At 71.2% G+C, this 43,842-nt stretch carries 39 protein-coding genes and 1 pseudogene; 21 read left to right on the plus strand and 19 right to left on the minus strand.

What is annotated here, in order from left to right; translation table 11 throughout:
• Positions 1–91: 91 nt before the first annotated feature.
• Entirely contained in the window at positions 92–646 is a 555-nt protein-coding gene (locus tag TR48_RS07640; RefSeq protein ID WP_042365136.1) for a maltokinase N-terminal cap-like domain-containing protein, read from the minus strand.
• An 830-nt stretch (positions 647–1,476) separates the two neighbouring features.
• Complete coding sequence (locus TR48_RS07645) at positions 1,477–2,064, minus strand: RICIN domain-containing protein (protein ID WP_042365137.1); 588 nt, start codon at positions 2,062–2,064, stop codon at positions 1,477–1,479.
• 633 nt (positions 2,065–2,697) lie between these two features.
• On the opposite strand from TR48_RS07645, the gene TR48_RS07650 reads away from it, so the two are divergent.
• The 6 genes from TR48_RS07650 (at position 2,698) to TR48_RS41705 (ending at position 6,237) form a co-directional block, all read left to right on the plus strand.
• Positions 2,698–2,949, plus strand: a complete 252-nt coding sequence (locus TR48_RS07650; RefSeq protein WP_042365138.1) for a hypothetical protein — start codon at positions 2,698–2,700, stop codon at positions 2,947–2,949.
• On the plus strand, positions 2,930–3,448 hold the full coding sequence (locus TR48_RS07655; protein ID WP_042365139.1) for a DUF6879 family protein: 519 nt from the start codon (positions 2,930–2,932) through the stop codon (positions 3,446–3,448). Before TR48_RS07650 ends, TR48_RS07655 begins: the two co-directional genes overlap by 20 nt.
• A gap of 7 nt (positions 3,449–3,455) precedes the next feature.
• Positions 3,456–4,319: a helix-turn-helix domain-containing protein gene (locus TR48_RS07660; RefSeq protein WP_042365140.1), complete on the plus strand. Its 864-nt coding sequence runs from the start codon at positions 3,456–3,458 to the stop codon at positions 4,317–4,319.
• A 344-nt stretch (positions 4,320–4,663) separates the two neighbouring features.
• Positions 4,664–4,885: a hypothetical protein gene (locus TR48_RS07665; RefSeq protein WP_042365141.1), complete on the plus strand. Its 222-nt coding sequence runs from the start codon at positions 4,664–4,666 to the stop codon at positions 4,883–4,885.
• Positions 4,882–5,205, plus strand: a complete 324-nt coding sequence (locus TR48_RS07670) for a hypothetical protein (protein WP_042365142.1) — start codon at positions 4,882–4,884, stop codon at positions 5,203–5,205. The genes TR48_RS07665 and TR48_RS07670 overlap by 4 nt, the downstream gene beginning before the upstream one ends.
• Positions 5,206–5,661: 456 nt before the next feature.
• Positions 5,662–6,237, plus strand: a complete 576-nt coding sequence (locus TR48_RS41705) for a hypothetical protein (RefSeq protein WP_152627841.1) — start codon at positions 5,662–5,664, stop codon at positions 6,235–6,237.
• 19 nt (positions 6,238–6,256) lie between these two features.
• Here the strand turns inward: TR48_RS41705 and TR48_RS07680 are convergent, their stop codons facing one another.
• Positions 6,257–6,844 (minus strand): hypothetical protein, encoded by a 588-nt coding sequence (locus tag TR48_RS07680; protein ID WP_152627842.1) that lies wholly within the window; start codon positions 6,842–6,844, stop codon positions 6,257–6,259.
• A gap of 93 nt (positions 6,845–6,937) precedes the next feature.
• Here TR48_RS07680 and TR48_RS40105 point away from each other — a divergent pair.
• A pseudogene (locus TR48_RS40105) lies at positions 6,938–7,600 on the plus strand (transposase); the annotation flags it as partial.
• A 181-nt stretch (positions 7,601–7,781) separates the two neighbouring features.
• Complete coding sequence (locus TR48_RS07690; protein ID WP_042365146.1) at positions 7,782–8,129, plus strand: tyrosine-type recombinase/integrase; 348 nt, start codon at positions 7,782–7,784, stop codon at positions 8,127–8,129.
• 145 nt (positions 8,130–8,274) lie between these two features.
• On the opposite strand, the gene sodN is transcribed toward TR48_RS07690, so the two are convergent.
• Positions 8,275–8,670: a superoxide dismutase, Ni gene (sodN, locus tag TR48_RS07695; protein WP_042365147.1), complete on the minus strand. Its 396-nt coding sequence runs from the start codon at positions 8,668–8,670 to the stop codon at positions 8,275–8,277.
• A 182-nt stretch (positions 8,671–8,852) separates the two neighbouring features.
• Between sodN and sodX the strand changes: the two genes are divergently transcribed.
• Entirely contained in the window at positions 8,853–9,308 is a 456-nt protein-coding gene (gene sodX / locus TR48_RS07700; RefSeq protein ID WP_084728974.1) for a nickel-type superoxide dismutase maturation protease, read from the plus strand.
• A gap of 223 nt (positions 9,309–9,531) precedes the next feature.
• Here sodX and TR48_RS07705 read toward each other — a convergent pair whose 3' ends face one another.
• Positions 9,532–10,101, minus strand: a complete 570-nt coding sequence (locus TR48_RS07705) for a CGNR zinc finger domain-containing protein (RefSeq protein ID WP_042365148.1) — start codon at positions 10,099–10,101, stop codon at positions 9,532–9,534.
• Positions 10,102–10,598: 497 nt separating this feature from the next.
• Between TR48_RS07705 and TR48_RS07710 the strand changes: the two genes are divergently transcribed.
• Together TR48_RS07710 and TR48_RS07715 are read left to right on the plus strand one after the other, a co-directional pair.
• Positions 10,599–11,792 carry an NAD(P)-dependent malic enzyme gene (locus TR48_RS07710; RefSeq protein ID WP_042365149.1) on the plus strand — a complete coding sequence of 398 codons (1,194 nt, stop codon included), beginning with the start codon at positions 10,599–10,601 and terminating at the stop codon, positions 11,790–11,792.
• 150 nt (positions 11,793–11,942) lie between these two features.
• Positions 11,943–12,905: a zinc-binding dehydrogenase gene (locus tag TR48_RS07715; protein ID WP_042365150.1), complete on the plus strand. Its 963-nt coding sequence runs from the start codon at positions 11,943–11,945 to the stop codon at positions 12,903–12,905.
• A gap of 49 nt (positions 12,906–12,954) precedes the next feature.
• Here the strand turns inward: TR48_RS07715 and TR48_RS07720 are convergent, their stop codons facing one another.
• From TR48_RS07720 to TR48_RS07750, 7 genes are all read right to left on the minus strand, one after another.
• Complete coding sequence (locus TR48_RS07720; protein ID WP_042365151.1) at positions 12,955–13,956, minus strand: PadR family transcriptional regulator; 1,002 nt, start codon at positions 13,954–13,956, stop codon at positions 12,955–12,957.
• Positions 13,953–14,867 carry a DUF4097 family beta strand repeat-containing protein gene (locus tag TR48_RS07725; protein WP_042365152.1) on the minus strand — a complete coding sequence of 305 codons (915 nt, stop codon included), beginning with the start codon at positions 14,865–14,867 and terminating at the stop codon, positions 13,953–13,955. Before TR48_RS07725 ends, TR48_RS07720 begins: the two co-directional genes overlap by 4 nt.
• A gap of 138 nt (positions 14,868–15,005) precedes the next feature.
• Positions 15,006–15,188 carry a DUF6104 family protein gene (locus TR48_RS07730; protein ID WP_042365153.1) on the minus strand — a complete coding sequence of 61 codons (183 nt, stop codon included), beginning with the start codon at positions 15,186–15,188 and terminating at the stop codon, positions 15,006–15,008.
• A gap of 88 nt (positions 15,189–15,276) precedes the next feature.
• The gene (locus tag TR48_RS07735; protein ID WP_042365154.1) at positions 15,277–19,113 is read right to left on the minus strand and encodes a multifunctional oxoglutarate decarboxylase/oxoglutarate dehydrogenase thiamine pyrophosphate-binding subunit/dihydrolipoyllysine-residue succinyltransferase subunit; all 3,837 of its coding nucleotides are present in this window, start codon (positions 19,111–19,113) and stop codon (positions 15,277–15,279) included.
• 223 nt (positions 19,114–19,336) lie between these two features.
• Positions 19,337–20,491 carry a sensor histidine kinase gene (locus TR48_RS07740; RefSeq protein ID WP_439654449.1) on the minus strand — a complete coding sequence of 385 codons (1,155 nt, stop codon included), beginning with the start codon at positions 20,489–20,491 and terminating at the stop codon, positions 19,337–19,339.
• Entirely contained in the window at positions 20,488–21,216 is a 729-nt protein-coding gene (locus tag TR48_RS07745; protein ID WP_042365212.1) for a response regulator transcription factor, read from the minus strand. Before TR48_RS07745 ends, TR48_RS07740 begins: the two co-directional genes overlap by 4 nt.
• A gap of 219 nt (positions 21,217–21,435) precedes the next feature.
• Entirely contained in the window at positions 21,436–22,143 is a 708-nt protein-coding gene (locus TR48_RS07750) for a spermidine synthase family protein (protein WP_042365155.1), read from the minus strand.
• A gap of 68 nt (positions 22,144–22,211) precedes the next feature.
• On the opposite strand from TR48_RS07750, the gene TR48_RS07755 reads away from it, so the two are divergent.
• Together TR48_RS07755 and lon are read left to right on the plus strand one after the other, a co-directional pair.
• Positions 22,212–22,949, plus strand: a complete 738-nt coding sequence (locus TR48_RS07755) for a DUF1028 domain-containing protein (protein WP_084728976.1) — start codon at positions 22,212–22,214, stop codon at positions 22,947–22,949.
• Positions 22,950–23,038: 89 nt separating this feature from the next.
• Positions 23,039–25,486 carry an endopeptidase La gene (gene lon, locus TR48_RS07760; protein ID WP_042365156.1) on the plus strand — a complete coding sequence of 816 codons (2,448 nt, stop codon included), beginning with the start codon at positions 23,039–23,041 and terminating at the stop codon, positions 25,484–25,486.
• Between the two features lie 300 nt (positions 25,487–25,786).
• Here the strand turns inward: lon and TR48_RS07765 are convergent, their stop codons facing one another.
• The gene (locus tag TR48_RS07765; protein ID WP_042365157.1) at positions 25,787–26,509 is read right to left on the minus strand and encodes a VOC family protein; all 723 of its coding nucleotides are present in this window, start codon (positions 26,507–26,509) and stop codon (positions 25,787–25,789) included.
• Positions 26,510–26,677: 168 nt separating this feature from the next.
• Here TR48_RS07765 and TR48_RS07770 point away from each other — a divergent pair, with 168 nt between their 5' ends.
• Entirely contained in the window at positions 26,678–28,096 is a 1,419-nt protein-coding gene (locus tag TR48_RS07770) for an FtsW/RodA/SpoVE family cell cycle protein (protein WP_439654450.1), read from the plus strand.
• 3 nt (positions 28,097–28,099) lie between these two features.
• On the opposite strand, the gene TR48_RS07775 is transcribed toward TR48_RS07770, so the two are convergent.
• Together TR48_RS07775 and TR48_RS07780 are read right to left on the minus strand one after the other, a co-directional pair.
• Positions 28,100–29,308 carry a YncE family protein gene (locus TR48_RS07775; protein WP_084728978.1) on the minus strand — a complete coding sequence of 403 codons (1,209 nt, stop codon included), beginning with the start codon at positions 29,306–29,308 and terminating at the stop codon, positions 28,100–28,102.
• The gene (locus TR48_RS07780) at positions 29,308–30,117 is read right to left on the minus strand and encodes a polysaccharide deacetylase family protein (RefSeq protein ID WP_042365159.1); all 810 of its coding nucleotides are present in this window, start codon (positions 30,115–30,117) and stop codon (positions 29,308–29,310) included. The genes TR48_RS07775 and TR48_RS07780 overlap by 1 nt, the downstream gene beginning before the upstream one ends.
• A 138-nt stretch (positions 30,118–30,255) precedes the next feature.
• On the opposite strand from TR48_RS07780, the gene TR48_RS07785 reads away from it, so the two are divergent.
• Together TR48_RS07785 and TR48_RS07790 are read left to right on the plus strand one after the other, a co-directional pair.
• Entirely contained in the window at positions 30,256–31,017 is a 762-nt protein-coding gene (locus TR48_RS07785; RefSeq protein ID WP_236652061.1) for an enoyl-CoA hydratase/isomerase family protein, read from the plus strand.
• A 148-nt stretch (positions 31,018–31,165) separates the two neighbouring features.
• A complete protein-coding gene (locus TR48_RS07790) occupies positions 31,166–32,275 on the plus strand; it encodes a membrane protein (protein WP_042365161.1) in 1,110 nt (369 codons plus the stop codon).
• Between the two features lie 154 nt (positions 32,276–32,429).
• On the opposite strand, the gene TR48_RS45265 is transcribed toward TR48_RS07790, so the two are convergent.
• Together TR48_RS45265 and TR48_RS07800 are read right to left on the minus strand one after the other, a co-directional pair.
• Positions 32,430–32,648: a hypothetical protein gene (locus TR48_RS45265; protein WP_042365162.1), complete on the minus strand. Its 219-nt coding sequence runs from the start codon at positions 32,646–32,648 to the stop codon at positions 32,430–32,432.
• Positions 32,649–32,659: 11 nt separating this feature from the next.
• Positions 32,660–33,826, minus strand: coding sequence for an inorganic phosphate transporter (locus TR48_RS07800; RefSeq protein WP_042365163.1), 1,167 nt, complete (start codon positions 33,824–33,826; stop codon positions 32,660–32,662).
• 444 nt (positions 33,827–34,270) lie between these two features.
• Here TR48_RS07800 and TR48_RS07805 point away from each other — a divergent pair, with 444 nt between their 5' ends.
• Positions 34,271–35,707: a C40 family peptidase gene (locus TR48_RS07805; RefSeq protein ID WP_152627843.1), complete on the plus strand. Its 1,437-nt coding sequence runs from the start codon at positions 34,271–34,273 to the stop codon at positions 35,705–35,707.
• A 32-nt stretch (positions 35,708–35,739) separates the two neighbouring features.
• Here the strand turns inward: TR48_RS07805 and TR48_RS07810 are convergent, their stop codons facing one another.
• Positions 35,740–38,052: an FdhF/YdeP family oxidoreductase gene (locus TR48_RS07810; RefSeq protein ID WP_042365164.1), complete on the minus strand. Its 2,313-nt coding sequence runs from the start codon at positions 38,050–38,052 to the stop codon at positions 35,740–35,742.
• Between the two features lie 241 nt (positions 38,053–38,293).
• Between TR48_RS07810 and TR48_RS07815 the strand changes: the two genes are divergently transcribed.
• Positions 38,294–39,160 carry a fumarylacetoacetate hydrolase family protein gene (locus TR48_RS07815; RefSeq protein WP_042365216.1) on the plus strand — a complete coding sequence of 289 codons (867 nt, stop codon included), beginning with the start codon at positions 38,294–38,296 and terminating at the stop codon, positions 39,158–39,160.
• 169 nt (positions 39,161–39,329) lie between these two features.
• Here the strand turns inward: TR48_RS07815 and TR48_RS07820 are convergent, their stop codons facing one another.
• Positions 39,330–40,094, minus strand: a complete 765-nt coding sequence (locus tag TR48_RS07820) for a TetR/AcrR family transcriptional regulator (RefSeq protein ID WP_042365165.1) — start codon at positions 40,092–40,094, stop codon at positions 39,330–39,332.
• 133 nt (positions 40,095–40,227) lie between these two features.
• Here TR48_RS07820 and TR48_RS07825 point away from each other — a divergent pair, with 133 nt between their 5' ends.
• The 3 genes from TR48_RS07825 to TR48_RS07835 all read left to right on the plus strand — a co-directional run.
• On the plus strand, positions 40,228–40,908 hold the full coding sequence (locus tag TR48_RS07825) for a rhomboid-like protein (RefSeq protein ID WP_042365166.1): 681 nt from the start codon (positions 40,228–40,230) through the stop codon (positions 40,906–40,908).
• Between the two features lie 29 nt (positions 40,909–40,937).
• On the plus strand, positions 40,938–42,617 hold the full coding sequence (locus TR48_RS07830; protein ID WP_042365167.1) for a DUF885 domain-containing protein: 1,680 nt from the start codon (positions 40,938–40,940) through the stop codon (positions 42,615–42,617).
• A 341-nt stretch (positions 42,618–42,958) separates the two neighbouring features.
• The coding region (locus TR48_RS07835) for a DUF4139 domain-containing protein (protein ID WP_042365168.1) at positions 42,959–43,842 on the plus strand (884 nt) is incomplete at its 3' end.

A 43,842-nucleotide genomic window follows, 5' to 3' on the forward strand; every position in this document is an offset into this window, starting at 1 on the left:
AGCTGACTGACCCGTAACGCAGCGAGCGGAGACCGCCTGGGGGCGGCCTCCGCTCGCTGCGTTCTCCGCTCACTGGGTTCCGGCCGTGCCCTCAGGCCCGGACGAGCACGCCGCGGACGGCGGTGCCGTCGGCGAGCGTCCAGTCCGCCGTCACGGAGCCCAGCGCGTCCGCTGGGGCGCTGCCCGCCTTCGGGACCCGGACGATCGCGACGGTCGGCTCCGGCGGTGCGTCGTCGGCGAGCTCGCTCGCCACGCTAGGGTCGGCGGTGTCGCTCACGCCCTGCATCTGCGGCTGGGTCAGACCGCGGAGCAGCGCGGCCAACTGGGCCTGCAGTACCGGGTCGTGGACGCCGTCGTAGAGCCAGCGAGTGCCGAGCACGCCGTGCTCGGAGGTGCCGATCAGCGCGTGCTCCGCGCCGTCCAGCGGCGCGCCGCGGTAGGTCAACGGCACGTGGTAGGCGATCGGACCGTCGGTCACCACCATGAACTCGATGCCGACCTCGCCCGCCGGGTCGTCGAGCCGGAACCCGCCGGCCCTGCGCAGGTCGGTCGTGCCGTCGCCCTGGTACCAGGGCTGCCGGGGCAGCCACTGCGCGAGCAGCTCCAGCTTGGTCGGGGTCATCGTGGTGTGGTGGATCATGGCCATACGTGTGCTCCTCGGTGGTCGAAGACGGGGCGAGGACAAGGTGACGGCTGGGCGACGACGAGATGACTGTCACGGGACGACGGGGAAGGGCCCGACCGTCTACTCGGCCGAGCCCTTGGTGGTTGCGACGTTCGAGGGCCGCGGGTCCGCGTCGACGCCTCGTCAAGACCCTACGCCAGGGCGTCGGCGCCAACCACCATGCCCGGCATGAACCTGACCACAGAGCTCGGATCCGGAAGAGCTCCGGAAAGCCGCCGGAAAAGCGGAGAGGGCCCAGCCGAATCGACGGCTGGGCCCTCACACACGGGCCCCCGGGCTGCGCGAGGACCGCCCTCGCGCAGACCTGGGATCAGGACCGGAAGGTCAGGCCTTCTTGGTCTCCCAGAAGATCTTGTCGATCGTTTGGGCGATCAGGGGCGATGCAGGTGATCAAGCCCGGCGGGATCATCCTGGCCGTTCAGAGTGCTTTTTGACTGCATCTTCGATGCATCGGAATGACGTTGGAATGCAGCCTGATGTAGAAGTTGATCTACCACTCCGCTACCACTCTCACGCCTCCGGCAGCGATCACCGGTTGGTCGTTCACCGGTCATGACGAGCTGCTCGTGCCCCGCACCGCCACGCGAACTCTGCCAGTAGACGGCCCCGGCTGCCCACTTGGGCGCCGGGGCCGTCCGTGCTTGTGCTCAGGGCCGAGCCTGAGCACGGGCTCACCCCACCGAGCAGGGCACCTCACCCACGCCCCATCTCGAATCGGACGTCACCGCGCGAACCGCACTATCAACAGGTAATGGCCAGCCGTCCCAGGCTGACGGCCCTCAGGGCTTCGCCTACCAGCCAGGGGTTTGGTCTACGGCGGTCCAGCCCTGGTACCCGTAGTCCTGCCGGGCGCCGCTGCACGTGAGGCCGACGAGACCGTACTGGGCGGAGATGTCGATGCAGGTGTTGCTGCCGTCATTCTGGTTGATGGCGCTCTTGAGGACCTGCTCTGCGCCTCCGCCAGCTGTGGTGCGGTTGACGAGCGCCCACTTCTGCCAGCCCCCGTTGAAGCTGTTCGCGTAGCAGGGGAAGGTGCGCAGGTCCCCAATCGAGTAGTCCAGGCAGCGGTGGGTCGCTCCGTTCTCCAGCTGAGCCCAGCCGTTGGAAATGTTCACGACGGTCCAGTCCTGGTACGACTGGCTGTTACACGTGAAGGTCCGAAGGTTGTCCCTGCCGCCCGCGCCCGTGTTGGAGTCGTCCAGGCACTCGTCGGGAGCGGCCGGTGACCAGGTGACGAAGACGTAGGTGTGGCCGCTTATCCAGTAGTTGCCGTTTGAGGCGCTGGCGCTTCCGGCAAGGCCGATGGTGGCGGCGCCGGCGATGGCCACGGTGGCGGCGGTCATGGCGATGGCGCGCTTGGTCTTTCCGAGCTTGAGCATGGTGTTCTCCCCCAGTGTGGTGGCCGCTGTTGGGCCGTTGGACTTTCCCCGTGTTCGCCCGCGCATCTTGCCTGTTCACGGGCCGGCGTTGGAACGGCGTTGACTGGCCGTTCCCTTGGCGTTTCGCTGCTTGGGCCAGCCGTGCCCGAAGCAGCAGGACCAGGCTGCCTGGCCAGTCGTGTGGAGTCTCGTTTCCCGTACAAGTCCGTACAACCGTGGCCGGCACGACGGGGCACTCGCCCGAGCGAACATCCGGGACAGCCGCCTGCTCGCTCAGCCCAGTCTTGCCAGCACTGACCTCCGTTCCCAGGCTTTCGGTTGGATCCGGTTGGATCCGGTTACGGGCTCGGCGACGCCAGCACGTCTGGCCGATACGCCCGCCCGAGTGAGCACCAGGGCGGCCGGGGATTCGTTCACTGGGCATGAGCATCTGCACCTGCCCTGCCCCTGATCGTGACCTGTGTCCCGACTGCAGACCCCGCACGACCTCGGCTGCCCAGTGTGGGGGCCGGTCGTGCTCGCCCCCGGCCCCGCCCGGGTTTAGCTCACTGCGGCCGGATTGCATTCTTGACGCACCGTCACTCCCGGCATGAGGGTGGTGCAAAGCTGTGCAACGCCCGAGAGGAGACGCACATGTCGCTGGAGTTCATCGCGGTTGACGAGGAGAGCGGCAAGTCCGGATCGCCGACCGTCTACGTGGACAAGGCGAAGGAGGAGTTCGTCTTCCAGGGCTGGGACCCGACCCCTGAGCTCGTCGCCGAGCTCGAAGCGAACCCGGCGCCGGACCACGCCCCTGGCGTCCCCGCTGGGGAGCACGTGGTGCGCCTCCCCTTCCGCATGGCGGCCGCGATCAGGAAGGCCTGCGATGCAGCCGAATTGGAGTGACCTGATCGGCTCCGCCAGCGAGTACGCCAGGCACCTGGAGCTGCGCGACCGCTACCTGGTGCCCGACGAAGAGGCCGAGTTCCAGACCTGGAGGGCGGACGGCACCCTCGACGTCGACCCCGACGGGGACGGCTGGCGCGGGTGGACCGGCATCGTCCGCTCGGCGTCCAGCCGCGGCTGTGCCGTGCAGCGCCTCCGGATCGTGTCCGAGCCGGTAACCGAGTACACCCGCTGGCTCCACGCCATCACGGCCGCCAACGTCGCGGCTGGCGAGCAGGTCCGCTGGCTCCCGCGCGCCATGGCGCGGGACCTCCTCATCCCCGCAGAAGACTTCTGGCTCCTGGACGACCGCCTGGTGGCGTTCAACGAGCTCGACGGCGACGGGAACTCGCACGGCTGGGACGTGCGCGACGATCCGGCGCTCGCCGTCCGCATGTGCGTCGCCTGGAGCGAGCTGTGGGACCGGGCCATTCCCCACGAGAAGTACGAGGTCCACTGATCAGCTGATGGCACGATCCCCACACTCAGGGGCCCAGGAGGTCCGCGAGCGCGTCGCAGCGCGTCTCCTCGCGCTGCGCACGCGCGCCGGCCTGTCCGGCGTCGAGCTGGCGGCGCGATGCGGCTGGTCACCGTCCAAGGTGTCCCGGATCGAGCGCGCCCTGACCGCGCCCTCCTGCGCGGACATCCAGGCATGGTGCGCTTCCACCGGTGCTGGCTCGGGCCTCGCTGGGGAGCTCGCGGACGCTACGGCGGAGGCGAACATCCTCTATCGGGAGTGGCGTGAGCGGCAGCGTCACGGCCTAAAGGTGTTCCAGGACGAGCACTTGGCGGTGGCGGAGCGCACCCGGGTTCAGCGCGTCTACTGCGCGAACCTGCTGCCCGGCTTCTTCCAGACCCCGGACTACACCGCCGCTGTCCTACGTACCTGGGTGCGCGTCGAAGGCATCCCCGACGACGTGGACCAGGCTGTCGCGCTGCGCGCCGAACGCGCTCGCTTGCTCCGGTCTCCCGATCACCGGTTCGTGGTCGTCGTCGAGCAGGCCGTCCTGGGCTTCGTCATCGGCGGGGCGGCCGCGATGCGCGACCAGCTCACGCACCTGATCGCGGTCTCTCGCCTGCCTGCGGTCCGTCTCGGCGTCATCCCCGCCGGCGTCGACCGCTCGCCTCATTCCATGCTGCCTCTGGAGTCCTTCTACCTGTTCGACTCACGCTCCGTGATGGTGGAGCTGGTGACGGCGGAGCTGGACATCACCGCGAGGCACGAGGTGCAGCTGTACGAGCGCTGCTTCGCCGAGCTGGAGACGCTGGCGGTCTACGGGCGCGACGCCCGCGACCTGATCGCCGGGGCGCGCGCTAGCATCCCGACCTAGCTTCCAGCAGGCTGCGTGACCGTGCAAAGCCGTGCAAGGAAGTTGATGGGGCTTCAGCGCAGGCCGCACCGTGGGTGAGGACGGAATCACCGTCCGCCCCCGGAAGCGAGGACCCTTCCGATGAGCCATGCGTCTACCTCAGCCGCGCCACCTGTTGCCATCCGCCCGGCCACGCCTGGGCCGTTACCGCGGGCCTATTACACCCCGGAGTGCCGCACGGGCGCCGACCGGTGGCCGGACCTGCACGAGCTGTGTAGTGCCCCCGGCTACCAGGACCGAGTGCTGGGCTGGGTGAAGGTCCCGTGCGCCTGCGACTGCCACGCCGCCGCCGAGGAGCCTGCGTCGTGAGCGCCGAGAAGGTCATCCACGACGCCGAGTGGGACGTGTACCGCATCCGCAAGCCCGACGGCGTGATCGTCGGTACGGAGTACGGCGGCTACCCCTGCGGCTGGGACACCCGCACGCAGGCCGAGGACGCAGTCGAGCGGCGCGCGGAACTGCACGCCCACTACCGCGAGCTGCGAGCTTCGGGCTTCCCGGGGCTGTCGGCCTGGTGCACCCCGTGACGGCCTACTTCAAGGTCTCGCACCCGTACCCCGAGGTGCGGGAGCCGTTCACTTGGCCCGAGCCCGGCGTGCGGACATGGACGCCGCCGGAGAAGTCCTACTTCGGGCCGTGCACCGGAGCACCCTCCTGCGAGGGCCGCAGCGCCTGCCTCGTGGGTGTGATCACCACGCTCGACGGCGTACCGCACGGGTGTGACTGCGCCTGCCACGACGAGCAGCGGGAGCAGGCAGCCAGCAGGAAGGCGGAGCCGCGGCCGGCGGTTCCGTGGTGGGACGAGATCCGGGAGAAGCCCGAGTGGAAGCGGGGCGCCTTCGGATGAGCTGCTCGCCTGGGGGTCCTCGCGCCGCTGCGCGCCCCGGGCGGGCGCTGTTCGCATTCCGTGGGAGGAGTGTGCGGACTGTCTGGTCCCCGGCGCCTCGGCTTGGGCATCGGGGGGCCTCCCCCCGGTCGGGCGCTGCTGGGCGTTAGGACTGGACGTCGGGGACGTGCAGCAGCTCCCACGGCTGACGTGCCCGTCGAGACCGTGGTCTTGGTGGTGGCCTGGACGGCCTCGAACATGGGCGGGTTCAGGAGGAACGTGAGCCCGGTGAACAGCTGGGCGTTGAGCAGGGCGGCGCTGCCCACGTCGCCGACGCTCCACTGGTACGGGGTAGGCGGCGAGATTCCGGACATTTGACTCTCCCAGCCAGGAAAGGGAATTGGGTACGAACGACTCCGGTCCTGGGCTGTAGGCTCCGGCGGACACAAGCCGAACCACTGCCAGAAAGGCCGCGTCATGCGGATACGAAACGGCGTCGCACTTGCCAGTGCAGCCGCCCTAGCGGCGCTCGCCGCAGGGCCTGCCAGTGCAGCCAGCGCGAGGACCACGACGCCCCACCCCGTCGGTAACCAGACCAACTGGGCGCACGGGATCCCCCGGACCATTCACCGTGGCCAGAGCGTCATCCTGAGCCTCTGGTACATCCAGACGTCGCACGACGTGCAGGTCATCGGCGGCTACGGCATCTCGATCGTGGGCCGATCGGCACCGGCCTGGAAGCAGCTCCAGGGTTGGTCATCGAGCTTCCTGGACCCGTCCACGGGCAAGTGGGAGAAGGCTGCCTACCAGGAAGGCAACGGGACCATCCAGTTCAACCTGCCCTGGGGGGCGGGTGCTCGCCCGGTGAACCTGCTGCCGAACCGTGCGGGTCACGTGTATATCAAGATCACTTTCGGGAAGTCTGCCTACCTGGGCAACTACCGGATCGACCCGTACATCGACGACTACGCACTGCGCAAGCTCAACGGACAGTACGACTCCAACTACCTGAACTCGATCGACCACTGGTACTCGTTCACGTTGACGCGCTGAGCTCCAAGGCCGGGCGCCGTCAGTAGGCGGCGCGCGGCCCGGCCACAGACAGCGTGGCGCCGCCATCGAGCGAAGCCGGGAACCCAGCCGCCGTCGCCGCGGGCAGCTGGTAGCCGGAGGGCAGAGGCTGGCACACCACGTCCCCCACGCTGTGGTTCTGGGTGGTGTTGGTGGTGAAGGTGACCGCGACCGTGCTGTAGCCCGCGACCGTGGTCGCGACGGACTTCACGGTCAGGTTCTCGGCGTTGGCAGTGCCGTAGCTGAGCGTCAGTACCGTGCCCGGGACCAGCACGGCGGAGGCTGGGTTGCTGGCCGAGCCGGTCAGCGCGGCCAGCATGACCGTTGCCGTTCCCGCCGTGGACGCCGTGGCAACCGCGGTGTGCAGCGAGGACATGACCCACCAGTTCAGGTACGGCGCCGCCGGGGTGAGCTGCAGGGCCAACTTGAGGTTGCCCTGGTCGTCGCCAGCCCAGCTCAGGTGCTCGACAAACGTCTGGATGCTGAGCTGCGTGGCGCCCGGCCCGGACGGCGGCCGGCGGTTCACCTGCGCCCGCGTCCCGAAGCCCAGCCCGAGGGCCGTGGCCATCACGGCCGGGTTGCTCGCCACGTCCACATTCAGGGTCGCTAGGGCGCGTTTCGGGTTGTGATCAATCTGCCGGATCTGCTTCGTTGTGGACGTGGATCCGGTAGATCGTCTTGGGTGACGCGCATGCAACTGAACGATGCGGAGTGGGAGTTCATCGAGCCGTACATGCCGCTCGGCGCCTTCGGACCGTATCCGGAGCGACTGCGGCAGCAGTTCGAGGGCGTGGTCTGGCGCTTCAAGACCGGCGCGCAGTGGCGGGAGATGCCGCAGGGGTTCGGTGCCTGGTCAACCGTCGCCAACCGCTTCCGGCAGTGGCGTGACATCGGCGTCTTCGAGGCTCTGCTGGAGGGTCTGATTGCGGAAGCCGCGAAGCGGGGCGGGGTGGACCTGTCCCTGGTCAGCATCGACTCCACCACCGCGCGCCCATCACGACGCCGCCGGGATGCACCTGAGCGAGGACGTGCTCACTGCCCTGGAGAAGGCCGCGGCCGAGGAGGAGACGGCCAGGTCAAAGGGGGCGGCGCTGAAGAACAAAACCGGCAGGACGCGGATGTCGATCCCGAACGGGAAGAACGGCGACGTGTCCGGCGACGCCACAGACTCCGGCTGAAGCAGGCTCTCCTGGGACGGTCCCGGGGCGGACAGACCAGCAAGGTGCACATGACCGCAGACCGAAAGTGCCGCCCGCTGGCGTTCGTCCTGACTGCAGGACAAGCCGCGGACAGCCCGCAGTTCATCCCGGTGCTGGAGAGGCGTCCCGCCAGGCCGTCGACCCGGACGGCTCATCCAGCGGATACAGGCGGTCCGGGCCCAGGGCCATCAGATTCGCCGTCAGCGACGGCTGCAGCGTGAACTGGGCCAAACCCGCCATCACGTCCACGCAGGTCAGATCGACCAGGCCGTACGTGCCCGCGTCATCGCCGACGACTGCTCCAGCTGCATCGCGGTCATGTAGATCGTGTTGGCCGCCGTGGTGGCGGTGTTCGTCCCCGTCGTAGACGGAGCCGAGGCGGAGGCGCGGCGGAAGGGTACGAAGGGTCGGCCGGAGCTGCCCGCGGTGCCCGGCGTGGCGGGGATGGTGCCGCACGGTCTGCGCCACAGTCACAAGGTGTGGCTTGACGAAGAGGGGCTGCCGGCGATCGCGGTGGAGACGCGGATGGGCCACAAGGTCCACGGCGTGGAGGGGACATACAGCCACGTCTCGCCGGAGATGGAGCGTCAGATCCAGGAGGCGTTGCAGAAGCGGTGGAAGTCGTCGGTGGCGGCGCGGCGCCGCCCCCGTCAAGTTGATCTTGCCGCTAGTTGATCTACCACTTTTCTACCACTCACCCGCAGGCGATCTTTGGGGCGCGAAGAGGGCCCGGCCGGATGATCGGCTGGGCCCTCTCGCATGTGCGCCCTGAGCTGCGCGAGGACCGCCCTCGCGCAGACCTGGGATCAGGACCGGAAGGTCAGGCCTTCTTGGTCTCCCAGAAGATCTTATCGATCTCGGCGATCAGGTCGAGCGCCTTCTGGCCGGTCGCCGGGTCGGTCGACGCCTTGGCGGCGGACAGCGCCTTCAGGGTGTCGTTGACCAGCTGGTGCAGCTGCGGGTACTTCTCGAAGTGGGGCGCCTTGAAGTAGTCGCTCCACAGGACGGAGACGTGGTGCTTGGCCATCTCCGCGCGCTCCTCCTTGATGACCGTGGCGCGCGCGCGGAAGTGCGGGTCCTCGTTGGCCTGGTACTTCTCCTGGACGGCCTTGACGGACTCGGCCTCGATACGGGCCTGGGCCGGGTCGTAGACACCGCAGGGGAGGTCGCAGTGAGCGTGGACGGTAACCCGCGGAGCAAAGAGCCGAGAGAACATGGGAGTCCTTCCTGTGATCGTCTTCCCAGGAGGAGATTACCGCCGAAAGCCCGCTGCTTCGCGTCCACCCCGAGGGCTTAGGACAAAGGTCGTAGCAGTCCTGTCAACGATGGTGGACTTGCCCGGCGTGCTTGCGAAGATGGAAGCGGACGGAGCCGCGAGCAGGGGCGAGGTTGAAGGGGATGGCCGAACGGATGGGTGACCGCGACGCGCGGGCGCAGTTGCAGGAGCCCCCGGAGGGGGGACCGGTGACCGGAAAGTTCGGGGTTCTGCTGGTCGACGGGCCGTCGATGGCACCGACCCTGGCCCACGGGGACCGGCTGCTCTGCCACTACGGCGCGCGGGTGCGCGCGGGCTCCGTCGTGGTGGCCCAGCATCCGCTGCGCCAGGATCTCCTGGTCGTCAAACGCGCGGTCGAGCGCCGCCCGGCGGGCTGGTGGCTCCTGTCGGACAACAGCGCGGTCGAGAGCGACAGCCGCGACTACGGGCCGGTGCCCGAGGGCCTCATCCTCGGCCGCGTGCTGCTCCGCTACGCCCCGAAGCCGGCCTGGCTCGCCCCGCCCCCCTGGTGCCTCGGCGCGCTCCGCGTGATGCCGTACGGCATGGCCCGCAGACTCGGTGACTTCCGCCGGGCGTGAGCGTTCGCTCTCGCCACTGGTTGCGCCACGCAGGGGCGCGGGGCTCTGCCGATCTGCGGCTCCTCCCGCCTTCGGCCGGGAGGTGCCCCCAGCGTGGGCGCGACGAGCCACCGGCACGCGGATGGTCCGCGACGCGCCGGGCCGTCCGCACAGGGTGGTTTCTCAAACAGTTCCCGGCGTCCCTGGCGACGGGCAACGTCCCCTGCTGCCCCAGGTGTGTGCCTCAGGCCGACGCGGCCTCGCGCTTGCGGGCGCGGTAGGCGGCGACGTTGGCGCGGGTGGCGCAGCGGTCGCTGCAGTAGCGGCGGCTGCGGTTGGTGGAGGTGTCGAGGTACGCGTTGCGGCAGGGAGCCGCCTGGCAGATGCCGAGGCGGTCCACGCCGTGCGCGGTGAGGTGCATGGCCAGGCCCATGCTCGCCAGCGCGGCGTACAGCGCGGTGGCCGTGGGGGCGTTCTCCGCCAGGTGCATGTGCCACAGCGGCGCACCGGTCTCGTCCAGCAGGTCGTGGCCGGAGATGATCGGGCTGACCGGGAACTCGATCAGGAGGCCGTTCAGCAGGCCGACGGCCCGCTGCTGCTCGCCCTCCGCCGCGGACTCGAAGACGCTGCGCAGGCGGGCGCGCACCGCGCGCAGGCGGCTGACGTCCGCCTCCTCCGCCAGCTTCACGCCCCGGCCGCCGGGGCTGAAGATGCGGCGGACCTCCTCGACGTTGGTCAGGACGTCCTTGCCGCGTTCGGGCTCCTCGGTGTTGACCAGCCGGACGGCGAAATCCGCGTAGGTGGTGAGTTCCATGGTCGTCGTCCTAGGGCCAAGAGGGACGGGGCGGAGAACCGGGTAATGAGCCTTGCTGCTACCAGGGTATTACGCTTCGTCGGTATGTGTGACGTAGCCGACCGAAAGCCGGAACGGGCTCCGCTGCCCACCACGGCCCGAGCTGTGCCAAAATCGGCACACGGGTGACCCCCGTCAGTCGAGCAGGCCCACCGGTTCGGGACCGATCCGGACGTGCGTGCGACCGGAAGCCAGGACAGCGCTCCGGATCGGCATGCACCATTCGCACTCCGGCCGCTCGCCGTTCGCTCTCGAGTGCTGTTCTGCACCGTTGCATGTGGACGTGATCCGGTCTGTGCGGGCGGATCTCACGACACAACGGAGGAGAAAGCCCCTCCCACCGGGACAAAAAGACGAAGCAGCGGCGGCTCAGCCCGGACTAGTGTCGTGACGGCACGGAACCGGACGCAGAACCAGCTCACCCAACACCCTCAAAGAACGACGACGAAGAGGTCCTCGTGGCAGCCGAGATCATCAGCCCCCGCTCCATCGACCAGGAGCCGCTCGACCCCGCCTTCGCCCTGCACCGCGGCGGCAAGATGGAGATTCGTGCGACGGTCCCGGTCCGTGACGCGGACGACCTTTCCCTCGCCTACACCCCCGGCGTGGCCCGTGTCTGCACGGCCATCGCCGAGCAGCCGGAGCTGGTCCACGACTACACCTGGAAGTCCAAGGTGGTCGCCGTCGTGACCGACGGCACCGCGGTGCTGGGCCTCGGGGACATCGGTCCGGAGGCGTCCCTGCCCGTCATGGAGGGCAAGGCGATCCTGTTCAAGCAGTTCGGCGGCGTCGACGCGGTGCCGATCGCGCTGGACACCAAGGACGTGGACGAGATCATCGAGACGGTCGTGCGTCTCGCGCCGTCCTTCGGCGGGGTGAACCTGGAGGACATCTCCGCCCCTCGCTGCTTCGAGATCGAGCGCCGCCTGCAGGAGGCGCTGGACATCCCGATCTTCCACGACGACCAGCACGGCACCGCCGTGGTCACCCTGGCCGCGCTCCGCAACGCCGCCAAGCTGACCGGCCGCACCCTGGCCGACCTGCGCGCCGTCATCTCCGGCGCCGGCGCGGCCGGCATCGCCATCGCCAAGATCCTCGTCGGGGCCGGCATCGGCGACGTCGCGCTCTGCGACCGCCAGGGCGTCGTGCACGTCGGCCGCACCGACCTGACCGACGTCAAGCGCGAGATCGCCGAGCTCACCAACCGCGGCGGTCTGACCGGCTCGCTCGCGGACGTGCTCGAGGGCGCGGACGTCTTCATCGGCGTCTCCGGCGGCACCGTGCCGGAGGAGGCTGTCGCGAAGATGGCGAAGGACTGCTTCGTTTTCGCCATGGCCAACCCGAACCCCGAGGTTCACCCGGACGTGGCGCACAAGTACGCCGCGGTGGTTGCCACCGGCCGCTCGGACTACCCGAACCAGATCAACAACGTGCTGGCCTTCCCGGGCATCTTCGCCGGCGCGCTCCAGGTGCGGGCGTCCCGCATCACCGAGGGCATGAAGATCGCCGCGGCCGACGCGCTGGCCGGACTGGTCGGCGAGGAGCTCTCCGCCGCCCAGGTCATCCCGAGCCCCTTCGACGAGCGTGTCGCCCCGGCGGTCACCAAGGCCGTCGCGGAGGCCGCCCGCGCCGAGGGCGTCGCCCGGATCTGACGACCCGCATCTGACGACCCGCATCTGACGACCCGCAGCGGTCCGCCCAGCGGTCCGCCCATAGCGGTCCACCCGTTCGCCCGTCGCGGAGCCATAGATCACACTGTGGCGCGGTTCCGTGGCGGGCGAGCGCGGTTCTAGGGTCAAGGCATGTTCGCCGCCTATGCCGCACGTATCGCCCCGGACGACCCGCTCAGCGGCCTGGAGCTCGGGGAGCGACCCGAGCCCGAGGCCCGGCCCGGGTGGAGTGTCGTCACCGTCAAGGCCGCCTCGCTCAACCATCACGACCTGTGGTCGCTGCGCGGCGTCGGCCTGCCCGCGGAGAAGCTCCCGATGATCCTGGGGTGCGACGCCGCGGGCGTCGACGAGGACGGCAACGAGGTCGTCCTGCACTCCGTCATCGGGCAGACCGGCCACGGCGTCGGCCCCAAGGAGCCGCGGTCGATCCTGACCGAGCACTACCAGGGCAGCTTCGCCGAGAAGGTCGCCGTGCCCACCTGGAACCTGCTGCCGAAGCCGGCCGATCTCTCCTTCGAGGAGGCGGCGTGCCTGCCCACGGCGTGGCTGACGGCGTATCGGATGCTCTTCACCAACGCGGGCGTGAAGCCCGGTGACACCGTCCTGGTGCAGGGCGCGGGCGGCGGCGTCGCCACCGCGCTGATCGTCCTCGGCAAGGCGGCCGGCCTGCGGGTCTGGGCGACCAGCCGCGACGAGGCCAAGGGCGCCCGAGCCGTCGACCTGGGCGCGGACGCCTGGTTCCCCAGCGGCGCGCGGCTGCCGGAGCGGGTGGACGCCGTGATGGAGACCGTGGGCGCGGCCACCTGGTCGCACTCCATCAAGTCGCTGCGCCCGGGCGGCACGCTGGTCATCTCCGGTGCGACGAGCGGCCCCAACCCGCCCGCGGCGGAGCTGACGCGGATCTTCTTCCTGGAGCTGAAGGTCGTCGGCTCCACCATGGGCACGAAGGAGGAGTTGGGACAACTCCTGTCCTTCTGCCGGACGACGGGCGTCCGCCCCGTCATCGACTCCGTCCTGCCGCTGGCCGAGGCCCGCGAGGGCTTCGCCCGCCTGGAGAAGGGCGACATGTTCGGCAAGATCGTGCTCAAGCCGTAGGCGGCAACATCCCTTGGGGGCGCGAGGCTATGCCTCGCGCCCCCGGTGGCTACCGCCTGCGCAGGCGTGCGGCTGCGTCCGCCAGGACGGAGCGGGCGTGCTGGAGGGCGTCCGGGGTGACGCCCGTGTCGCGCGCGGCGTCACGGACCTCGTCGCGGAAGCGGTCCAGCAGGCCGGAGAGTTCGCGCAGCGGCTCCCCCTGGGGGTCGACCCTCGTCCACGGCGGGAGGTCCTGCGGGGCGGCGTCCTGAGGCGTGGTGCCGTGGGGCGTGGCGTCCTGCGGGGCGCCCTTGCCCGGCGCGGCCGGCGGCTCGTCGGTCGGCCCGCAGGTGGGCTGCGTCCAGCGGGACGGGTCCGCAAGGCCGCTGAGGGTCTTGGTGAGCTCGGAGAGCCCCTCGGACAGGCCCGAGGGCCAGTCCCCGGTGCGGACGTGCGCCTTGATCTGCTCGCCGATCCGCTGGGCCTCACGCCGGGCCTGCTCACGCACCGCGCGAGCCTGCTCCTTGGCCTCCCGCGCCTCCTCCTTCGCCGAGCGCGCCTGCTCCCTGGCCTCGCGGGTCTGCTCCTTGGCCTGCTCCTTGGCCTCGCGCCACTCCTCCTTGGCGCGCTGCCAGGCCTCTCGGTCGGTACGCCAGTTGTCCTCGCCGAAGCGGGTCTGACGGCGCGACTCCCGGGCGGCGCGGCGCATCTCCTCGCGCAGATCCTGCGCGGAGTCGCGGACGTCCTCGCGGATCTGGTCGGCGAGTTGGGAGACGGAGTCGTGGATCTCAGCCTCCAGCTCCGCGAGTTCGACCGCACGGGCCTCCAACTCGGCGTGGCCGGCCGCGGTGATCCGGTAGACCTTGCGGCCGCCCTCCATCGAGTGCTCGACCAAGCCCTCCTGCTCCAGCTTGGCCAGGCGCGGGTAGACCGTCCCGGCGGAGGGGGCGTAGAGCCCGTGGAAGCGCTCCTCCAGCAGGCGTATCACCTCGTAGCCGTGGCGCGGTGCCTCGTCCAGGAGCTTGAGCAGGTACAGGCGCAGGCGCCCATGGGCGAACACGGGGCGGCTCATGCCTCGTCAGCCCCCTTCTGGTGGTCGATCGCAAGCGGGGAGGAGTCGGAGGGCGTGGCGTCCGTGGGGACGGCGTCCAGCGGGCCGTCCTCGTCCTCGGGGCGGCGCAGCACCGCGACGGAACCCGAGACGGTGGTGATCTTCAGGCGGCTGGTGCCGGAGCCGAGGGTGCCGGTGATGCGCTTGGCCCCCCAGTTGCTGCTGACCTGGAGCTGATCGAAGGAGGAGGAGACGGAGCCGCTGGTGGTGTCGGCCCGGACCTGCGTGTCCGCGGGGGCGGGGATGCGGACGGCCACCTCGCCGGAGACATTGGTCAGCTCCACGTCGGCGGCCGCCGGACGGTCGAGGTCGACCGTCATCGCGCCGCTGACGCTGTTGGCCTTCAGCGCGCCGCTGGTTCCGGCGAAGACGGTGAGCGCGCCGGAGACAGTGTTGATCTTAAGCCCTCCAGAGGTGCCGTGGGCCTCAACGGTGCCGGAAACCGTGTTCGCGTCGACCGGACCGCTCACCCTGACCAGCGTCACGCCGCCGCTGGCCGTATTGGCGTGGACCCGGCCGGCGATGCCCGACACGACCGTGTCGGACGAGGCCGAGCCGACCTCCACGTCGACGCCCGCGGGGACGACGAGGGAGACCACGGCCCGGCGCTTCTGACGCCAGCCCTCGATCCAGCGGGTGAGGGACTTCCACTGGAAGTCCTTCCACTGGAGATCCTCGTACGTGATCAGCAACTCCCCGTCGTCCACCGTGACTTCGAGCGGAGCGCCGTCGATCTCCGAGATCTCCAGCCGGGCGGGCGCCTCGCCGGCCACGACGTTGACCGCGCCGGCGAGCGTGCGCACCTTGACCCGTCGCACCGGCTCGCCGAACGTGATCTTCTGCGGCGCGCTGACGGTCCACTTCTCGGACATGCCTGACTCCCCGATGAACGACTGGATGGACACCTGTCGCTATTCACGATATATCGCGCAGGTCGAGAGTCAAGCTATATCGCGAAACTCAGGGTCGTGTCAGGGTCGACCCCTACGCGTCCCAGCCCAGTCCCAGTCCTAGTCCTCGTCGTCCTCGTCGTCGAGTCGGGCCAGCCAGGTGGCCAGGCGCTCGATCGGCACCTCGAACTCGGGGTTGATGTCGACGAACTCCTGCAGCCGGTCGGCCAGCCAGTCGAAGCTGACCTCCTCCTCGCCACGGCGGCTCTGCAGTTCCTCGATGCCTCGGTCGGTGAAGTACATCCAGTTCTCCCAAGCGGAGGGCCCGGCCCCGCGCGAACGCGGGACCGGGCCGTCGTTACTGCCCAAACCCTATGACAGGGCCGCTACGTCAGAGCGAGAACACCTCGTCGACCAGCGCGGCCTGCTCCGCCGCGTGGCGCTTGGCCGAGCCGACCGCCGGGGCCGAGGAGGCCGGGCGGGCGACGCGACGCAGACGGCCACGGTCAGCCGAGGGGCCGACGACGACGTCGAGGTGGTCGACCAGGTTGAGCGCGATGAACGGCCAGGCGCCCTGGTTGGACGGCTCCTCCTGCGCCCAGACGTACTGGACGTTGGTGCCGTAGCGCTTGAGCTCCTCCTGGAGCTCCGCGACCGGGAGCGGGTAGAGGCGCTCGACGCGGACGATCGCCGTGTCGGTGATGCCGCGCTCGGTGCGGGCAGCCTCCAGGTCGTAGTAGAACTTGCCCGCCGTGATGACGACCTTGCGGACGTTCGCCGGGTCGACCGTGGTGTCGCCGATGACCGGGCGGAAGCCGCCGGACAGGAACTCCTCGGTCTTGGACGCCGCCGCCTTCAGACGCAGCATCGACTTCGGGGTGAAGACGATGAGCGGCTTGTGGTGCGGGTTGTGCGTCTGCCAGCGCAGCAGGTGGAAGTAGTTCGACGGCAGCGTCGGCATGGCGACCGTCATGTTGTTGTCCGCGCACAGCTGCAGGAAGCGCTCCGGGCGCGCGGACGAGTGGTCCGGCCCCTGGCCCTCGTAACCGTGCGGGAGCAGCAGGGTGACGCCGGACGTCTGGCCCCACTTGGTCTCCGAGGAGGAGATGAACTCGTCCACGATGGTGGAGGCGCCGTTGACGAAGTCACCGAACTGGGCCTCCCACATCACCAGCGCGTCCGGACGGGCCAGCGAGTAGCCGTACTCGAAGCCCATCGCCGCGTACTCGCTGAGCAGCGAGTCGTAGACGGTGTAGCGGGCCTGGTCCTCCGCCAGGTACAGCAGCGGGGTGTAGTCCTCGGCGGTCTTGTTGTCGACCAGGACCGCGTGGCGCTGACCGAAGGTGCCGCGGCGGCTGTCCTGGCCGGCCAGGCGCACCGGGTGGCCCTCCATCAGCAGCGAGCCGATGGCGAGGGTCTCGCCCATGGCCCAGTCGATGGTGCCGTCCTCGACCATGGTGGCGCGGCGCTGCAGCTGCGGCAGCAGCCGCGGATGCACGGTCAGCCAGTCCGGCAGGGCGACCTGGGACTCGGCGATGCGCTTGACCATCTCCTGGGAGATGCCCGTCTGCACCGCGACCGGGAAGGTGGCCTGGGGCCGCTCGGAGACGGCCGGGCTGGGCACCGTCGCCGCGGCGCGGACCTCGGTGAAGACCTTCTCGAGCTGGTCCTGGTAGTCCTTGAGCGCCTGCTCGGCCTCTTCCAGGGTGATGTCGCCGCGACCGATCAGGCCCTCGGTGTAGAGCTTGCGCACCGAGCGCTTCTTGTCGATCAGCTCGTACATCAGCGGCTGGGTGAACGACGGGTTGTCGGCCTCGTTGTGACCGCGGCGGCGGTAGCAGATGAGGTCGATCACGACGTCCTTGTGGAACGCCTGGCGGAACTCGAAGGCGAGCCGCGCCACGCGGACCACGGCCTCCGGGTCGTCGCCGTTGACGTGGAAGATCGGCGCCTCGACCATGCGGGCCACGTCGGTGCAGTAGGTGCTGGACCGGGAGGCCGTCGGCGCGGCGGTGAAGCCGACCTGGTTGTTGATGACGACGTGCACGGTGCCGCCGGTGCGGTAGCCGCGCAGCTGCGACATGTTCAGGGTCTCCGCGACGACGCCCTGGCCGGCGAAGGCCGCGTCCCCGTGGATCTGCAGCGGCAGCACGTCGAACGAGTCGCCGGCCTTGTCGAGGATGTCCTGCTTGGCGCGGGCGATGCCCTCGACGATCGGGTCGACCGCCTCCAGGTGGGAGGGGTTGGCCGCGAGGGAGACCTTGAGGGTCTCGCCGTCCAGGCCGGTGAAGGTGCCCTCGGACCCGAGGTGGTACTTCACGTCGCCGGAGCCGTGCATCGACTTCGGGTCGAGGTTGCCCTCGAACTCGCGGAAGATCTGCGCGTAGGACTTGCCGACGATGTTGGCCAGCACGTTCAGGCGGCCGCGGTGGGCCATGCCGATGACGGCCTCTTCGAGGTGCGCCTTGGCGGCCGAGTCGAGGACGGCGTCCAGCAGCGGGATGACGGACTCGCCGCCCTCCAGCGAGAAGCGCTTCTGGCCGACGTACTTGGTCTGCAGGAAGGTCTCGAACGCCTCGGCGGCGTTGAGACGGCGCAGGATGCGCAGCTGCTCCTCGCGCTCCGGGCGGTCGGTGCCGCGCTCGACGCGGGCCTGGATCCACCGGCGCTGCTTCGGGTCCTGGATGTGCATGTACTCGATGCCGACGGTGCGGCAGTACGAGTCGCGCAGCACGCCGAGGATGTCACGCAGCTTCATCATGGTGTGACCGGCGAAGCCGCCCACCGCGAACTCGCGCTCGAGGTCCCACAGCGTCAGGTCGTGCGCCTGGACGTCGAGGTCCGGGTGCTTGCGCTGCTTGTACTCGAGCGGGTCGGTGTCGGCCATCAGGTGGCCGCGGACGCGGAAGGAGTGGATCAGCTCCATCACGCGGGCGGTCTTGTTGACCTCGTTGTCGTGGGTACGGGCGACGTCCGTGGCCCAGCGCACCGGCTCGTAGGGGATGCGCAGCGACTCGAAGATCTTGTCGTAGAACTCGCCCTTGCCCAGCAGCAGCTGGTGGATCGTGCGCAGGAACTCGCCCGACTGGGCGCCCTGGATGACCCGGTGGTCGTACGTCGAGGTGAGAGTCATCACCTTGGAGACGCCCATGGCCGCCAGGGTCTCCTCGGCGGAGCCCTGGAACTCGGCCGGGTACTCCATCGAGCCGACGCCGAGGATGGTGCCCTGGCCGGGCATCAGGCGCGGGACGGAGTGGACGGTGCCGATGCCGCCGGGGTTGGTCAGCGAGCAGGTGACGCCGGAGAAGTCGTCGACCGTGAGCTTGTTCTGGCGGGCGCGGCGGACGATGTCCTCGTAGGCCTGCCAGAAGCCGAAGAAGTCGAGGGTCTCGGCGTTCTTGATGGCCGCGACGACCAGCTGGCGGTCGCCGTTCGGCTTGGTCAGGTCGATCGCCAGGCCGAGGTTGATGTGCTCGGGCTTGACCAGGAAGGGCTTGCCGTCCTTCTCCTGGAAGCCGTGGTTCATCGCGGGCATCGCCTTGATCGCCTGGACCATGGCATAGCCGATGAGGTGCGTGAAGGAGACCTTGCCGCCGCGGGCGCGCTTCAGGTGGTTGTTGATGACGATGCGGTTGTCGATCAGCAGCTTCGCGGGGACGGCGCGGACGCTGGTCGCGGTGGGCATCGAGAGCGAGGCGTCCATGTTCGCCACGATCCGGGCGCTGGGGCCCTTCAGTGCGACGAGCTCAGGTCCTGACGGGGCCTCGGCGGGGGCGGTCACAGTGGTGCTGTCCTTAACGGTGTCGGCAGGTTGGGCCGGAGCAGCTGCACGCGGGGTCTGCGTGGGCGCTGCGGGCTCGGGAGTCAGCGGAGCGGGCGGAGCGGGAGCGGCGGCGGGGGCCGGAGCGGCCGGCGCGGCCACGGGAGCGGCCGGCGCGGGTACCGCTGCAGCTGCCGGGGCCGCGGGCGTCTTCGACGCAGCGGTCACGGCGACGGCGGGAGCACCCGGGCTCGGGGTCGCCTGCGCCGGCTGGGCCGTCTGTGCGGTCTGGGCGTGCTTGTAGTCGGCGAAGAAGTCCCACCAGGCCCGGTCGACCGAGTTCGGATCCTGGAGGTACTGCTGGTAGATCTCGTCCACGAGCCACTCGTTGGGGCCGAACGCGGCTCCCGGGCCGGCATCGGCCGTAGTGGCAGGTGAGCTGTTCGTGTTTGGGGACTGTGGAGACACGGCGGCAACCGCCCTCTTCCGCTTCCGTGTGGATGGTGGACAGCGGGTAGTAAGGCTACGCCTCCGCCGCACGTCCGCGCAGGTCCCGCAGACCAAGGGTCGCCCAGATCACAGTCCGGCCGCAAACAATGGCCGGAAAACGAGGTTAGAACTCGGGCGTGATGGGGGAGAACGAAGGGTTGTTCGTTCGGATCCCACCGCCCGATCCGGGCGTTCTTGCGGTTCAGGGGTGGCCGTGCGAGACGATCGCCTGCGGTCGGCGCGGCCCCGGCAGTTCGACGCGGATCAGACAGCCGAGCGGCGAGTCGGCGACGGCGATCGTCCCCTCGTGCAGCTCGACCGCCCAGCGGGCGATGGCGAGCCCCAGTCCCGTGCCGCCGTCGGAGCCAGGACCCTGCGCGGTGGCGCTGCTGCCGCGGCCGAATCGCTCGAAGACCCGCGCGCGGTCCTCGGGGGAGATCCCGGGGCCCTCGTCGGCCACGTCGACCTGGAGGCCGCCGCCCTGGACCGGGCGGGCGCGCACGGTGACGATGCCGTCCTGCGGGCTGTGACGGCAGGCGTTGTCGACCAGGTTGGCCACGACCTGGTGCAGCCGCTCCGGGTCGGCCGTGGCGGCGAGGCCGGGGGCGACGTCGAGGCGCAGCGAGACGTCCGTGCGGCGCTTGCTGGCGCCGCCCGAGACGGAGCCGTCCACGGTCAGCCCGCGCAGCACGCCGGCCAGGAACGGCTCGACGTCGAACGGGCGCATCTCCAGCGAGTCGGCGCCGTCGGCCAGCTTGGACAGGTCCAGCAGGTGCGCGACGAGCCGGCCGAGCCGTTCGGTCTGCTCGAGCGCGGCGGCCATGGTGGCCGGCTCCGGGGTCACCACCCCGTCGACCACGTTCTCCAGCACCGCGCGGAGCGCGGCTATCGGGGTGCGCAGCTCGTGCGAGACGTTGGCGATCAGCTCCCGGCGCTGCCGGTCGGCCGCGTCGAGGTCGTCCGCCATGGTGTTGAACGCGTGCGCCAGCTCGCCGACCTCGTCGAGCGAGCGGGTGTGCACCCGCCGGGTGTAGTCCCCGGCCGCCATGGCCCGCGCGGCCGCGGTCATCTCCCGCAGGCCCGAGGTCATGCTGTGCGCGAGGAACTGCGTGACCAGCAGCGAGGCGATCACGGAGAAGACCATGACCACCCGGATCTGGGTGGACGAGTTCAGCGCCAGCACCACCATCAGCGTGGAGATGCAGACCGAGATCAGCACCACCACGTTGAGCTTGGCCTTGACCGAGCGCAGCGGGTCGAGCGGACGCAGCCCCGCCCAGAACCGCTCGGCGCGGCTCACCTCGATGGGCGGTGGCGCGATCGTGCGGCCCTGTCGGGCGGGGTTGCGGCGGCTCACGGTGTCGGGGCCTCCAGGGCGTAACCGACGCCGTGCACGGTCCGGATCCAGGCGGCGCCGATCTTCCGGCGCAGCGCCTTGACGTGGCTGTCGACGGTGCGGGTGCCGGACGCGTCGGTCCAGTCCCACACCTCGGCCAGCAACTGCTCGCGGGTGAGCACCGCGCGCGGCTGCTGCGCCAGGCAGACCAGCAGGTCGAACTCGGTCGGGGTGAGGTGCACGTCGTCCCCGGAGACCCGGACGCGGCGCTGCACGTGGTCGATCTCCAGCTCGCCGAGGCGCAGCGTGCCGCCGGCGGGCGCGCGGGCCGCGAGCTGCGCCCGCTCGACGCGGCGCAGCAGCACGTTGACCCGGGCCGCGAGCTCGCGCATGGAGAAAGGCTTGGTCATGTAGTCGTCCGCGCCGACGCCGAGCCCGACCAGCATGTCGGTCTCGTCGTCACGTGCGGTGAGCATCAGCACGGGGACCGGGCGCTGCGCCTGGATCCGGCGGCAGACCTCCAGCCCGTCGAAGCCGGGCAGCATCACGTCGAGCACGACCAGGTCGGGCTGCCAGGTCTGGAAGCAGTCCACCGCCGTCGGGCCGTCGTGCGAGACGGCCACGCGGAAGCCCTCGGCGCCGAGACGGGCCGCGATCGACTCGGCGATCGTCGGCTCGTCCTCCACGACAAGGACTCTCCGCTGGTTTCCCAGGCCATTGTTCGTCTGCTGCTGTACATCCGTCACGGTCACGCCACCGCCCCCAGGGCCTCTGCGTTCTCCGGCCCGAGCTTGTTCAGGCCTTCCGGGTCATACGGTTCGTACGGTGCCCCCGCCCCATCCTGTTCAGTCCGCTTCTTCGCCGCCGTTCGGCAGCGTAGGGACCGGACGGCCGCTGTGGTGGGCCGACGTCGGATAAACCGACCCTTCGGGGGGTGGCACGGGCAGGACCATACCGTGAGTAACTTAGCCGCGCGAGGACAGGTACACGACATCGGGAACCCCGCGTTCCACATGCACCGGCACCTCTATCACCTCAATTCGGGCGAATCGGGCGCGCAACCTGGCTTCGAAAGCGGGGGAATGTGCTGCGCTCCACACCGCGAGCACCCCGCCGTCGGCAAGGGTCCGGTCCAGCAGGTCGAGGCCCGTGTCGGAGTACAGCGAGTCGTTCGCCTCGGTGACGGTCCAGTCCGGCCCGTTGTCGATGTCGAGGCAGAGCGCGTCGTAGCGGTCCTCGGTCGTGCGCAGGTGATCCAGCAGGTCGGCGTGCACGATCTCGGTCCGCGGATCCGCGTGTCCGCCGCCCGCGAACGGCGCCAGCGGCGCCGCGTCGCGCGTGTGCCAGTCGATGATCGCCCGCTCCCGCTCCACGACGGTGATCCGCCCCGGCCGCCGGTCCTGCGCCGCCTCCGCGAGCGAGAAGCCGACGCCGAGCCCGCCGATCAGCAAGTGCGCTCCGCGCGCGCCGTCGAGGGCGTCCAGGGCGGCGCTGACCAGCAGGCGCTCGGAGCGCCCGTCGGAGGTGTCCATCAGGAACGTCCCGTTGGCGATGATCTCGAAGTGCGGCCCGCGGCGGCGCAGGGCGACCTCGCCGAACGGGCCGTCGCGACGGTCGAGCAGCTCGGGCGTGTCGTCGTGCTGCGGGGGCCTGCCGGCGTGGTGGGTGGACATGGGCACCATCGTGCCCGACCGGACAGTTCGATGGCCCCGGTCCGGCGCTGGCGGGCAGGCTGCCGCGCATGACCTTCTCTGTGATCGCACACGACCCGGCGACCGGAACGACCGGCGTCGCGGTGGCCAGCTGCGTCCTGGCCGTGGGCGCGCGCGTCGCGGCGGCGAGGCGGGGCGTCGGCGCCGCGGTCGGCCAGGCCTCCTCGCCGCTGTGGCACCGGGACGCGGCGCTCGACCTGCTGCTCCGGGGCGCCGCTCCGGACGACGCGGTGGCGGCGGTGGCCGCGCTGCCGGAAGCGGACGACCGGCAGCTCGCCGTGGTGGACGTGCGCGGCCGCGTCGCCGCCTGGACGGGGCCGGGCTGCGACGGCGAGGCCGGGCACCGCGTCGGCGAGCACGTCTCGGTCCAGGGCAACACGCTCTCCGGCGGCGTGCTCGACGCCCTGTGGGCGGGGTGGTACGCGGCCGCCCCGGGGCTGCCGCTCGCGGAACGCCTGCTCGCCGCGCTGGCAGCCGGTGACGCCGCGGGCGGGGACCGGCGCGGACGTCAGTCGGCGGCCCTGTTCGTCGTGGGCGACGACGAGCCGGTCGACCTGCGGGTGGACGACGCGCGGGCGCCCGTGGCCGAGCTCGGCCGGCTGCTGGCCGTGGACCGGGCGCACCGGCTGTTCCGCGAGGCCTACGGCCACTACCGCGAGGGCGAAGCGGCCGAGGCCGTGCCGCTGCTGCGCCGGGCGCAGGAGCTCGCGCCCGGCGACGGGCTGATCGCCACCTGGGCGCCGCGGATCCTCGGCGTCGAGGGCTGATCGCTCAGAGCGAACAGTGAGCGGGGAACATTATCGGGGTCATGAACCTTTAGTCCAGGTAACTCAACTTGCATGACCGGGGAGAAATCATGGCTTCGACCTCTGGAACGCTCACCCTGCCGGTGCTGCCGCTCGACGACGACGCGGTTCTCCCCGGCATGGTCGTCCCACTGGACCTTTCCGACCAGGACGTCCGTGCCGCTGTGGAGGCCGCGCAGGCGGCGGTCCGGGAGACCGGGGCACACGCCCCGGGCATCAGGACGGTGGCGAACGCGCGTAAGGCGCGCGTGCTGCTCGTCCCGCGCGTCGACGGCGAGTACGGCGCGATCGGCACCGTCGCGACGGTGGAGCAGGTGGGCCGTCTCGCCGACGGCGATCCCGCCGCGCTGGTCCGCGGCGTGCGGCGCGTCCGGATCGGGGCCGGGACGACGGGCCCGGGCGCGGCGCTGTGGGTGGAGGCGACGCCGGCCGAGGAGGCCGCCGTCCCGTCGCCCCTGCCGGGCGCCGTCACCGAGATCGTCACCGAGTACAAGGCGCTGACCACGGCCTGGCTGCAGAAGCGCGGGGCCTGGCAGGTCGTCGACCGCTTCACGCAGATCGACGGCGTCTCCGAGCTCGCCGACAACATCGGCTACGCGCCCTTCGTGACCGCGGCCGAGAAGGTCCGGGTCCTGGAGGAGCTGGACCCGGTCGCCCGGCTCAGGCTCGCACTGCAGCTGCTCAAGGACCACCTGGCCGAGGCGGAGGTCCAGGAGACCATCCGCAAGGACGTCCAGGAGGGCATGGAGAAGCAGCAGAAGGAGTTCCTGCTCCGGCGCCAGCTGGAGGCGGTGAAGAAGGAGCTGGCCGACCTCAACGGCGAGCCCGACTCCGAGGAGGAGGACTACCGCGCCCGCGTCGAGGCCGCCGACCTGCCCGAGAAGGTCAAGGAGGCCGCGCTCAAGGAGGTCGAGAAGCTGGAGCGTTCCAGCGACGCGTCCCCCGAGGGCAGCTGGATCCGCACCTGGCTCGACACCGTCCTGGAGCTCCCCTGGAACAACCGCAGCGAGGACGCCTACGACATCGCCGGCGCCCGTGCGGTGTTGGACGCCGACCACTTCGGCCTCGACGACGTGAAGGAGCGCATCGTCGAGTACCTGGCCGTGCGCAAGCGCCGCTCCGACCGCGGGCTCGGTCTTGTCGGCGGCCGTCGCGGCGGCGCGGTGCTGGCGCTCGTCGGCCCGCCCGGCGTCGGAAAGACGTCGCTGGGTGAGTCCGTCGCGCGCGCCATGGGCCGTGAGTTCGTCCGCGTCGCCCTCGGCGGCGTCCGGGACGAGGCGGAGATCCGCGGGCACCGCCGCACCTACGTCGGCGCCCTGCCCGGCCGCATCGTGCGGGCCATCAAGGAGGCCGGCTCGATGAACCCGGTCGTGCTGCTGGACGAGATCGACAAGGTCGGCTCGGACTACCGCGGCGACCCGGCGGCCGCCCTGCTGGAGGTCCTGGACCCGGCGCAGAACCACACCTTCCGCGACCACTACCTGGAGGTCGAGCTCGACCTCTCCGACGTGGTCTTCCTCGCCACCGCCAACGTGCTGGAGGCTATCCCCGAGCCGCTGCTCGACCGGATGGAACTGGTGCGCCTGGACGGCTACACCGAGGACGAGAAGGTCGTCATCGCCCGCGACCACCTGCTCCCGCGCCAGCTGGAGCGGGCGGGCCTGGGCAGCGACGAGGTCGTCGTCGGGGAGGACGCGCTGCGCAAGCTCGCGGCCGAGTACACCCGCGAGGCCGGCGTCCGCACCCTGGAGCGCGCGGTCGCGCGCATCCTGCGGAAGGTCGCGGCGCAGAACGAGCTCGGCGAGGCGGGCGCGGAGCTGCCGCGCACGGTGCACGAGGCCGACCTGCGCGGGCTGATCGGCCGGCCCCGGTTCACCCCGGAGCACGCCCAGGAGCCCGAGGAGCGGCGGACCGCCGTCCCCGGTGTGGCGACCGGCCTGGCCGTGACGGGCGCGGGCGGCGACGTCCTGTTCGTCGAGGCGTCGCTGGCCGATCCGGAGACGGGCGGCAGCGGCCTGAGCCTGACGGGTCAGCTGGGCGACGTGATGAAGGAGTCCGCGCAGATCGCGCTCTCCTTCCTGCGGTCGCACGGGGCGGAGCTCGAACTGCCGGTCACCTCGCTGCGCGAGCGCGGCGTCCACATCCACGTCCCCGCGGGCGCGGTCCCCAAGGACGGTCCGAGCGCGGGCGTCACGATGACCACCGCTCTCGCCTCCCTGCTGTCCGGCCGTAAGGTGCGACCGGAGGTCGCGATGACGGGCGAGGTGTCCCTGACCGGCCGTGTCCTGCCGATCGGCGGCGTCAAGCAGAAGCTGCTGGCGGCGGACCGGGCCGGGATCACCACCGTCCTGATCCCCTCCCGCAACGAGGCGGACCTCGACGACGTCCCGGCGGAGGTCCTCGAACGCCTCACCGTCCACGCGGTCGCCGACGTCCGCCAGGTCCTCGACCTGGCCCTGGAGCCCGCCGCGGCCCTCCAGGAGAGCCTGGCGGCGTAAGCCGCACTACCCGGGGCGCGGGGAACTGCGCGAGCGACCACCCGGTGCGGATTGCCCTGTCATCGGGGGACCATCCGCACCGGGTGGCTTGTCGCGCAGCTACCCGCGCCTCCGACGTGCTGCAGTCGTCTGCGGGAGCGCATCGCCCGGCTGCTGGCGCCTGCGCGGCGGAGCCGCACATCGGCAGTTCCCTGTGCCCCTGGCGTGCTGCAGTCGTCTGTGGGAGCGCATCGCCCGGCTGCTCGCGCCTGGGCGGCGGAGCCGCACATCGGCGGAGCCCGGCGCCCATTGAGAGTGCAACTACAGCCGGCCTGTCGCCGGGTTGCGGGCGGTGAGGCAGTAGGTGCCGCCGGCCGGGTCGCGCATCACGGTCCAGTGGCCGTGGTCGGCGACGAACGTCGCCCCCAGCTCCTCGTGTGCCTCGCGGGTCGCGTGGCGGTCCGCACAGGCGAAGTCGAGGTGCGCGCCGGCCGGGCGCGCCTCGTCGAGACGGTGGAGGAGCAGTCGGAACGGCAGGTCCGTCGGGGACTGCACGACCCGGAACTCGGGGCGGGAGCCGCGCTCCACCGTCCAGCCGGTGAGCTCGGCCCAGAACTCGGCCTCGGCCTCGTACGCCTCGGCCGGGATGTCGATCGCGATCTGGTCCAGCCGCGTGCCCGCGACGGCCGGCGGGCGGCGGTACTCGCGGTGCCAGGGGACCACGCAGAAGAGCTGGCCTGCCGGCGAACGCAGGACGAGCCAGGAGCCGTGCTCCGCGACCACCTCCGCCCCGAGCGCCACCGCGTCGTCCGCCAGGGCGCGCGGGCGTTCGACCGCCAGGTCGAAATGGTCGCCGCGGCTCTCGTGCACGCCTTGCAGCTTCAGACAGGCGTCCTCGCCGTCGTTCGGCAGGAACGTCGCGAACTCGCCCGCCTCCCCACGGGGGGCGGACAGTGAGGTGTTCGTCACCGCCGTCCAGAACGCGGCGGCAGCCGCCATGCGGTCTCGAGGACGGTCCACGAACGCGTACACCCAGCGGATCATGGTTCGCAGCGTAGCCTGCGTCACACCTGACGCGTGCGGAGAACCGTGCCGCTCGCAGACGCGTTCCCCACCTTGAGACCGGACCTGCGACAATGCCACGGTTCTCGGAACGTCGGTGATGTGTTGGGTGGGCAGAAGATGGGCGCACGGAGCTCGCGGAGCGCTGCCGTGGAGGTTGCACCGGGGGCGAAGCGCAGGCGGAACCTCGAACTGTTCCTGCTGCTCTTCGCCGTCGTCGTGTGCGGCTTCGCCAAGGCGGACGCCGACGTGGGGCTGACCGGGAAGCTGTCGAGCGGCTTCCTCACGTCGGTGCTCGGTCTCGGTGTGCTCGCGATCGGAGCGCACCTCGTGGTGCGGCGCTGGGCGCCGTACGCGGACCCGCTGATCCTCCCGCTGGCCGTGGTCCTGACCGGGCTGGGGCTGGTGCTGATCGACCGGCTCGACACCTCGTACATCAAGGTGTACAGCTCGACCGCCGCCGCACCGAACCAGGTGATGTGGACGGTCATAGCCGTCGTCGTCTTCGCCGGCCTGGTCATCCTCGTCAAGCACCACCGGGTGCTCGCCCGGTACACCTACCTGCTGATGGCCGGCTCGCTGATCGCCCTGGTCGCGCCCGCCTTCTTCGGGCAGGACCAGTACGGCGCCCGCCGCTGGATCCGCCTGGGACCGCTCCAGTTCCAGCCCGGCGAGTTCACCAAGATCGCGATCATCGTCTTCTTCGCCAGCTACCTGATGGCCAACCGCGACGCTCTCGCCCTGGTCGGCCGCAAGGTGCTGGGCATCGCGCTGCCGCGCGGACGCAACATGGGCCCGATTCTGGTCGTCTGGGCCGTCAGCCTCGTCGTCCTGGTCTTCGAGTCCGACCTCGGCACCTCGCTGATCTTCTTCGGCGCGTTCATCGTCATGCTGTACGTCGCCACCGAGCGGACCGGATGGGTCGTCCTCGGCGCCCTGATGGCCGTGGGCGGCGCGGTCGCGGCGGGGACCCTGGTCACCCACGTCAAGTACCGCGTGAACAACTGGCTCGACCCGATGGCCTACTACGGCACCCCCTCGCCGCAGGGCTCCTCACCGCAGTTGGCGGAGTCGCTGTTCAGCCTCGGCCACGGCGGCCTGCTCGGCACCGGGCTCGGTCGCGGCGACTCCTGGCTGATCGGCTTCGCCGGCCGCAGCGACTGGATCCTGTCGACCGTCGGCGAGGAACTGGGCACGGCCGGGATCATGGTCGTGCTGGTGCTCTACCTGATGCTGGGCCAGCGCGGCATGCGCACCGCCGTCCGCCTCACCGACCCCTTCGGCAAGCTGCTCGCGGCGGGCCTTGCGGCGGCGCTGGTGCTCCAGGTCTTCGTCGTGGCGGGCGGTGTCATCGGCCTGATCCCGCAGACCGGCAAGGCGCTGCCGTTCCTCGCCCAGGGTGGTTCGTCGACGGTCGCCAACTGGCTGATGATCGCCCTGCTGATCAAGCTGAGCGACGCCTCCGGCCGCGCCGAGATGGAGCCCAAGCCGGACCCGAACGAGACCCTGACCATCTCCGCCGAGGAGATCGCCCGCGCCCAGGCCGAGATGGAGCAGACCGGCAACTGACCCTCAGCGGAAGACGCCCGTGTGCCCGAGGGAGTAGCGCCCGGGCTGGGGGTAGACGCAGAGGCCGTGCGGTCCGTCGCCGACGGGGATCCTGGCCAGCAGTTTGCCGTCCGTCGTCGACATCGCGTAGACGACGGAGTTGTAGCGGCCGGAGAGCCACAGGACCTTGCCGTCGGCGGAGACGCCGCCCATGTCGGGGCTGCCGCCGCCGGGGATGAACCACTTGTGGATCAGCTTGCCGGTGGCGAAGTCAAGGACGGAGACGGAGCCCTCGCCGCGGTTGGAGATGTAGAGGTACTTGGAGTCGCGGCTGATGTAGAGGCCGTGCGCGCCCGCGCCCGTCGGCAGCAGTGTGGGCTTGGAGAAGGTGTCGCCGTTCAGCTCCCACACGCCGTTGGCGATCATGTCGGCGACGTACCAGACCTTGCCGTTGGGGGAGACCTTGACGTCCTGCGGCATCGAGCCGGTGAACGGGATCTTCTGCTCGTCCACGATCTCCATCTTCGCGGTGTCGACCTTCAGCAGGTCGCCGGAGAACTCGCAGGAGACGATGAAGTAGCGCCCGTCGGGGGAGAAGTCGGCGTGGTTGACGCCGTCGCACTGGGACGGGATGGCCTTGACGACCTTCATGGTGTGGGCGTCGCGGAAGACCAGCTGGTGATCGGCCGAGGCCATGACCACCGCGTACTTGCCGTCGGGCGTGAAGTACAGGTTGTACGGGTCGTGCACGTCGACCGTCGGGCCGGCCTTGCCGGTGGCGGGGTCGATCGGGGTGAGGGTGTTGCCGAGGTCGTTGTTGACCCAGAGGGTCTTCAGGTCCCAGGAGGGAACGACGTGCTGCGGCTCGTTGCCGACCGGGATCTTGTCGATCACCTTGTAGGTGGCCGGGTCGATCACGGTGACGGTGTTGGAGAGCGTGTTGGGCACGTAGACGCGCGCGGGGAAGTTCTTCACCACCGGCGACAGCTGGTTCGGCCGGTCGGCCGCGTAGACGTCCTTGGGGTCGAGCAGTGGCGGCATGCCCGGCAGGTCCGCGTCGCCGCTCTTGGTCTGCGCCGCGGCCGACCCGGCGGTGGAGCCGGACGCCGTGGCCTGCTGCCGGGCGTTGATCGCGTTCGTGTCGGCCGGGCCGCCGGAGGAGCACGCGGTGGTCACCACCAGCGTGGCGGCGGCGCTCAGGGCGGCGGCGGTGGCAAGGCGGTGAGTGCGCATCAGCTCAGCAGCTCCGAGGTCGTGACAGCACGGAGACCGCGCTGCCGGAGGCCGTCAAGGATCGCGGGCAGCGCGGCGACGGTGCCGGCGTGCCCGAAGTGCATCGACACCACCGATCCGGCGCGCGCCTGGCCGAGCACCGTGTGCGTCACGGCGCTCGCGCCGGGGTCGGTGTAGTCGAGGGAGTCCACGTCGTAGGAGAGGCAGTGGGCGTAGCCCGCCCGGCGGGCCTGCGCGGCGACGACGTCGGTGCAGTCCTGGGCCTGCGAGGGCCGGAACCAGGCGCCGATCGAGCCGGTCAGCTGCCGCAGGCGCTGCGCGCAGCGCTCGATCTCGGCGTAGGCCGCGTCCGCGGAGAGCGTGGAGATGGCGACATGGTTCTGCGTGTGGTTGCCCAGCTCGTGGCCGCCGTCGAGGACGCGCTTCGCCATCTCGGGGTAGCTGTCCAGCCAGCTGCCCACGGCCATCACCGTGATCCTGGCGCCCGCCCGCTCCGCCTCGGTCAGCAGCGACCGGGCGGCGGCCGGGTCGCCCTGGCCGTGGAAGGTGAGCGCCACCCGGTCGGTGGTCGTCGGCCCGGAGTGGATCTCGAACGGCAGCCCGGCGGCGGGTGACGCGGCTGCTGGCGAAGCAACGGTGCTGTGGGACGGATCGGCGGAGACCGAGGGCATGGCGCCGGTGCCGCGGCCGTCGCCTCCACCGCCGCCCGCGTTCGCGGGTCTGGGGCCGCCGCCGCAGGCACTCAGCATGGACGCGGCGGCACCGAGCGTGGCGGCGCGGAGGACGTGGCGGCGGTCCAGTGGGCTCACCGTCCCGACGGTATGCGGAACGTCACATATCCGCGCGTCGAGACTCTGACGGACGATCGGAGTCGGCAGTTCGGCGGAACACAGGCGGAACAAGGAGATCAGGTGCTCACAACCGACCGGAAAGAGCTCCCTTTCGGCGTGCCGGGGTTGCGCGTCTTCCTGGGGGACGACGGGGTCGCCGTCCTGCTCCTGGACCGGCCGGAGAAGAAGAACGCGCTGACGCGCGCCCAGTGGCACGCCCTGCCCGGGGTGCTCACCCGTTTGGCGGCGGAGCCCGGCCTGCGGGTGCTGCTGCTGACGGGCGCCGGCGGCGCGTTCTCGGCCGGCGCGGACATCGGCGAACTGGCCGACGTCTACGCGAGCCCTGAGGCGGCCGACGACTACCACGCCGTCAACGTCGCCGCGGAGTCGGCGCTGGCGGCCTTCCCGCACCCGACGGCGGCGGTCGTGGACGGCCCGTGCGTGGGCGGCGGCTGCCAGCTCGCGGTCGCCTGCGACCTGCGGTTCGCCGCGCGCGGCGCGCGCTTCGGGATCACCCCGGCCAAGCTCGGCATCGTCTATCCCTCCGTGCCCACGGCGCGTCTGGCCAGGCTTCTCGGTCCTGCGCGTGCGAAGTATCTGCTCTACTCCGCCGAACTGGTGACGGCGGACCAGGCCCTGGTCTTCGGCCTGGTCGACGAGGTCGCCGACGACGTCCACCGGCGCGCGCTCGACTTCGCGCGGGTGCTGGCCTCGCGCTCGGCGCAGACGCAGGGGGCGGTCAAGGCCGTCGTGGACGCGGTCGTGACGGGCGGGGACGCCCAGGCCGCGGCGGAGCCGTGGGAGCGCGCGTCGCGGACCACGCCGGACGTGCGCGAGGGCCTGGCCGCGTTCCTGGAACGGCGGGCGCCACGGTTCTGACCCGCCCGTCTGGCCCGCCCGCGCGAGCCGCCCGCCGGGGTCGCCCGCGGTTTCCGGGTGGGGCGGTCCCGGCGCGCCTGCCCCGGCCTGCGCCATCCGGAAAATAGCTTGATGTCCGTTTCATTCCAGACCGGAACGGACGGACCTGATGGCCAGTGGAGTGACCGGAAGCAGGGGCGCGGGCGGCCGCCCCGGATTCCTGGCGGAGCTCAAGGACGCCGTCAACGGCCGCACCGCGCTGCTCGTGATCGCGGTGCTCGGGCTGCAGCTGGGCTTCATCGTGTCCTACATCGGCGCGCTGCATCACCCGTACCCGTACAAGGCGTCGATCGGCGTCGTCGCCCCGCCGCAGGCGAGCGCGCAGGTCGTCGCGGGCCTCAACGGGCTGCCCGACCACGTTCTCGACGCCAGGCCCGTCGCCGACGAGGCGACCGCCGTCCAGCAGATCAAGGACCAGAAGCTGTACACCGCCCTGGTCGTGAACCCGGCAGGCACCCGGGACACGCTGCTGGTCGCCAACGCCTCCGGCCCCGCGCTGGCGACCGCGGTCACGCAGATCGTCACGCAGGCCGAGGCGCAGCAGGGCCGCACGGTCGCGGTCAAGGACGTCGTGCCGCTGGCGCCGGGCGACGCGGAGGGGCTCTCGTCCTTCTATCTCGCGGTCGGCTGGTGCGTGGGCGGCTATCTGGTGGCCTCGCTGCTCGGCATCAGTGCGGGCACGCGCCCGGCGAACGTCCCGCGCGCGATCATTCGGCTTGGCTCGCTCCTGCTGTTCTCGATCGCGGCCGGCCTCGGCGGGGCGCTGATCGCGGGACCGATCCTCGACGCGCTGCCCGGGAGCGTCGTCGCGTTGTGGGGCGTCGGCACCATGGTGGTGTTCGGCGTGGGCGCGGTGACCATGGCCCTGGAATGCTTCTTCGACGTCATCGGCATCGGCGTCGCGGTGCTGCTCTTCGTCATCCTGGGCAACCCGAGCGCGGGCGGGGTCTTCCCGCCGCCGCTGATGCCGCCCTTCTGGCGCGCGATCGGCCCCTGGCTGCCCAACGGAGCGGGCACGGGCCTCAATCGCTCGATCGCCTACTTCCACGGCTCGGACGTCCTCCGCCCGCTGCTGGTCCTCTCGGCGTGGATCGTGGTCGGCGTCGGCCTCACCCTGCTCGCCTCCGCCCTCCGCAGGGGCGCCGGCCGCCCCGACCTCCACGTCGCGCCGTCCCCGGCGCCGTCCGGGGCAGCGGACTCCGCGCGCGACGCGACCTGACGCGGGCACGGGCGCAAAGCCGCTGACGGGCGCAAAGCCACGGACGGGCGCAAAGCCGCTGACGGGCGGACGGTCCTGCTGCTGCAGGACCGTCCGCCCGTCAGGTGGGGGTGTCTCCCGGCCCGGGGCCGGGAAGATTCGACCGAGACGACCGCTACTTGTGCCCGATGAGGTAGAACCCGTACCCCACCGCGCCCGCGCACAGCGCGAAGCTGAGGACGGCGGCGCTCAGGGATGCGGCGGCCGCGCCTCCCGTGGTGCGCTCGCGGCGCGACAGCGCGGACATGCCGAGGCAGAACGCGGCGACCACGGCGACGGTGATGAGGACGCTGGCGCCGAACGTGCTGCCGAGCGCGGACCAGTTGATGTTCATCGTGCTGCTCCTCAGGCCGCGACGGGCGCGGTCGGGGCCGCCGGGAGGGACGGCTCGGCGGGCTGGGGGACGATCTCGTGCGCCACGACGTTGGCCGCGTCGACCTTCTGGCGGCGCGACAGGACGAAGATGGTCGCCGCCACGCCCGCGCCGATCAGGCCGAGCGCGATCTCGCCCCATGCGCCCTGGTCGGCCAGCAGCACGCCGAGACCGCCGACGAGGCCCGCGGCCGGGAGGGTGAGCAGCCATGCGTAGGCCATGCGGCGGGCCGTGGACCAGTGCACGACGCCGCCGGCGCGGCCCTTGCCGGCGCCCATGATGCCGCCGGAGCAGACGTGGGTGGTGGACAGGCCGAAGCCCATGTGCGAGGAGGTCAGGATGACCGTGGCCGCCGCGCTCTGCGCGGTCAGGCCCTGGGCGGGCTCGATCTCGGAGATGCCGGTGCCCATGGTGCGGATGATGCGCCAGCCGCCGACGTAGGTGCCCAGCGCCATGGCGAGACCGGCGGCCAGGATGACCCACAGCGGCGGGTTGGAGCCAGGGGCCAGCGAACCGGCGGTGATCAGGGTCAGCGTGATGACGCCCATCGTCTTCTGGCCGTCGCTGGTGCCGTGCGCGACGGAGACCAGCATCGCGGAGGCGATCTGCCCGGCCTTGAAGCCCCTGGTGTTCACCTTCTCGTCACCCTTGCGGGTCATCCGGTAGGCGATCTTGGTGGCGGCCAAGGCGGCCACGCCTGCGACGACCGGGGAGGCGACGGCCGGGATGATGATCTTCGTCATCACCACGTCGAAGTGGACGCCGTGGGTGCCGACGGCGAACAGCGTCGCACCGATCAGGCCGCCGTACAGGGCGTGCGAGGAGCTGGACGGGATGCCGCGCAACCAGGTGACGAGGTTCCAGACGATGGCGCCGATCAGGGCCGCGAAGACGATCTGCGGCTTGAGTCCGGCCTTCTCGTCGAGGATGCCGCCGGAGATGGTCTTGGCGACGGCGACCGACAGGAAGGCGCCCGCGAGGTTCAGCACCGCGGAGATCGCGACGGCGAGCTTGGGCCGCAGCGCTCCGGTGGCGATCGAGGTGGCCATCGAGTTGGCCGTGTCGTGGAAGCCGTTGGTGAAGTCGAAGGCGAGAGCCGTGATCACTACGGCGGTCACCAGGAACGATACGTGTTCCATGCCCAAACAATCGTCTCAGCGGAGGCGTGCACGGCGGTCGCCGCGATCGTGACCGTAGGGAGCCCGAGTGAACGGAAGGTTAACTACGAACCGATTTGGGATTGATGGGGGAGCGGAAACATGACAAAGGGGCCACAAGCCGACGTCCGACGACGTGGTCCGCCCTTGCGGCGATTGGGCCCCCTCGTTCACGGCGCGTTCGTCTCTTCCTGTCGTGAGTGGTGCGTCACATTCACGCCCGCGCGGTGCCCTGGGCGTCCGGGTGTGAGTGCTCTCAGAATCAGCCGGAACGCACGGTGCGTACTGCCGAGTTCCGACGGGGCGTGGGAGGATCACCCGTGCACGCACCGGGGGGTGTGCTTTCGGGGTGTTCGGGGTGTTCGGGGTCGCCGCGGGGAGCGGCGCGGGACGAAGGGGCTGGGGCGAGTGCTGAGCATCGGCGGCATGGAACGGCGTCCGTGGTTGCGCGGGGTCCTGCGCTGCGGACTGATGCTCGCGGCGGCATCGCTCGCGGTGCTGCCGGCCGCCGGGACGGCGTCCGCGACGCCCGGCGGCGGCAGCGGAAGCGCGGTCGGCGCCGGCTCGATCACCGGGCAGGCCGGGCTCGCCAACCTGAGCCAGGCCGAGAAGGCGCTGCTGCCGATCCTGACCCGCCTGCACAGCCTCTACCAGCAGGTGGAGGCGGCCACTCAGCAGTACGACTCGCTCACCGAGCAGCTGAGCCAGGCCCAGACGAACGTCATGGAGATCGACGTCCAGGTGACCGACGCGAGGACCCAGGTCGCCGCCGGCACCGAACTGGCCGGCGAGTTCGCCTCGCAGCAGTACCGCGACGGGGGCCTCTCCCAACTCGCCCAGATCGTCTTCGCCGACGACCCGGACGCCGCCATCCACGGCAAGGAGCTGCTGGACGCGGCGGCCCGCTCCCAGGCGGACCTCCTGCACCAGCTCGCCGACGACCAGGCCGCGCTGACCCTCTCGGAGACCGCGGCCAAGGCCGCCCAGACTCGGGTCGCCCAGCTCGTCGCCGCGCAGGGCAAGCAGAAGGACACCGTCAACAAGGAGCTCACCGGCCTCGAACAGCTCGTCAGCGGGCTGACCGGGGCGCAGCGGGACCTGCTGTCGCAGCTGGAGCAGAAGGAGGCGAACGCGGCGCAGCTCGCGCTGCTGGCCTCCGGCGTGCTGGGCAAGGGCGGCGAGAAGCCGTCCTCGGCCGGAGCCGCCGCGGTGGCCTTCGCCTTCGCGCAGCTCGGCAAGCCGTACGTCTGGGGCGGTGACGGGCCCAAGGTCTTCGACTGCTCCGGCCTCACCTCGCAGGCCTGGCTGGCCGCCGGCGTCCCGATCCCGCGCACCAGCCAGGAGCAGTGGGCCCAGCTCACCCACATCCCGCTGGACCAGCTGCGCCCGGGCGACCTGATCCTCTACTTCCAGGGCGCCACGCACGTCGCGATCTACATCGGCGGCGGCATGGTCATCCAGGCCCCGCACCCCGGCGCGTTCGTGGACATCGCGCCGATCGCCCAGAACCCGATCCTGGGCGCGGTGCGCCCGGACCCCCAGGACTCCTCGCTCGGCAGCTACAACCCGCCCGCGCCTCCGACGGGTTCGCAGAACCCCCAGCCGATCGGCCCGACGCTGCCGCCGGCTCCCAAGCCGACGCCCAAGCCCACGCCGAAGCCGACCCCGTCCCCGACGACCGGGCCCACGAAGTCGCCGTCGCCCACGCCGACGCCGAGCCCGAGCGGCTCGTCCTCCGGCAGCCCCTCCCCGGGCCCGACCCCGTCGGTGACGCCGTCGACCTCGGCGACGGCCTCGGTCTCGCCCTCGGCGGTGTCGTCCGCGACGGCGAGCACGAAGGTCTCGCTGAGCCCGAAGCCGTAGGGCTTCGGGCCCGGCGCGGCCACGACCGGCTGCTACGCCTGCGTCTGCTCCTGCTCCTGCTCCTTCTCGAGGCGGATCACGACCGACTTGGACGTCGGGGTGTTGCTCGTCTCCGCCGTGCTGTCCAGCGGGACCAGCACGTTGGTCTCCGGGTAGTACGCGGCGGCGCAGCCGCGGGTCGTCGGGTAGAGCACCACACGGAAGTGCGGCGCCCGGCGCTCGGCGCCGTCGCGCCACTCGCCGACCAGGTCGACGTAGTCGCCTTCCGCCAGGCCGAGGGCAGCCGCGTCCTCGGGGTTCAGCAGGATCACTCGGCGGCCGCCGGTGATGCCGCGGTAGCGGTCGTCGAGGCCGTAGACCGTGGTGTTGTACTGGTCGTGCGAGCGCAGCGTCTGGAGCAGCAGGCGGCCCTCCGGCACCTCGGGGGCCGTCATCGCGTTGACGGTGAAGTTCGCCTTGCCCGTCGCGGTCGGGAACGCCCGCTTGTCGCGCGGCCCGTGGGGGAGGGCGAAGCCGCCGGGCGCCTTGATCTTCGCGTTGTAGTCCTCGAAGCCCGGGATGACGCGCGCGATGCGGTCGCGGATGTTGCTGTAGGAGGCGTTGAAGTCCTCCCACGGCACGGTGTTCTTCGGGCCGAGGGTGCGCCGCGCCAGTTTGCAGACGATCGCGACCTCGGACAGCACGTCCGCGGCCGGCGGCTTCAGGGCACCGCGCGAGGCGTGCACCATGCCCATCGAGTCCTCGACGGTGACCTCCTGCGGGCCGGAGGCCTGGCGGTCGAGGTCGGTGCGGCCGAGCGTCGGCAGGATCAGCGCGCGGGCACCGGTGACCACGTGCGAGCGGTTGAGCTTGGTCGAGACGTGGACGGTGAGCCGGCAGTTGCGCATGGCCGCCTCGGTGACGTCCGTGTCCGGCGACGCGGCCACGAAGTTGCCGCCCATCGCGAAGAAGACCCGCACCTTGCCGTCGCGCATGCCGCGGATGGAGTCGACCACGTCCAGGCCGTGCTCGCGCGGCGGATCGAAGCGGAACTCCCTGCCGAGGGAGTCCAGGAACGCGGCGGCGGGGCGCTCGAAGATGCCCATGGTGCGGTCGCCCTGCACGTTGCTGTGGCCGCGCACGGGGCAGACGCCGGCGCCCGCCTTGCCCACGTTGCCGCGAAGCAGCAGGAAGTTGACGACCTCGCGGATGGTGGGCACGGAGTGCCGGTGCTGGGTCAGGCCCATCGCCCAGCAGACGATGATCTTCTCGGACCTGAGCACCAGCTGGGACAGCTCCAGGATCTGGCTGTCCGGGAGGCCGGTCGCGGCGTGCACGTCGGCCCAGTCGGTCTGCTTGGCCTCGGCGGCGAACTCCTCGAAGCCGGCGCAGTGCTCCTCGATGAACGCCCGGTCCAGGACCGTGCCGGGAGCCTTCTCCTCGGCCTCCAGCAGCAGCAGGTTGAGCGCGCGGAAGAGCGCGAGGTCGCCGCCCAGACGGATCTGCAGGAACAGGTCGGTCAGCTTGGTGCCCAGGCCGACCAGGCCCCGGGCGTTCTGCGGGTTCTTGAACCGCTCAAGCCCCGCCTCCGGCAGCGGGTTCACGCTGACGATCGTCGCCCCGGCGCGCTTGGCGCGCTCCAGCGCCGAGAGCATGCGCGGGTGGTTGGTGCCCGGGTTCTGCCCGGCGACGATGATCAGGTCGGCCTGGTAGAGGTCCTTGAGGTGGACGCTGCCCTTGCCGACGCCGAGCGTCTCCACCAGGGCTGAGCCGGACGACTCGTGGCACATGTTGGAGCAGTCCGGCAGGTTGTTGGTGCCGAGCTGGCGGGCGAAGAGCTGGTAGGCGAAGGCCGCCTCGTTGGAGGTGCGGCCGGAGGTGTAGAAGACGGCCTGGTTCGGGTCGTCCATCGCCTTCAGCTCGTCGGCGACGAGCTGAAGCGCGTCGTCCCAGGAGAGGGGCGTGTAGTGGGTGGCGCCCTCGTCCAGCAGCATGGGCGTCGTCAGACGGCCCTGCTGGCCCAGCCAGTAGCCGCTGCGCTCGGCGAGCTCCGCGACGGAGTGCTCGGCGAAGAACTCCGGTCCGACCCGGCGCAGGGTCGCCTCCTCGGCGACGGCCTTGGCGCCGTTCTCGCAGAACTCGGCGGTGTGGGTGTGCTCCGGCTCCGGCCAGGCGCAGCCGGGGCAGTCGAAGCCGTTCGGCTGGTTGAGCTTCAGCAGCGTCTTCACCGCGCGCGGCAGACCCATCTGCGCTGCGGCGATCTGCGTGGTGTGCCTCAGTGCGGGCACGCCCGCGGCGGCGTGCGCGGGCGCGCCGGTCGTGGGCGCGTCCTGCACCGGGTCCGTGACGGGAGCCTTGCGCGCCATGCGCCTCACCTTTCCTTCGCTGTCGTCGATGCCGTGTCGACCCGGACATCTTTCCACCCCGCCGCAAGGGGAGTGAATGGGCCCATTCAGACAGTCCCGGTGCCGCCCGCAGCCGTTTGCTACTCGTCCGTATCGCGGGCGCCCCATGGTCCCGACCGGTTGTCACCTGCTAGAAACGGATCTCCTTCTCTCCAGCGACGGTGGGCGACCGGACCGTCCCGATCGCAAGGTGGGTGTGCAGGTGCGATTCCTGCGTGTAGGACCGGCGGGCTCCGAGCGACCCGCGCTGCTGCTGACCGCGGACGCGGAGGCCGCGCACGACCTGTCGGCGGTGACGTCCGACATCGACGGCGCGTTCCTCGCCTCGCTGACGCCCGAACGCCGGGCGGAGCTCGTCGCGCGCGCGGCCGCGGGCGGGTTCACGCTGCTGCCGCTGGCAGGCGCCCGCGTCGGCGCGCCCGTGGCGCGCCCCGGCAAGGTCGTCTGCATCGGCCTCAACTACCGTGACCACGCCGAGGAGACGGGCCAGGCGATCCCGGCCGAGCCGGTCGTCTTCATGAAGGCCAGCGACACCGTGGTCGGCCCCTACGACGAGGTCCTCGTCCCGCGCGGCAGCGCGAAGACCGACTGGGAGGTCGAACTCGCCGTCGTCATCGGCGCCCGAGCCCGCTACCTCGCCTCCCCGGCGGACGCGGACGCGGTGATCGCGGGCTACGCGATCAGCAACGACGTCTCCGAGCGGGAGTGGCAGCTGGAGCGCGGCGGAACCTGGGACAAGGGCAAGTCCTGCGAGACCTTCAACCCCCTCGGCCCCTGGCTCGTCACCGCGGACGAGGTCCCCGACCCGCAGGCCCTCGGCCTGCGCCTCCGGGTCAACGGCGAGGTCCGCCAGCACGGCTCCACGGCGAACATGATCTTCGACGTCCGCCATGTGGTCTGGTACCTCAGTCAGTTCATGGTCCTGGAGCCGGGCGACATCGTGAACACCGGCACCCCGGCCGGCGTCGCCATGGGCACCCCGGGCCAGCCGTGGCTCCAGCCGGGCGACGTCATGGACCTGGAGATCGACGGCCTGGGCAGCCAGAAGCTGCCGGTGGGCAAGGCGTAGCCCCTCCCGTCAGCCACGCTCCCGCATGCAGTTGCACTCACCTCAGGGTGGCGGCAGGGTCGCGGGGGGAACTGCGCGACAGCCACCGTGCGTGGTGAGTCGCCGAGCGCGCAGGGCCATCCGAGAGGGTGGTTACTCGCGCGGTTCCCCGCGCCCCCGGGTAGTGCGACTACATCTCGGAGAGCAACAATCCGCCCAGGCCCTCGATGAGCTTGGCGCCCGGTCCGACGCCGTCGTAGTGCGCGAGCAGCCGCCTCAGTACCGCCGCGCTCTGCGCGTCGTGGAGGGCGGTGACCGCGAACATCGCCACGAACTGGTCCACCAGCCAGTCCCGCAGGGACTCCACGTCGCCGACGTCGCCCTCGTCGAGGGAGGTCAGCGCGGTGGCCTCGACGACCGCGATCCAGGAGCGGACCAGCAGGCCCAGGCGCGGCCCGGGGTCGGCGACCTCGAGGTGCTGGACGATGCTGCGGAACGCCGCCCGCCTGACCTCGTCGACCATCGCCGTCGTGCGGTGGGTCTCCACCGCTGAGCCGCCGCGCAGCAGCGCGCCGTAACCGGCCGCGTGCTCGTGGACGAAGGAGAGATAGCGATCCAGCGCGTGCGCCAGGCGTTCCGTGGGGGAGCCCTCCGACGGCTCCACGAACCGGCTGATCAGCTCGCTGGCCGCGCTCTTCAGTGCGGCCTCGTACAACTGCTGCTTCCCGCCGGGGAAGTAGCGGTAGACCAGCGGCCGCGAGGCCTCCGCCGCGGCGGCGACGTCGTCGAGGGAGACCTCCTCCGGTGCGTGGCGGCTGAACAGCTCCAGGGCCACCGCGATCAACTGCTCGCGGCGCTGTTCGACCGGCAGCCGCCGGTACGGTCCGCGGCGCGCGCGGGGCGCAGCCGGCGTGGGGGCCGCAGGGTTCTCGTCGACGGTCGCTCGGGTCGTCACCCGCTCACCCTACGCCGTCGAGGTCCCCCCGGAGCAGGCCGAAGTCCTTCGTCCCGCAGGCGGAACACCTCCTTCGAGCGGTCTGCGATCTGATCGTTCCTGGCGAGCGGCAAGATCCAGGCAGAATGGCGCCATGGAACGCGTCGCGCGGGTCGCCCGCCACGTCTGGCGTTACATCTGTGCGGCGCCCGGCACCTACCTGTGGCTGCTGTTCCTGGGCCTGAACACGATCGCGCTGACTCGGATGCCGCCCCGCTACCGGCACTGGTGGCTCGAGACGCACAGCACCAACCTGGCCGAGCTGAGCCACCATCCGATCAAAGTCCTGATCAGCAGCGCCTTCTGGACGCAGACGCCGAGCTTCCTGTTCTGGTTCGTGGTGTTCAACATCTTCCTGGTGCCGGTGGAGCGGCGGCTCGGCACCGCCCGCTGGCTCGCCGTCGTCGCCCTCGCGCACGTCGGGGCGACGCTGATCAGCGAGGGGACGGTGCGGCTGCTCATCGACGCCGGGCTGGACTCGCGCCGGGAGGTGTTCGTGCTGGACATCGGGGTCAGCTACGGGGTGTCCGGCGGGGTCGGCGTGCTGGTGTGGCTGATCGACCGGCCGTGGCGCTGGTGGTACTTGGGCGTCACCGCCGCCTTCTTCGTCGTGCTGCTCGCCTCCGGCACCGACTACACCAACCTCGGGCACCTCTGCGCCTACCTGATCGGCCTGGCCTGCAAGCCGTTGACCAGGGGCTGGGCGGAGCACGGGATCGATCCCGCCGAGGTCGCCCGGCGGGTCCGGCAACGGGTGGGCAAAAGTCAGGGTTAGCACCCCTCTCCGTGGTGCAAGATGCTCGCATGGCAGACTCCCTCACCCCGCGCCGGATCGCCGACGACTACGTCGATGCGATGGCCCGGCAGAATCCCGCCGTTGCCGCCTCCCTCGGCCTGTATCCGGACGACCGGCGTCAGCCCGACCTGTCCCCCGCCGGTTTCGACGCCGAGGCCGAGCTCGCACGCACGGCGCTCGCCGCGCTCGACGCGCTGCCGGCCGAGGCCCTCGACGACCGGGCCGAGGCCGCCTGCGCCCGGCTGCTGCGCGAGCGCCTCACCGCCGAGCTCGTCGTGCACGACGCGGGCGACCACTTCCGCTCGCTGAACAACATCGCCTCGCCGATCCACATGGTCCGCGCGATCTTCACGATGACGCCGAGCGACACCGAGGCCGACTGGGAGCTGCTTGTCGGCCGGATGGCGAACACGGCCGAGGCCGTCCGCGGCTACCAGCAGACCCTCGCCGAGGGCCTGAGCCGCGGTCTGGTCAGCGGTCCGCGCCAGGTGAGCACGGTGATCGAGCAGTTGGCCGCCTGGTTCGAGGACGAGGACAGCTGGTACCGCGGCTTCGCCGCCGACTGCCCCGAGGCGCAGCGCCCGGCCCTGGACGCCGCCGCCGAGCCGGCCGCCGCCGCGATCACCGAGTTCCGCACCTTCCTGCGCGACACGTACGCGCCCGCCGCCGCCGACCGGCCTGACACCGCCGGACGCGAGCTCTACCTGCGCTCCGCCCGCCTGCACACCGGCGCCGACCTGGACCTCGACGAGGCCTACAGCTGGGCGTGGACGGAGTTCCACCGCCTCGAGGCCGAGATCCGGGCCGAGGCGGAGAAGGTCAAGCCCGGCGCGACGCCGCAGGAGGCCATCGAGTACCTGGAGACCTCAGGCCACGCGGTCGAGGGCGTCGAGGAGATCCGCGCCTGGCTCCAGGCCATCATGGACGAGGCCATCGAGGCTCTCGACGGCACCCACTTCGACATCCGCGGCAAGATCCGCCGCGTCGAGTCGCGCATCGCCCCCGCGGGCAGCGCCGCCGCGCCGTACTACACCGAGCCGAGCCTGGACTTCTCCCGTCCCGGCCGCACCTGGCTGCCGACGCTCGGCCGTGACACCTTCCCGACCTGGCAGCTCGTCAGCACCTGGTACCACGAGGGCGTTCCCGGCCACCACCTGCAGCTCGCCTCCTGGGTCGCCGCCGCGGACCAGCTCTCCACGTACCAGGTCACCCTCGGCGGCGTCAGCGCCAACCTCGAGGGCTGGGCGCTGTACGCGGAGCGGCTGATGGACGAGCTCGGCTTCTTCGGCGACCCGGGCCGCCGGCTCGGCTTCCTGGACGAGCAGATGCTGCGCACCATCCGCGTCATCATCGACATCGGCATGCACCTCGGCCTCACCATCCCGGCCGACTCCCCGTTCCGCCCCGGCGAGACCTGGGACGCGGAGCTGGCCACGGAGTTCTTCGCGGCCTACAGCGGCAGCCCGGCGGAGATGCGCGAGAGCGAGATCACCCGCTATCTCGGCTGGCCGGGCCAGGCCATCGGCTACAAGCTCGGCGAGCGCGCCTGGCGCGCCGGCCGCGAGGCGGCCAAGGCCGCGGCGGAGTCCCGGGGCGAGGAGTTCGACCTCAAGGCCTGGCACATGAAGGCCCTGGCCCAGGGCAGCTTCGGCCTCGACGACCTGATCGCCGAGCTGACGGTGCTGTAGCGCTGCGCGAGGCCGAGCTGCCGGGGCGCCCCGCACCACTCAGGGGCGTGGGGCCCTGGCGACACGGGGCCCCACCCCTCGCCTGAGGCTCCGTCGCCCGGGCGCCCGCACGACCCAGGGGGCGAGGCTCTGCCGATGTGCGGCACCTCCCCGGCCTTCGGCCGGGAGGTACCCCCAGCGCGGGCGCCGCAAGCCGCCCCGGGTGGTGAGCCGCCGAACGGGCAGGGCTGCCCCCGGCCGGTGGTCGCCCGCGCAGTTCCTCGCGCCCCTGGGCGACGGCTTCTCGTGTGTCGGAGACCCCACCGGATACGGTGGGGTCTCCGGCGACCTGAGGGGGTCTCGTGGAGCGGGAAACCGTCGCGGAGTCACGGCTGGACTCCGTCACCGTCTACGCCTTTGGCGCGTTGTGCCGGCGGCGGGTGGTCGTGGACGCGCGGGGCGCGGGGGCGACCCGACTGCGGGTCAGCGGTCTGCCGCTCGTGGCGGACGCCGCGTCCCTGCGTGCGCGTGCCCTCACCCCGGGGTTCCGGGTGACGGACGTGCGGCGGGAGGTGCGGGCCGAGCCGCAGACGCCCGAGCGCCTCGCCGAGCTGAAGCAGGCCGTCGACGCCGCCGAGGGGGCTTACGACGCGGCGTACGCGCGGCGGGAACGGCTGGCCGTGCGGGTCGACGCGACAGCGTCCCTGCGTGCGGCGCCGCCCGCGCCACGCCGCGGGGATCCGCCGCGGCCCGCGCCGGTCGAGGCGTTCCTCGCGCTGGCCGAGTTCGTCGACACGCGGCTCGCCGTCCTGCACGGGCGTCTGCTCGACGCGGAGGACGCGGTCACCCGCGCCTCGCACGCGCTGGACCTCGCCCGCCACCGTCTCGCCGAGGCAGGAAGCGCGCTGCCGACCGAGACCACCCGCACCACCGCCGACGCCGTGCTGACCCTCACCATCGACGAAGCGGCCGCCGAGCCGGGCGAGTTGGAGCTGGAGCTCGAGTACGTCGTGCCGGGGGCGACCTGGTTCCCCTCGTACCAGCTGCGGCTGTCCCGCTCCGCCGACGCCGCCGCGGGCGCTCTCGCCCTGCGGGCGAGCGTCGCGCAGCGCACCGGGGAGGACTGGACGGGCGTGCGGCTCAGCTTGTCCACAGCGGACCTGCTGCGGCGCACCTCCCTGCCCGAGCTGCGGTCGATCCGCCTGGGCCGTCGGCAGGAGGATGCCGCCCCGGCGCCGTTGTGGCG

The organism is Streptacidiphilus neutrinimicus, assembly GCF_000787815.1.
Taxonomy (GTDB): domain Bacteria; phylum Actinomycetota; class Actinomycetes; order Streptomycetales; family Streptomycetaceae; genus Streptacidiphilus; species Streptacidiphilus neutrinimicus.

Bases quoted from the DNA above. Each gene is read 5' to 3' on its own strand.
- TR48_RS07640 (WP_042365136.1), bottom strand. From the start codon at position 646: ATGGCCATGATCCACCACACCACGATGACCCCGACCAAGCTGGAGCTG.
- TR48_RS07645 (WP_042365137.1), bottom strand. From the start codon at position 2,064: ATGCTCAAGCTCGGAAAGACCAAGCGCGCCATCGCCATGACCGCCGCC.
- TR48_RS07650 (WP_042365138.1), top strand. From the start codon at position 2,698: ATGTCGCTGGAGTTCATCGCGGTTGACGAGGAGAGCGGCAAGTCCGGA.
- TR48_RS07655 (WP_042365139.1), top strand. From the start codon at position 2,930: ATGCAGCCGAATTGGAGTGACCTGATCGGCTCCGCCAGCGAGTACGCC.
- TR48_RS07660 (WP_042365140.1), top strand. From the start codon at position 3,456: ATGGCACGATCCCCACACTCAGGGGCCCAGGAGGTCCGCGAGCGCGTC.
- TR48_RS41705 (WP_152627841.1), top strand. From the start codon at position 5,662: ATGCGGATACGAAACGGCGTCGCACTTGCCAGTGCAGCCGCCCTAGCG.
- sodN (WP_042365147.1), bottom strand. From the start codon at position 8,670: ATGTTCTCTCGGCTCTTTGCTCCGCGGGTTACCGTCCACGCTCACTGC.
- sodX (WP_084728974.1), top strand. From the start codon at position 8,853: ATGGCCGAACGGATGGGTGACCGCGACGCGCGGGCGCAGTTGCAGGAG.
- TR48_RS07705 (WP_042365148.1), bottom strand. From the start codon at position 10,101: ATGGAACTCACCACCTACGCGGATTTCGCCGTCCGGCTGGTCAACACC.
- TR48_RS07715 (WP_042365150.1), top strand. From the start codon at position 11,943: ATGTTCGCCGCCTATGCCGCACGTATCGCCCCGGACGACCCGCTCAGC.
- TR48_RS07720 (WP_042365151.1), bottom strand. From the start codon at position 13,956: ATGAGCCGCCCCGTGTTCGCCCATGGGCGCCTGCGCCTGTACCTGCTC.
- TR48_RS07725 (WP_042365152.1), bottom strand. From the start codon at position 14,867: ATGTCCGAGAAGTGGACCGTCAGCGCGCCGCAGAAGATCACGTTCGGC.
- TR48_RS07730 (WP_042365153.1), bottom strand. From the start codon at position 15,188: ATGTACTTCACCGACCGAGGCATCGAGGAACTGCAGAGCCGCCGTGGC.
- TR48_RS07750 (WP_042365155.1), bottom strand. From the start codon at position 22,143: ATGTCCACCCACCACGCCGGCAGGCCCCCGCAGCACGACGACACGCCC.
- TR48_RS07755 (WP_084728976.1), top strand. From the start codon at position 22,212: ATGACCTTCTCTGTGATCGCACACGACCCGGCGACCGGAACGACCGGC.
- lon (WP_042365156.1), top strand. From the start codon at position 23,039: ATGGCTTCGACCTCTGGAACGCTCACCCTGCCGGTGCTGCCGCTCGAC.
- TR48_RS07765 (WP_042365157.1), bottom strand. From the start codon at position 26,509: ATGATCCGCTGGGTGTACGCGTTCGTGGACCGTCCTCGAGACCGCATG.
- TR48_RS07775 (WP_084728978.1), bottom strand. From the start codon at position 29,308: ATGCGCACTCACCGCCTTGCCACCGCCGCCGCCCTGAGCGCCGCCGCC.
- TR48_RS07790 (WP_042365161.1), top strand. From the start codon at position 31,166: ATGGCCAGTGGAGTGACCGGAAGCAGGGGCGCGGGCGGCCGCCCCGGA.
- TR48_RS45265 (WP_042365162.1), bottom strand. From the start codon at position 32,648: ATGAACATCAACTGGTCCGCGCTCGGCAGCACGTTCGGCGCCAGCGTC.
- TR48_RS07800 (WP_042365163.1), bottom strand. From the start codon at position 33,826: ATGGAACACGTATCGTTCCTGGTGACCGCCGTAGTGATCACGGCTCTC.
- TR48_RS07805 (WP_152627843.1), top strand. From the start codon at position 34,271: ATGGAACGGCGTCCGTGGTTGCGCGGGGTCCTGCGCTGCGGACTGATG.
- TR48_RS07810 (WP_042365164.1), bottom strand. From the start codon at position 38,052: ATGGCGCGCAAGGCTCCCGTCACGGACCCGGTGCAGGACGCGCCCACG.
- TR48_RS07825 (WP_042365166.1), top strand. From the start codon at position 40,228: ATGGAACGCGTCGCGCGGGTCGCCCGCCACGTCTGGCGTTACATCTGT.
- TR48_RS07830 (WP_042365167.1), top strand. From the start codon at position 40,938: ATGGCAGACTCCCTCACCCCGCGCCGGATCGCCGACGACTACGTCGAT.